Consider the following 57,671-nt stretch of genomic DNA (forward strand, 5'->3'; position numbering starts at 1 on the left):
GAGTAGTTTTACAGGCAAAGCCGAAACGGATGATAACCACCTACTGAAGTAGGTGGTTTAGGGCTGAAAATAAAAAAGCTCCCTAGGGAGCTTTTAATGATTCTAATCAAGTGCCCAATATCTGTAGCGGCAAACTTAACAAACTATCTCCGAGAGTGGCAAAATACCAGATGATAGAAACAAAACCTCCGACAGAGACCAAGTACCAAGCCAGTGAGAATAGCTGCCCATAACGGGTTAATGGCAATAAATGGCTTTGATGTCGAGCTCTCCATTCCATCACCACTTCCAACATTCCCATTAACAATAAAAACCCTAGCAACGTCAGACCGAAATAGTAACTGATAAAAATGCCTAATAAAGCGGTCGCAATACTGCCAACTAACCCGACCCAAGTATTCATTGAGAAGGTAATACTTTTGAGCACATGGCCACCATCTAATGGTAAAATAGGCAGCAGATTAAATAGGTTTAGCAAGGCGTTAAACACAGCAAGCCCAGCGAAGATCACCTCACCAGTCATCCAATAAAGCAAAGTAAAAACAATACTAAGTACTAAACCGAAAAATGGTCCCATGATTGAGATAACCACATCCTGCCAGCGCGTGTTTATCTTTTCGTCACTTAGCGCCAAACCACCTAGGAATGGAATCAAATAGATTCCTTTGGTCTTCATTCCAAAATACTTCATCGCTCTAATGTGACCATATTCATGGAAAACCAAACAAGCGATCAACGCTAGCGCGAACTCGATGGAAAATAGCCAAGAATATGCAGCGAGACTTGCAGACGCTAACGCCACTTTAATAACTTTCGCACTTTTAAGTGCTTTCATCCCAAGAGATACGAGGCCTATTACACTTAAACGCTTTTCGGATGGTGGCGTAACTTCTGGCACTTGGCGCTCGATGTCTTTTTCATTTCGACAACCTTCATTGATGAGCTCACCGTTAATTGTGACCTTGTAACTCAATTCAAACGGTTGCCATGTTAAAGAACACTCCAAATGACAGTTCAGGATTTCCTCACCCGCAGAGAGCTTAAACTGGTGTAGACAAGTCTCTGCGGTATTGTCACTGGCATCGATTTGAGACACCAACGTATTATCCCAATATAACTGCTGCCACCCAGCCATCGATCCTTCGAGCCTTAGCGAACGACCTAAAAATTCAACATTCAGTAATTCCAATGCGGTTCCTATTGCGTCTATTGAATAACTACATAGCGAGCGCGAATTATGCCTGTGAAGTGAAGAAACCGCAAAGCGAGCTATCTCTTGATTTGATCGTTATTTAACTATAAAGCTCGCAAAACAATTCTGGTCGTACCATTCTCTTCAAAAATATAACGATAATACATGCCCTTACAAGCCATCGTTTGACCTATGCATCATATTTAAAACGCAAAATACGCTCAAACTTTGACAAGTTATTAAACATACAATTAACATTACATTTACATCACCGTTGTATTTCGCGTATTAACAATTGGTGTAAGTACCACACAACAATTACAAGGACTTCGGTCCAGCATTATGACACCCTAGGAGGGTCAAGGATGAACAAGAAGCACTGCTCTCTGCTTACAATTTCAATATTGTTTGCGTGTAATGCCCACTCAGCGGGCTTCCAGGTAGCTGAACATTCGGCATCTGGTCTTGGTCGAGCATTTTCAGGTGAAGGGGCTGTCGCAGATAATGCCAGCGTCCTTGCCCGTAACCCTGCAGCAATGACACTTTTCAAAGAAGCTCAATTTTCGGGCGCGTTATCTATCATCGACCCTGAAGTCGATGTGTACGACACTGTAAACAATGAACACGCGAAAGATGTCGCTCCTTTACAGATCGTGCCAGCAGGTTATTACATCAGCCCTATCAATGATAACTGGGCTTGGGGTATCGGTATGTTCACAACATACGGTGTTGCTACCGACTATCCAAATGATATTTCCGCAGGTGATATGGCGGGTGACACTTCCCTACTTTCAGTAAACATCAACCCTAATGTCGCTTACCGTATCAACGAGTCTTTCAGTGTCGGTGGTGGTATCAACCTCGTATACGCTGAAGCAGAGCTGACTCGTCACAAAGGCGCACTCGCCGGTATTTTAGGTGGTAATAAGTCCGATAACCTTGTCGGCATGGAAGGCGAAACTTTCGCTTGGGGTTGGAATGTCGGCGCTTTATTTGAGCTAAATGAAAACAACCGTTTTGGCTTTGGCTACCGCTCTAAGGTTGATCTAGATTTTGATGACGGTGAGTTTAGTAGTTACGACTCTGGTCGAGCTTCATCACCAAAAGTTGATGGCCGTTTAAAAATCTCTCTCCCTTCAATTATCGAATTATCGGCTTTCCATCAACTGAATGAACAATGGGCTGTACATTACGGCTGGCAACAAACCGACTGGAGCACATTTAAAGAACTAAAAGCGACCAGTAACGAATGTAATGACGGAGTATGTTTCTTTAAACCTGAGAAATATGAAGACAACAATCGCTACTCCATTGGTGCAACTTACATACTTAATACAGACTGGACATTCCGTGCAGGCTTTGCGTACGACGAACAAGCAGGTGAAGCGACATTGAGTATCCCTGACAGTGACCGTTTTTGGTACAGCGCGGGCCTAACTTACGCAATGAGTGAGAATTTAACTTTCGATGCAGGCTTTGCACTTGTTAAGAGTAAATCAGGCTCTTTCACTGAGACAAATGCTCTGGGTGAAGAGATTAAGTTTGACTCAGAAGGTACTGCTTACATCAGCGCGGTACAGATGAACTACACCTTCAAATAATGGGATTACGGAGTAAACCAATGAAACACACGTTTAAATTATCAATGCTTTGTTCTGCAATCCTTCTTGCTGGTTGTGGTGATGATACCTCCAGCTCTGGTACTTCCGACAAAGTTCAATTTGAAGATGAAGTCCAAGCATTGCTTGATCGCGAAACATCCATCAGTTTTACGCTTCAAGGAGCGAACGCAGATGTACCGGCACCGTCTTACTTATTAATGGACACAAGCGATGGTACGCTTGGTCTGCCAACTGATGGCGATGATGCTTTAACCAACCCTAGAGCCTCAATGAACACGATGGATGGATGGTCAACGTCTATGCCAATCGTTCTTAACTTCAACGGCGATGGTTTTGCAACGGGCATGCTGTCGTCTGGTGTTAAAGTCATCAAGATTAACCAACGCTTAACCGAGTGGGACGGTAAATCTAACCCAATCGAAGAGGTACTCGTTCAGAATCAGGACTACGTAGTTCAAGCAAAAGGTAGCTCTCTATACATCCAGTTCTTGGCTGCACTTGATGAGTCAAGCGAGTACATTTTTGCGGTTACACAAGATGTTACTGACGTGAATGGTGAGCCAATTGGTACATCAGCAAGTTATGCGACTGGTAAATCGAAAGAAATCGTTTATGAAACTGGCGACCTTGCTTCTGTTCAAGCAGTCACTCAGGCGGTTGAAGGCATTTTTGGTCTAGCTCAAGTTAATCCTAACGACATCGTTTACTCCTCATGGTTCAGTACCCAGTCTGTAGGTGATACGTTAGCGGCAGTCAAAGGAGTAACCGCTACTGGTTTTTCTACTGGCGCAAACACACTAAATACCGTTTACAAAAATGACTCAAACGAAGGTTCAGTAGACTTATCAACGGCCTACACAATAACGCTCGGTGAAACCCAAGACTTTAGCACTGCGCTAGACTCTGACGATGACTTTAGTAAATACATTAGCGATCTAGACGCAGCTAAAACGGCAATTAAAGGCCTTTACATGCAATCAGGTGCCGATGTAAGCGTGACACAAGGTGTGGTAAGACTGCCTCATTACTTGGAAAAAGGCGCAAGCTGGAACATGCAACCAATGGTATCTGCGATGCCAAGCCTAGCGAAGCTAAGCGCAGCATTAGCGGATCCGAACGAGCAAGCAAACATGGTTCAGCAGCTATCAACAGGCGTTTTTGCAAATGATCCTGTTGATGTGACAAAGCTTGCTACAGATCCTACAGAGCAGCTAAAACTTGTTGGAGCTAAGCTTACTCTTACCGATGGTACCCAGCTTGATAGTGAGCGTATTATTACTCGCTACTCGCCTGTTCCCGTAGTGAAATCGGTTGAAGATGTCGAAGTACTGGTCTTCACACCTAAATCTGGCGTCGCGACAGACGTTGTGATTTATCAACACGGCATCACCTCAGCGAAAGAGAATGCGTACGCGTTCGCGTTCAATATGGTAAAAGCTGGTGTGGCAGTTATCGCTATTGACTTACCTATTCATGGTACGCGCAGCTTAGATGAACAACGTTCCGCAAATGCGAATGTACTGGCTTATCTAAATCTTTCCAACTTAGCCGTTGCGCGTGACAACCTACGTCAAAGTGTTCTGGATGTGTTAGGTTTGCGCGCTAGCTTGGTAGTATCTGCTCAAGGCGGTCTTTTAGCTGGAGGTCCTCTGCAAGGCTTCAACCCAATGACGGGTTCAAAAGTCAAAATGCTAGGTCATTCACTTGGCGGTATTGTAGCTACATCTGCCGTCGCAGCAGCAAACAATACATTGGGCAGCCCTTCTGCGGATGCGCTGTACACCTTTAGTTCTGCATCAGTACAGAACTCTGGTGGACAAATTGGTAATTTGTTACTGGGTTCAGACAATTACGGCCCTCAGATCAAACATAACCTCGCTTATGCAGCATCAAAAGACTATGCGAATTACGCTGATGCATCATGTGCGGATCTAGAAGATAAAACATGTTACGAAGCTTTTGAGGCTGCGGCAACGGAAGCTCAAGTAGCAGCGCTAGAAGCAGGTTTCTCACAATTTATCTATGCAGCACAGACTACACTAGACACTGTCGATCCGTTCACAAACGCTTCAGATTTAGTGGCATCTGGCTCGCTAACGACACCATTCTTTATGACAGAAGTGGATGGCGATAGCACAGTACCAAACAGCGTTCCAAATGCACCATTCGCTGGTACTGAACCGCTTGCTAATAAGCTAGGGTTGAAGACTGTGAACAGTACGGACACTACTGTGAATGCAACTGCGAGCTTTGTACAGTTTAATGCTACTGCATCACACAGTACTTTTGCTTCGCCAAATGGCACTCTGTCTGATATTGATCATCATGTAGAGATGCAGATGGAAAACACTGACTTCTTAATGGATGACGCACTAACAGGTGTCACTAACACTTCTGTTTTGAAGTAATCGCAACACCCTTCCTACCAAAGCCCAGTTTCTACTGGGCTTTTTCATTTCAATTCTATTCAAACCCACTCATATTTCCTCTGCTATAGTTAAATCGATGTCTTTGCCTAACTCACTTGTTTAAAAGGAAAACTCTATGCGCGTATTGACTGTTATTGCCACTGTATTACTTCTTTCTGCATGCGGAAGTAGCCAATATCTGATGTCGACAAATGAAGGGAAAATTATTACCTCTTACGGTAAACCAGACCTGAACGAGGAAACGGGTATGTACGAATATGAAGACATGGATGGTAAAGAAATGAGTATTTCAAAAGAGCAAATTGTCCAGATTGTCGAACGCTAACGACAGGCCCTCTGTAAATTAGAGGGCTATGTTCTAGCCACCCTCTCTCTAAATTTACCTCTTTTAGGCTTGTAATCGTTGTAGAAATTGACACAACTAATTCATAAGCCAAAACAATTAATAGTGTCTTTTATACTTCCGTATTATTTATTTAGCGAATATTTTACATCTTCACCTTAATCAGGTTGGAGTATTGTAAAATCTAGTCTTTAATTCGCTAACACCCTTTTATTTCTCAGGATAAAGTGGATAATACCGCCACAAAATAACATTACTAAGGTGAGTCCTTATGTCTATTGAAGCTACTCTGCTTGCGCGCTGCGAGTCAAAATGTGAACTGTGTTCTTCTGAATCTCAACTAACTGCATACGCTGTCCCACCTCACGGTAATGTGACGGTTGATACTGCCATCATGGTTTGTGATAAGTGTCTGGGTGAGATCGATGAGCCAAAAGACATTAACCACTGGCGTTGCCTAAACGAAAGCATGTGGAGCCAGGTTCCTGCTGTACAAGTGACTGCATGGCGCCAACTCACTCGCCTAAACACAGAAAGCTGGGCTCAAGATGCTCTTGACATGATGTACATGGAAGAAGAGCAAATGAACTGGGCGATGAAAGGGATGTCTGCTGACGATAAAACGGTTGACTGTAACGGCACTGAACTTAAGAAAGGTGACGATGTAACAGTAATTAAAGACCTACCAGTAAAAGGCACTAACCAAGTAATCAAACAAGGTACAGTAATTCGTGGTATTAGCCTTGGCGATGATCCAAAGCTAGTTTCGGGTAAGGCAAATGGTGGTCAGTCGATGTACGTGATCGCAGAATACTGCCGCAAGAAGTAATATCTCACTTCAGTCAAGTCAAAACGGGGCACCAATGGTGCTCCGTTTTTCTATACAACACTTAATCTACTATCATGTCTACCTCCTCTAGAGTGTTTCTTTTCTAGGGCGTAGGTTGAGTAGGCATGTTTTACAAATAAAAAATACCGGCTCATAGGCCGGTATTTCTTACACTATTTCAATATTAACGGTACATACCGATGTCTTTTTGAATATGTGCTGACAAGTCTTCTGCGTAGTAACTGCGTGGCGCAGTGTTATCTACAAATAGAATGTCCAGTAAGTGAGCAATCAGTCCTTTGAAGTTAACCGCGTAGGTTTTCTTATCCATAGAGGTTGGTAAAGCTACATTTGTCATTTGCATTGCTTGTGCCATGATTGCCTCTCTTTAAAAGCAGTAGTCTGTTTAGTTGGTTGTATATTAGTCAGTTTCTTATTGTTTAAGAAATGACAAATTTTACCCATTAAGATTAGAATTTCTAATAAAACAAACTCATTACAAAACTCAAAAAATACAAATGAATAATAACGGCATAAATAATCACAATTTCTGTAATTACATTGAATAACTGAACATTGCCTGCATAATCGACCCTTAAGTCACAACATATATTTAACAATATTTTTCGTTATTTCTTTTGATTTTTGTGCTTACTTTATATTTTTTGATTAGTAATATTAACGCTAGTTTGACGCTTCGCTTTATTTTTTAGGAGTGATGCCACCACTGCCGATGTCATCACAACAACTAAAAATGTGAGAGACCATGCTGTCGGAATCTCATATTCTGTTCCAACCAATAGCATTTTTACCCCGATAAACATCATGATTACTGATAATGCTGGTTTTAAGTATACAAACTTGTCTAACATTGCTTGAAGAACAAAGTACAGCGATCGCAAACCCAATAATGCAAATACGTTCGCGGCTAAGACTAAAAATGGCTCTCGCGTTACCGCGAATATAGCTGGTATAGAATCCAACGCAAACATAACGTCCATTACTGCAATGACACCAACAACGATCAGCATCGGTGTTGCCACCCACTTACCAGCTTGCTTTAAGATTAAGTGATTTCCTTGGTAGTCATCTGTAACTGGCAATACCTTTCGAATCAACTGCTCCGGATATGGATTAACTTCTTCTGCTTCGCCTTTGTCGCGAGCTAGCTTAACACCTGTCCAAATAAGGAAAGCAGCAAATAAGTACAATACCCAGTGATACTGTGCAAGTAACTGAGCACCAACCGCAATCATGACAGCGCGTAAAACTAGCGCACCTATCACCCCCCAAAGCAATGCTCTCGGACGCAAATGCTCCGGCACACTGTATTGTGCAAAGATGATGGCAAACACAAACAAGTTATCAACGCTTAACGACTTCTCTAGTAAGTAACCTGTTAAGAATGAAATCGTTGCTTTGTCGTTCGTATAAGCGCTATGTGGCGCGTAAAAGTCCCAGAATAAATAAATAGAACCTGCAAAAACAAAGGCAAGCAAGAACCAAAAAACACTCCAAACGATGGCTTTTTTCATCGTGATAACGCCACCACGTGTTTGATAGATATCAAGCGTAACAAGAACAAGGGTAAATAAACCAAAAGCACCATACATCGCTAATGATTCTTGAAGAGGCACCGATTGGCTCAATTGGGTGGTATTTTCGATAAGAGACATATTTCCTCCCATGGCGGAAGGACTTCGTTTGGTGACCTTCCGCAGACAATAACAACCAACAGCCACATAACGATTATGTGCTGCTAGTCAATGAATGCGTTGGTCTCGTTGAAGTGTTGATGTGAATAAACCACGTAACACCTTTACTTACCGGATAAGCTGATGCTTAACGAGATGACGATAAGTAAACTTGCGCTAACTACTCCCCAAACGCCGACATAATAACGCCGAGCGTCAGGCTTTCCAACAAAAAAGCCTTGTCTTATCGAAATAAAATTCTTATCAAAAATCAGGAAGCACTATAAAAAGAAAGAAATGGATTCAACCACCTGAACTTTAGTAAACAGACAAAAAGCAGCAAATGGCTCAAGACAAACTCTTCATTGGTTAGAGCCCTAACGGGGAAGATAGATACAAAAAAGGAGCATTACTGCTCCCTTTTGTAACATCCACATTCTTAGCAATTCAAAAGCCGCTTAGAGGCACAAAGTAGACCAGTGTTGACCAAATTGCGATCCAGGCAACCACGACTGCCGTATCTGCCCAATCTTTATTCCACATACTGCCACCCTCATCAACCCATGTAGTAAGTGGAGAGCAGCAAAATCAATACCAGTATCTATTATCGACGTCGCTTTGTGTAAAGTTTGTGACTTTGATTCAAACAGTTTGGCTCATCGGTCAGGAGTTCAATAAAACAATCAGCCATGGACAAACTGGTCACACGCCCTTCTCCTTTCATCTCCTGCAATGCGTCGTACCCCTCTTTCCCTTTCATCGTATAGGCAGAAGAAGTCCCTCGATACCAAACATCATCTTGAACACCTACCCATTGTTTACCATCAAAAATCACTAATGATTGAACTCTTTCACCTTTTGGGGCATCTGCGTGGTACTCGAAGTTTAAATTGTAAGTGTACGGATAACTGCCAGATCCAGTGCCTTCTACGCCATTGTTGAGTGCATTATTTATCGCGCCTTCAAGTGCACGGCGAATAGCGCTGCCTTTTACATCGTAAAAGCCGATAGGAACGGCAAAAGGCAACAGCCGTCCGGCAATGTCTGCCACTGTGATGTTGCCAGGGTTCAAAGAGGTTCGCACGCCACCCGCATTATGAATTGCAAATTGAACGTCATATCCACGTTTGTTTAAACAGTGCAGAAATGATCGTGCAACGGAGGAAGCCAACTCACTCTCACCAAATTCATCGGGAATTCTCACATGACGCTTTTTGGTGTCAACACTAGCAATGACTTGTGACTGTAACTGCCTGACCTGAGGAATATATTTATCGCTCAGGATCGCTTGAGTTTCCGGGTGTTTCTTACAAACCACGACATTCGGTTGACCATGGATGAAGTCGCACGCGGTTTCGAATACATCTTGGTCGAGCTGTTGGTTTAGCGTCGAGTCCCAAAAAATACGTCGACCAAGCAACAGTTCATTTTGTCCACTCAACATCGTTGCTTTACCGTGTTCATCAAACTCAATGACGCAGTGCCCCATTGTCAAAGCATGGAAACCCGCTTGCACCACATAGGTATCATTAATTTTGATACCGTAGGGATCGTCTTGTCCTAACCCTATTGATGAAAAATCACCTTGCAACCGGTGGCTGTGTCCACCAACAATTATACCAATACCTGCGACTTGCTCAGCTAACTCTAAATCACCTTCATAACCTAAGTGGCTCAGAAGAATAATATTTTTTATACCTGATGAATGGATTTGTTTTACGGTCGCCTTAGCGGTTTCAATAGCTGAGTGAAAAGGCGTGTCTGCATCAGGGTTTGCGATGTCGCTCATTTTATCTATGGATAATCCGAAAATCGCGACCCGCTCGCCATGGAATTCTTTAACAATGTATTGAGCGCTCTGTGTATCCGGTTGGTAACTATATACATCCTTGCAATCACTGATACGGTGAGGTTTTTTTAGCGATTCATTGGATAAATCCCAGTTGCCAGCAAGCAATGGGAACTGAGTACGTTGGCAAAACAATGCAACTGGCTCATTCCCCATATCTAATTCATGATTGCCTAACGCCATTGCATCAATCTTTAATGCGTTCAATAAGTCGGCATTGGCTTTGCCTTTAAATAGTGAGAAATACAGCGTGCCTTGGAAGCAATCTCCGGCGTGGAGGAACAACATCCCGTGACCTTGGCGCTGAGCATCATCTCTTAACTGCTCGACTCGGGTTGCGATACGAGAAAAGCCGCCAGCACTGACATAAGGCTCTAGCGTGAGTTCATTGTTTATCTTAAGCTTTAACTGTAATGACGTTGGTTCAAAGTAGGAATGTGTGTCATTGATGTGTGCCAGTTTGATTCTCACTGGCTTATGATTGTTATTCATCTTCATCTTCTCTTTTTTCATTCCTTATAATAATAAGAAGTGAATCATGACAGAATCATGAATTTTATGAAACTGCGATTTAGGATTTCATGTTTAAGTGATCACGATGCTGTCCCCCGGCTTTGAAAGCAAGCCTCGCTTGTAACGGTCTCTATTCAGTAAGAGGCTCTCGTAATTTTGTGAACTGAGCTTAACTCAAAAATTTCGAATTCATATATGCTTAGGAGTAGCAAAATAACTCTCGATAATTCAAATAATTGCAAGGAGGATTGAGATGAGACTAGAACGCATCGAAATCTCCGGGTTTAGAGGCATCAAACGCCTTTCACTCTCTTTTGACGAACTCACCACGCTCATCGGTGAAAACACGTGGGGCAAATCATCATTACTCGATGCCCTTTCCATCGCATTACCTGCCAATGGCTCATTGTATCAATTCAAACTGAAAGATTTTCACGTTGACTACTCAATTTCTCATCCACAAACACAACACTTACAGATCATTGTTTGTTTTAAAGCGCAGGATAAAAACGAAGTAAAAGCGGGACGCTACAGACGCATAAAGCCTACATGGTGTACCAACGAAGATGGTGAGCAAGTCATTTACTATCGTATTAGTGCGTCTCGCGATGAGCATGGCATTAATACAGAGTACGCGTTTTTGGATCATAACGGCAAACCCAAAAAACTTCACCACTCAGAGAAACTCGCTATTGAGTTAATGACACTTCATCCTGTAATCCGACTACGTGACTCCCGACGCTTCCCTGATTTAAACCATGTCAACGGCGATGGTAAAAATGCTCGGATTGAAAAACGAATCAACAACACCTGTCGACGCTTATTGGCCATGCCTGGCCATGTGAATAAAGGTGAGATTCGTAGTAGCCTCGACTCAATGCAAACGCTTGTTGAACACTATTTCGCGTTCAGAAGTGTCAGTAAAGGTAACCCACGCAAACCTCGTGATGGTCTTTTCTATACAAGCCCTTCCTCTGATAAAGGTTTGAGTCAGTTCTTGAAAGAAACCAATGACAAACAAAGCCGCTTGCTCTTAATGGGGTTACTCAATGCCTATCTTCAAGCTAAAGGCCCCACCGATTTAAGGCGCTGTGCGAGACCAATACTGATCATTGAAGATCCAGAAGGTCGACTGCATCCAACTCATCTAGCGAGAGCGTGGTCCTTATTGCAATTGTTGCCAATGCAAAAGATATTAACCACCAACAGTGGCACGTTACTCGGTTCTGTTCCACTGTATTCAATTCGACGTTTAATTCGGCTATCAGACAGAACCATCGCTAAGAGTTTAAACTCAACAAAGTTTGGTCGAGACGAGTTGCGCCGAATTGGTTTCCATATTCGTTTTCATCGTTCAGGAGCATTATTTGCGCGGTGCTGGTTACTTGTTGAAGGCGAAACCGAAGTTTGGCTTTTTCATGAACTGGCTCGTCAATGCGGGTATGACTTGGCTGCCGAAGGGGTTCAAATCGTTGAGTTTGCTCAATCAGGTCTAAAATCACTCATCAAAGTAGCAAAAGAGTTTGGTATTGATTGGCATGTCGTTACCGATGGCGACCCAGCAGGGAAAAAGTACGCGCATGCAGTACGAGCACAGCTCGACCATGATCAGGAAAGGCATCGACTTACGGAATTACCCGACCGAGACATCGAGCACTTTCTGTACAACAATGGGTTTGAACTTTTCTTTAAGGACATCATCAAAGTTCCTCATGACCACCCTATCCCTGCTAAAAAAGTCGTAAATCGTGTTTTGAAAAAACATGCAAAACCGGACTTAGCTTTGGCTATTGTTTCTCATTGTGAAGAGAAAGGCATGGAGTGTATTCCTGTTCTTCTGCGCTGGACACTTAAACGCGTTGTTACCATGGCCAACGGCAATACATGAGTTAGGCGTATTTTGCACTCAGCGTATTGTCTTGTAATACAAAAAAAGCACACCAATTTGGTGTGCTTGTATCAAACATCATTAATTTTGATTAAGGGTATTGGGAGGGATAAAACTCAATACACAGTGGATACCAATAAGATCGGGGGTTCACTACTGTGCTTGCTCAGCAAGCGAAGATGAAGTAGCGGTTGATTTCGTATGCAACCATAGCCCTGTCGCTTTCATTAGATAGCCAAACACACCACCTAGCAACAACGATGGAATAACAAGTTGCCAGTTTCCATCAGCCGCAAATGTTGCGCATGAACCAATAAAAGTACCAGGGATGTACGCGAGCCAAGCCTGTTTAGCTTGAATACACATGAAGAATGCCACAATAGCGGTAATCACATAGCCAATAATTTCCAACCCAACGTAAGTGGAACCGTGAATAATTACCATTGCCCAGAATACGCCTGTCATATTGGTGATTAAGCTGATGCCTAGTCCTTTCAATCCGCTCGTTGGCGCTGCAAAGTAGCTCGTGCAACCTAAAAAACCAGCCCAAGAAAGCAAACCTAAAGAGATGGCGATCCAACCCCATACGCCAGATAAAATTCCAGTAGTGATAGAAATAGCTAAAAGTGTCGTCATGGTAGTCATACCTACTCGGCTATTATCGTACCTATATGGTTCAATAACTGCCTTCATACATTGAAATCAAGGACACATGTTAGATACATCAGCTCAGCTTATCGGTGATATTGATCACAATAAGATATTATTATTTTCACAATTTACATTAAAAGTTTGACGCAACCGATAAATCAACAGATTTAGGGAATAAACCAACTCATCTCGTAGGCATATTTAATCAACCTTTAAAGAACTGAAGGCTTCCCTTTCATCATTCGCAGTCCCTCTCTTTTAATGCAGTCGATTAATGGGTTTTCTGCCATATCTGAACGCCATATAAATGAAAGCGTCCTTTCCATTTTTAACTCAGGTACATTTAATGCCACAAGATGACCTGCTTCTATATATCGCTCTACATCTAAATACGGTAAGCAAGTAAGGTACTGACCATTAGCAACTAAACTACGTAATACCGGAACGTGTTCGTACTCGCGCCACACATCCAAATCTTCAATAAGGTGGTGAATAGAACTATCAAATGTTTTTCGTGTGCCAGAGCCATGCTCTCTTAGTACCCACTTCGCTTGCTCTAACTGCGCAAGGCTAACAGACTGATTACGAGCAAAAGGATGATGAGAAGCTGCGACAACAGTAAGATGATCACGACACCATACCTCTTGGTGTAAACGGTTATCATCACAGCGCCCTTCAATAATCCCTAAGTCATACTTGTAATCTAATACCCCATCAATCACCCCTTTTGTACTTTGTACACCGAGGGAAATACGCATTTCTGGAAAGTCATTATCAATGATACTGATAAGGTCGGGAACTAAGTGCTCTGCTGGGGTTTGACTCGCTCCCATACGAATCTCACCACTCAATAAATGTTGCTCATAGAAGCCCATTTCAATCTGCAATGCATCTTGTAGCAAGCGTTTTGCTTTTGGTCGTAACCACATCCCCCAATGGGTTAACGCCATTTGCTTGCCTTGCCTCTCAAACAACGGCCTGCCAAGCATCTTCTCTAATTGCGCAAGCGACATACTCGTCGCTGATTGTGTCAAAGCCAATTTTTCTGCGGCTTGGCTTACACTGCCGGTATCTGCAACTGCGTCGAAAACCGCTAATTGCTTAAGTGAGTAGCGCAAAGTGTCCTCCATTATTAGTGGGTATTTCCCAATCCCCACAATTGTTAAAGCATGCCCCAATAAGCAATAGAGTTCATTTTACCCGGCCCCGTAAAGTTATCAATTAATTTGATGAGGTTTCTAAATATTATCAATTTTACCTTACTAACCGTTCTCCCTATTCTGATTACGCGGTTCGGGAACACCGCAAGCCTCAATGGTTTTGAAACCGAAGTCATTGAGGCTCTTAATAAAAACAACAATTTCATTTTTGAGTTAATAACCAAGGATTTTTTATGCGATTACAAATTAAGGAGTCAATATGGCGGTGACCAGTTCTCAAAATCACCAGTATTTTTCTCCAAAAGAGATGATGGTTGAAGCGGAAAAATTTGCGTTAAGTAAGGCAAACAAAACCAGCAGTATGACATTAAGCCTCGCCATTATGGCCGGCGCGTTCATCGGGTTAGCATTCTTGTTTTACATCACAGTGACCACCGGCAGTACGAGCGCTGGTTGGGGCTTGAGTCGCCTAGCTGGTGGACTCGCATTTAGCATGGGATTGATCCTCATAGTGATCTGCGGTGGTGAATTATTTACCAGCTCCGTCCTATCCAGTATTTCTTGGGCCAATAAGCAAATCTCGTTCGGTAAGATGCTTTCGATCTGGGGCAAAGTTTACGTTGGTAACTTTATTGGTGCGATGTTCCTACTTGCGCTGGTTACTGCTGCTGGTCTTTATCAGATGGATGGCGGTCAATGGGGATTAAATGCGCTTAACATCGCACAACACAAACTTCACCACACTCTCATTCAAGCGTTTGCACTCGGTATTCTCTGTAACCTGTTGGTCTGCCTAGCGATTTGGCTGACATTTAGTTCTGCAAATGCAATGACAAAAGCAGCAATGACAATTTTGCCTGTGGCAATGTTTGTCAGCAGCGGTTTTGAGCACTGTGTTGCGAACATGTTTATGGTTCCACTTGGTATTGTTATCGCGAATTTTGCACCTGAATCTTTTTGGGCATCTGTCGGTGTGCCCGCGTCACAATACACAGACCTAAACATTAGCCACTTTATTACCGCTAACTTAATTCCTGTCACGCTTGGCAACATCGTCGGCGGAGCGGTATTAGTTGGCCTTTCAAACTGGTGTATTTTTCGCCGACCAGAACTAAAAGCAGCGAATATTTCTTCTATCACTACAACTACAACACTGTCGTCAGTTAAGGATTTCACCATGAAAAATGCCTCTTTTGTTAAAGACATTATGAACCAAAAACCAGTCACCATTCGTGCAGAAACGCCAATTGCAGCCGCGCTGGATGTGTTACTTGATAACAACGTAACTAGCGCACCTGTTGTAGACGTACAAAATCGATTAGTTGGCTTCTTCTCTGCTCACGATGTGATGGTAGAACTATGGTGTGAGGACTACATTCCGGTGAAAGACCAAAAAGTCGTCGACATCATGAGCCGAGATGTGGTCGCAATTGACGCTGGTGATCGCCTCGTTGATGTTGTGGAATTCCTATGTATCGATAAAGAGCAGTTGTACCCAGCGAGCAGTATGGGTATTGCCACTCGCTTGACGTCTTTGTCTCTCGAAGAACGCGCTAAAAGTATCAAAGTAAGTAAGCCACAAGTGCTTCCTGTGCTTGAAAATGGGCAGATGGTCGGGGTGGTTACTCGTACTGAAGTATTAAAAGCACTACGCCCGATTTTTGGTGAGCGTTTAAACCTAGTGGAAAAAAGCGAGTTAGAAACAGCGTAATTCGCTAAACATTTACAACGTCTATTGGCTTTCAATCGCTATCACTGACGGGTTTATCGATGTTAGTGATGTGATTAAGATAATAAAAAAGCGCTCTTCAAGTGAAGAGCGCTTTTAGTGTATCTAAAAGGAACTAATTACTTCTTAATACCTTCGATATGAAGTTCCATATCGACGTAGCTTGAAGCACCCATTACTGGGATGTCAAAGTCAGCAAGCTCTAGGCGAGTGTTGCCAACAAAGCCAGCGCGCTCGCCGCCCCATGGGTCACTGCCAGCACCAACGAATTCAGCCTCAATAGTAATAGGCTTAGTAACACCGTGTAGCGTTAGATCACCAGTTACATCTAGTTTGCCATTGCCTTTATCAACCACTTTTGTGCTCGTAAAGGTTGCTTCACTGTATTTACCAGCATCGATAAAGTCACCACTACGAATGTGTTTGTCACGTTCAGCATGGTTTGAATCTAGGCTGGTTGTATCAACAACAACATTTACTTTTGAGTCAGCAATGTTGTTTTCATCAAAAGAAAAGTCACCAGAAAATGTATTGAAACGACCTTTGATGAAACTGTAACCCAAGTGGCTAACTTTAAAGTTGATTGAAGCGTGAGCACCTTTGGTATCGATGACATAATCTGCAGCTTGCGCACCAAATGGCAGTGCCATAGCGATAGCTAATCCTGTAGCGAAAAGTGACTTTTTCATTTTGAAGCTCCTAACATTTTTCTTAATGTGTTGTCTTTATCGATAAAGTGGTGTTTTAGTGCAGCAATAGCATGTAAGCCTGCAATCAGGATGACTGCCCAAGCTGCATAGAAGTGAATCTCACCTGCAATATCTGATTGGCCTGGGAATAACTCTCCCGCTCCTGGCACGGTGAACCAATTAAACACTTCGATGCCGCGTCCATCAGACGTTGAAATGAGGTAACCTGAAACAAAGATGGTGATCAATAGTAGGTACATGACACCATGCGCTGCTTTAGCAGCAAGCACTTCGTAACGTTTGCCTTCTACCTTTGGTGACGCCGTCACATGTTTCCATACGATGCGTGCCAAAGTTAAAATAGCGAGTAAAATACCGACAGAGCGATGGTAATGCGGCGCAGTTCGATACCATTCGCTGTAATAGCTAAGGTCGACCATCCACAAACCCACTGCAAATAGACCAATAATGCACAGCGCTGATAACCAATGCATCACGCGTGCAGTAAGGTTGTAATTCTTTACCAGTGTATCCATCTCAAGTTCCTAGATATATTCCTAAGTTAATGCTGAGCAAGAAACACTACATTAACCTATTTACGTCATATGAAACAGATTATTTACCATCATTTACATCCAGCCAATGGTACCGTATCTATCAAGTTGTTCGAATTTTTTGAAGGAACTTTAAATCGTTTGTAAAACTGAAACTTACAGCTTAATTTCTTGTTCTATCTCATACAGCTCTTCGGAAACTTCTAACATTCTGCGTTCAACCAGTAACTTAGCATCTTCAACACCCTTGTTATAGTAAATTGGCCCTAGTTTTTCTGTAATAAAATCAATTAGAAACTCACTATCGAACTGGCCAATTTCAACATCTAGCTCGTCTTGCATGTAATCTTGAATGGCGGTGGCCAGCGCCTCTTTTTGTGCGCGTTCTAGCTTTATCATTTTTCCCTTTCAAATTTTTGTTCAACTTCTGCTTCTTTCGTGTTGTTCTATTAAAGATTAGACACGGTCATTTGTGAGAAATTTGGTGTTTAGATCAAGAAGTTGCCGAAGTAAATTAGTCTATTCTCAAAAGACTATGCTAACCTTTTGCAGTTCGTTTTGTAATTATTAAGGGATATTCTTTGCTACTCGACCTAGTTATTCAAAGTGTTAATGATTTTCAAGACGACTGTCTTAAGCTGTGTGAAAAGCATTACCCTGCGGTGCATAACCAAGGCATGAGTGAGCATCATCTTGGTCTCGCGTTTTCAAGAAGGATGGAACATACTTTTCGTCACTTTGGATACAACTGCGTGATAAAGCCAATCGAAGTGTTGGATTCTCCAGACCTTCCCCATCACTATCGAATTTCATCCGACATTGGCACTGTCTGGGTTCTGAGTCACCATATGGTCAGTGCCGGAAAATCTTGCCGGGAAAACTTACTCTCATCAATTACGGAATGGCAGAGTGAATATGGCTATGCCTTACAGCCTAATGACCTACTCTTTTTGGTTTGCGATCATTGGATAAGTCGCAGCAAAACGAGCCGAGAATTGCTTCATTGGTGGATGGGTGAACTACCCGATCAGATCAACGAATACACAGAACAAGGAATCACACTGTACACCAGCGAGTCGCAACTCACGCAATCGTTGGACACTCGATTCGGTATTAGCCCTTGTTACATTAAGTTTGGGCATCCTTTACGGCGTTCGAACAAACAGCAGTTAGTCAGAAAATATTTGCAGTTGTATGCCGTACTGCAATGGTAGCATCAAATTGAAGTGCTGAGATTATCAATTATTTCATCAATTTGTTTGATATCACTCGACAAAACTACCCATCCATTACCATCGTTCTTGCTTGAGTTAATGAGCACACTTAGATTCATTGCCAATGAAATAGAAAAATTAGCGCGATAACGCTGATGTTGAGACATTGATTTAGGTTGTGGTAACAATGATGAGCATCTCGCAACTACTTAGTTGCATCCGGAAAGAAGCCGACGGGCAGTATATTGCGAAATACGCGAACTTCACTCTCCGCAGTGTCTTTCAACCCATATATAAGAACGATATTTCCATCGTTGGCCTTGAAGCACTGGTAAGAATTAGCAATGCCAATGGCACCATGGTTAGGCCAGATCAGTTTTTCCAATCCAAAGCGACTCCCACTCAAGATTTGCTCAATGTTGAACGCTTAAGTCGCCTAATCCATATCAAAAATTTCTCTCAGTCTCGCTTTCACACAAAACAATTGTTTCTCAATGTATTACCGGTAGCGGCAGAGATACTAGTCAAAGACGTCACTTATAACCGACTGCTAAAACAAACCATTTATGAATCGCATTTGATGAATGAACAAATCGTCATGGAGTTACTTGAATTGAAGGTGGAGGATGAACTCTCTTTGTCTCAAGCTACTCGGGAGTTAAGTCTTGAAGGATTTAAATTAGCGATTGACGATTATGGCGTCAATGCATCGACAACTGAGCGAGTGAGAAGCGTTTGCCCAGATATAATCAAGATGGATCGCTCTTTATTGCTAAGGTATGAAAACGGTGATTTTAAAGCGCTTAACGATGCATTATCACTCGCAAAAGCGTTATGCTCTAAAACCGTTATCGAAGGAATTGAAACCGAGCATCAACTTCGCTTAATGAAAAAGCTCGGTTTCGATATGTATCAAGGGTACCTACTTGCTATCCCCCAAACGTTAGACGTCTATGAAGAGGCAAAAACAGCCTGACTATGTAAGAACAAAAGTTTGCGCGGTTTAGCGAGAGCTACGTGATTTACCACGATTCTTATGAATCGCCAATTTTGCTTTTAGCTTACGCTTCTCAGATGAACGACTACGACGACGCCCACCCCCATTTTGTTCAGGCTCAACTTCTTCTACAAGACTTGGTTCGAAACCTGCCAGCCATTCTTGGGGTAAGCGTTGATCAAGCAGGTTCTCGATAGCTTGCAACAAGTACTCCTCATCTCTACTCATAAGAGAAACCGCCAAACCTGACTTTCCTGCTCTTCCAGTGCGGCCAATTCGATGGACATAATCTTCTGCTTTGAATGGCATATCAAAGTTCACGACTTGTTCTAGCTCTTGAATATCTAACCCTCGTGCTGCCACATCGGTTGCAATCAAAGCACGTACCTTACCTTGTTTAAATTCATCCAAAGCTCTTTGGCGGGCGCCCTGTGATTTATCACCGTTGATAGAAACCGCTTTGATGCCATCTAACTTGAGCTCTTTCGCTAACTCATCACTGCCTTGCTTCGTTTTTGTAAATACAAGCACTTGCTGCCAATTCCGCGAGCCAATTAAGTACGCTAGCAATTCCCGTTTCCGTTTTTTATCCACTGGATAAACCATTTGTGTTACCGTGTCAGCAGTCGTATTTGCTGGTGAAACTTCGACTTCAACTGGCGATTCCATGAGTTTATACGCAATAGTTTTGATTCGCTTCTCAAATGTCGCAGAGAACAATAGGATCTGTTTCTCAGCAGGCAAACGTCGGAAGATGCGCTGCAAGTCAGGCCAAAATCCCATATCTAACATACGGTCGGCTTCGTCTAACACGAGCATACCGGTTTTAGAGATGTTTACGTTACCATTAAACAGGTGATCCAAAAGGCGGCCTGGCGTGGCAATTAAAATATCAGCGCCCTCTTCTAACTTTCTCTTTTGTACGCCAATGCTTGTACCACCATAAACACACACGATGCGAAGTTCTGTTTCTGCCGAGTACTGATTCAAATTATCAAATACCTGCTGTGCAAGCTCGCGTGTTGGAACCAAAATCAATGCTTGAGGTGTGCCGTTAAGTTTCTTTTGCTGAACGGTTTGTATGATAGGTAAACCAAACGTAGCCGTTTTTCCCGTACCAGTTTGTGCAGCAGCAAGTAAGTTTTTTCCTGCAAGGACGTGTGGAATTGACTTTTCTTGCACTGGTGTTGGCGTCACGATATTTAGATTGCCTAGCGTCTCGATTAGCTTTTGTTCGATGCCTAAATCAGCAAAATTAACAGACATGTGTAACCTCATTATTTTTGGAGCGCAGAGTTTACCAGAGCCCCTAAAGCCATACTACTTTTCTGTCTCATTGAGTTGAGTCATTAAGCTGTTGCTGAAAATCATACGACTGACGCAAAACATCTCGATAAAGTGACGAGAACTTCTCTTCTAATTCGGTGTAATCACTTTCAATCACTTTAAATGTTGTGGTTAAGTCTGCCATCCTAGGACTTCTTTGCGACATCCGATGTAGTGCAAATTCTATATTGTCTAGATCTTGATAGGATTGAAGCCATCGGCCATGCCACATTCTGCTGTGGAGCACCAAAAAACGTGGCGGCAAATGTTCATGAACCTCTCGGTTTACTCTCTCGTATGCCGTTTGGACAAAGTGTTCGAGAGGCTCGGAATGAAAGTCGTTCCAGTGTTTTGCGAGGCAATGATCCCAAAACATATCCAAAGCGATAGGTGCAAAACGTCGCGCAACACCAGTGAAATGAGGCTTACATTCGTTGACGATTGGATGATGATCAGTAATACGGTCAACAAATCTATGTAATCTGATGCCGTTTGAGATATCGCGCTCATACAGCTTGCTTGGATCTCCTTTTACGAAGTCTCCAAGCAAGTTTCCCAATAAATGGCTGTTACTGTGATCTGCGATATGCAGGTGGGCTAGAAAGTTCATTCGACGCCAGTTTTGGCCTCTAGGGCTTGGTGTGACATGAACCTAGTATAACGTCAATTACGACGAGATGAGAGTGTTCCGCTATTCGGCTTCGTTGTCTGAGCCAACGTATTCCGACAAGATAATGCCAATTTCAAGCGCATCTAGCAGCTCTAGGCTCTCATCGTTTTGGTGTTGGTCGCTCATTGTGACCTCCTTTATTTTAAGCTCTCTTGCTTTTACTTGCTGACGGCCTGACTCTTGCCATATCCACATCAGCAACTCCTTTTTATAGTCTTTATATGACACATTCATGACAGCGAGAAGTAAAGATTTAAAAACCTATGAGCATAATCAAAAGTAAACGATTGCAATTAGATTTCATATCCGCTTAACACTTTAGAGAAATGACTCTTTTATCAACATTCATGTCAATTTAAAGATATAACATACTGTTATAGGCGTCCTTAGATCTCATTTCTTAAACTAAATTTAGTATTCGTTACATATTTTGCTGATTAACTTCGCATATTTTGTTTCGATATAGCAATAGATTTGGTCAATATCTTTTATCTCTAATGGAGCTTTAAATGAGAGAAGTTGAGTTTAGAACGATAGACAGGCTGTTTATCAAGATGTCTATCAACGACAAAATGTGGGTTATATTCCTACTATTTTTAGTAGCCCTCACTTCAGTGGCTGGAAGCCGCTACTTCAATGAAATACAACAATTTGAGCAGCAAGCCATCTCGGCGAGCGAAGCGAAGCTTTCTGGTATCGTTGATGCTCAATCAAACCGCGCTACAGAAATTGACGGCGTATCGAAATCGAACCGCGTAAGCGAGAGTTCTTTTGTCGATGGGTCTGTCACCGCTTATGCCAAGTTGCATTCTGGGGAAGTGATTAAGCTGACTCAAAATGTGTCCACACAATACGAATCGTTAAAATCATCAGCTCTATCGTCACTATTACTCAGCTTCTTATGGGTTATTCCTTTTGCCCTATTCTCTTACTGGGTGGCAACGTTTATCGGAGGAGCTCTGTGGGTTTTATATACAACAACCGAAAAAATTGGTGACGGTGACTTAACCTCTCGTCTTGGTTTCCATCCAGGTCGAGATGAATTCGGTACCATCGGCTGTGCGCTAGACAAGTCTATGGATACCTTAAGTGAACTGGTTAATAGTGTTAAAAATAATGCAACGATGTTGAGCGAGACATCTTCTGCATTCGAAAAAGATATGCAGTTGAGTGAAACCCAGATATCTCATCAATATCAAACGCTTGATTCAGTCGCGACGGCAATGGAAGAAATGACAGCCTCTGCAAAGGAGGTATCAAGTATTTCTCAACAAGCAACGACGCAGTCAGACCAAGATGCCCAGAAGATCGAACTAAGCAGAAGCCGTGTACAAAACGTGATTGGCGAGATAGAGACGTTATCTAGCTATATTGAACAAGCCTCTACGTCAGTAACCAATTTAAACGAGAATACGACGCAGATTAATGACGTGATCACATCGATTAACGCCATTTCAGAACAAACTAATCTGTTGGCACTAAACGCAGCAATCGAAGCAGCCCGTGCTGGTGAACAAGGTCGTGGATTTGCAGTGGTTGCCGATGAAGTACGTACATTAGCAAGCAGAACTCAACAGGCAACAGTAGAGATCCAAGCCATGATTGAGAAGCTTCAAATTGAGAGCCAGAACATTGCTTCAATCACCAACCGAACCGTTCAGCAAGCTCAAACCAGCAGCCAGCTTATTGATGAAATCGGCCATGATGTTACCTCTATTGCCGAGTCAGCACGCTCATTAATGGACATGAGCATTCAGATTTCCACATCTGCTGAAGAACAAAGCGCAGTTGCTAACGATATTGCATCGGAACTTTCAGAAATTCGTAGTCAATCAAGCACAATCAGAGAAGTGGCGGAGCAATCTACCGCTGGCGTCGCTAATCTCACGCAAGCCTCCGTTTCTCTTGGTGAGATATTACAACGCTACCGCACCGCATAACATTGTGGAACTTATGATCAACAAGGGCTCCTTAAGGAGCCCTTTTCTTTAAACCGTGTTCAACTATTCCCTTCGATATTTTCTACGACATCCAAGTGGATATTTGAAGTGAATCTCAAGTTCTCGCTGTACCCGATGAAATAATGTTCTTAAACAAAGCGTTCCGCTATGCTTGATCTTGCCAATTCCAATTTGCTGCTGGAAAACAATATGAATAATTACAAAGACACAAAAGACATAGAGAACCTGAACTGCCCACTCTGCCAAGGAGATGAATATCTCATTTCATCGGATGGCGAGAAATTCACATGCGCTGCTTGCGGATTTCATACAAAAAACTTCTCATCTATCCAATGTCTACATCAAACGCCTTACCTACAGTCTAAACTTAAGCACATCCACAGCTTAAGTCCGGTTTGCCATTAATAGGTCAAACAGAGCAGCCACACAGCTGCTCTTTTAATTCATCTAAATGATGGATGCGAATTACACGCTCGTCATCAACAAGATTGATAGCTTCACCATTAAATAACTGTATCGTTTTGATACCGGCGTTTAGTCCCGCCTCAACTCCTTTAGGCGTGTCATCAATATAAAGACAGTCACTTGGTAAAAAGCCCATGCTCATAGCACTGTACATGATTAAATCGGGCTCAGGCTTCCAACTATTCGCATCGAATGCCGAGAACACTTTGCCTCGGAAAGCATCGAGTAAACCGGTTAACTCCAAAGCGTATTCAATTTTATCTTTAGGTCCATTAGACGCCACACAATATTCGATATTATGCGAATCCAAAAACTGAATTAATCGTTTTGCGCCATCCATCGGCTGTAAGTGACGCACAAAAAGAGACTGGACTTCTTCTCGGTATTGCGGCTCTAAAACATCAATTGGGACTTTGATATCTTTCAATTCTTTAGTATCTAAAAGGATGTCAGCGAGCTTTCCTCCTTTAAAGTGAGAAACGCACTCTTCCATCGTTAACTCAGCCCCATGCTGGTTAAATACATTGACGAGCGCTTGGCAACACAGTCTTTCGCTGTCGACCAACGTACCATCACAGTCAAATATCACGCACTTAATATTGGTAATTGCCATAGCCATCTCCAGACGTCTTAAAGGCTCAAGCCCAAGCTGATTTTAAGAATGTTTGGATTAATCTTATTTGAGTTTGGGATTGTTGAAACGACGAGCTTGGCATTTCATGGAAATAGAAGGGAGCAATTACAGTTTTTCTAAGCAAGATCACCCAACGTCATCTTGCTTTACTTTTTATGCACATTGATGTGTAAGTTAGTTTTCGATAACCACTGAGTCTAACAGTTTTTGCTCGGTGCTTAGTCTTTTAGCCAGATCAGCCACAAACGAGCTTTTGTATTTTGATTCAGAAACAGCAACATCAGAGATGAGTGTATTTCCTTCGAGATGGCTAACAATAGCAGCACCAATTGGGACTCCAGATTTAAAACCAACATATAATTCAAAATCTGGCGTGAGGATAATCTGTGTCAGATATTCAATGATCATATCTTTATCATACTGCTGTTCCCAGCGCTGAGATTGCAAGATAGAGAACATAATGGTCAGTCGATGAAAATCGACCAGAAAAATATCGTCGGGGTTAAATTCAGAGTCACTTTCCAGTAGTGTGTCTTTGTCGACTACTTGATACGTTGCTTTTTCTAGCGTTTTGAAATAGACATCGCGCCCTTTCAAACTCTCTGGTGTCGGAAATTCAACTTCGACCAGATCATACAGCCATGTATTTTTACGCTCGATACTGGCTAACTGTTGTTCATTCATCTTGATACCTTCGTTTAGAGCAGTACATTAGCATGAAGCCCGCAACAAACCTAGCGCACATAGACCTTTCCGTGGCTAAATTTTGTTTTAGGTGCAAACCTCTGATAGATTTCATCAATATCTTTCCTAGTTAAGGACAAAAATAATGAAAAAGATGCTGTTAAGTGCATTGCTTGCTACTACTCTAGTTGGTTGTTCAGATAACGATGTTGCTGACGTGGGGCTCGGTTGGTTTACTTTGAAAGACATCAAAGTCGGTGAGTTGAAAGACGAGGTGGTAACAGGTGTCACATGTCACATCGCCTCTATCGAAGCGGATTTCAGCTTAGCAGATCCAAGTGATAGCTCAATATCATGTCGTCAGACTGGCGAAATCACACCGGAAATGATTGCAAAAATAGATAAGAGTAAGTCCGGTGAAATTGTATTTAAGAAGTCAAAAAGCATTTTCTTCAAAACAATGAAGGTTCGCCGTATTTATGATGCCGATAACCAAACCTTACTCTACTTGTCTTATACAACAAAAGAGACCGATGGTAGTTTTAAGCATAGCCTTTCGACAGTCCCACTTTGGGGTACCAAGGCTTACGTTGAGCCAACTGAAGTGAAAAAGTAACGGGGTAAATTTAGTTAGCGCGGAGCAGGCTCTTTCCGGGCGCTGCTGAGCAACAAGTTTAAAAAACAACCCATTGCAATACGACAAGCGTCATAAATTGCAGCTGCTTTGGTTGCTATTTACTCAGCTCGCTGATTTTTTCAGCGAGCAGACTTCTTTGTAATAAATCGCCACGATTTTCATTTTTTTGTGATACAATCCCGCCTCTTTTTTTTCTCACTCAAGAACAAGCATGAAGTTTCCTGGTCAGCGTAAATCTAAACACTACTTCCCAACTCACGCTCGAGATCCATTAGTAAACCAAATCCGACAGGCACCTAAGCTATATCGCCCAACTATTGTTGGTGTCGGTCAAACCATTGTAGATATCGAAGCACGTGTAGATGACGCGTTTTTAGAGAAATACAACCTGAGTAAAGGACATTCGCTCGTTCTTGAAGAAAGCAAAGCAGATGCTCTTTACGAAGAACTGGTTGAGCAAGGCCTGATCACACACCAATACCCAGGTGACACGATTGGCAATACTCTTCACAACTACTCAGTTTTAGCCGATAGCAAATCCGTTTTGCTCGGTGTGATGTCTAAGAACATTCAAGTCGGTTCTTTTGCTTATCGCTACCTTTGTCGTACGTCTTCACGCATGAACCTTAACCATTTACAAACGGTAGATGGCCCTATTGGTCGCTGCTACACCCTAATTTCTCAAGACGGTGAGCGTACATTTGCTATCAACGAAGGTCATATGAATCAACTACTTCCGGAAAGCATTCCTGAAGAGATCTTTGAGAAAGCATCAGCCCTGGTTGTTTCTTCTTACCTAATGCGTGGTAAAGAAGAAGATCCAATGCCTAAAGCGGTACAAAGAGCGATCGACTTTGCTAAGAAGCACGATGTCCCTGTTGTACTTACGTTAGGGACGAAGTACGTTATCGAAGGTAACGCACAGTGGTGGCAAGAATACATTCGCGAAAACATTTCTGTTGTCGCTATGAATGAAGAAGAAGGTGCGGCGCTAACAGGTGAAACAGAGCCGCTAGCAGCTGCTGATAAAGCACTTGAATGGGTTGATCTCGTACTTTGTACGGCAGGACCAAATGGTCTGTACATGGCTGGTTACACCGACGAGAAAGTAAAACGAGAAACCACACACGACATCCTTGAAAGCTCCCTCGAAGCCTTTAACCAGTACGAGTTTAGTCGTGCGATGCGTAAAGAAGACTGTCAAAACCCAATGAAGGTCTACTCTCACATCGGCCCTTACCTTGGTGGACCATTAGAGATTAAGAACACTAATGGTGCAGGTGATGCAGCCCTTTCAGCCTTACTGCATGACATGGCAGCAAACTCTTTCCACCAAAAAGAAGTGCCTAACTCAGAAAAGCACGAAGTACGATGCTTAACCTACTCCTCTCTTTCTCAGATTTGTAAATACGCAAACCGAGTAAGCTATGAAGTGTTGACGCAGCACTCTCCTCGCCTATCGCGAGCGCTTCCTGAACGAGAAGATAGCTTAGAAGAGACTTATTGGGATCGTTAAAACGACAGCTTTAAAGCTGAAAATATATCAAGGTCACCATTTGGTGGCCTTTTTGTTTTTATCTAGCACTGTAACGAGTAGATTTTGTTAGTATGTCGCACAATACGAAGCAGTAAACTCTTTACAAGCCTAACCGAAACAGTACCATCACCAAGCAGACCTTTGCCTCACAATAATACTCGTTATAACTCAGGTAGTTTTTCAACGCTACCTGTGTGCCACTTTGGGGATTCTCCATGCAGTCAGATATCGAAATTTGCCGAAACACACCACTTTCTTCTATTGATGTTATCGCGGAAAAAGTAGGACTATTGCCCGAAGAGTATGACACTCACGGGAAGCACAAAGCCAAAGTCCACCCAAAATGTTTGGAACGACTCAAAGCAAATGATGACGGTAAACTTGTACTCGTCACTGCGATCACGCCGACTCCTCTTGGCGAAGGAAAAACCGTTACGACGATAGGACTGGCGCAAGGTTTAGCAAAGCTTAATCAATCTGTTATTGCATGTATAAGGCAACCTTCGATGGGACCCGTCTTCGGTATTAAAGGTGGCGCAGCGGGCGGCGGTTATTCTCAAGTAGCTCCAATGGAAGAGTTAAACTTACACCTTACTGGTGACATTCACGCAGTGACAGCGGCGCACAACCTTGCTTCAGCCGCTCTTGACGCTCGCTTGTTCCATGAGCAACGCGAGGGTTATGATGCCTTTGAATCACGCACCGGGTTAAGAGCACTTAAAATCGACACGGCAAGTATTACTTGGAAACGAGTGATGGACCATAATGATCGTGCACTACGTAAAGTCAAAATTGGCCTCAATGATGCAGGAAAAACCATCAATGGTTTCGAGCGTGACGAAGGGTTCGATATTTCAGCCGCTTCTGAGTTAATGGCTATCATTGCACTAGCCAAAGATTTAAAAGATTTACGTCAACGTATTGGGAAAATTGTCGTAGCGTACGATTTGAACGGAAACCCCGTCACTACGGAAGATCTACAAGTTGCAGGAGCAATGGCAGTAACACTAAAAGAGGCGATTGCACCAACACTGATGCAAACTCTAGAAGGTGTTCCTACGTTGATCCATGCAGGTCCATTTGCAAACATCGCCCATGGAAATTCATCCATTATCGCGGACGATATTGCGCTAAAACTGTCAGGTTACACGGTAACTGAAGCCGGTTTTGGTTCGGATATGGGATTTGAGAAAGCGTGTAACATTAAAGCTGCTGCCGCCAACAAAGCCCCGGACTGTGTAGTGATCGTAGCAACATTACGCGGCCTCAAAGCGAATTCCGGACACTACGATTTACGACCAGGTATGGCTATTCCAGATTCCATTTTTAATCCGGACCAAGCAGCATTGGAGGCTGGGTTTGAAAATTTAAAATGGCACATAAATAACGTTCATAAATACGGTTTACCTGCTGTCGTTGCCATTAACCAGTTTCCACAAGATTGTGTGAAAGAGCTTAAAGCTCTTGAAGATCTGATTCACCAATTTAATCCCGAAGTTAAAGTAGCCATCAGCACCGCTTTTTCGCAAGGCGGACAAGGCGCAACGGAACTAGCTCAACATGTTATTGATGCGTGTACCACGCCTGTAGAGTTTTGTCCGTTATACAACAAAGAGCAATCATTACTCGAAAAGCTCATGGCAGTATGTGAAGCGGGCTATGGAGCAACCAACATAGAAATGACTCCTATCGCGACTGAACAGCTCAAACATTTTGAGCAATTAGGCTTTAACAACTTAGCGGTTTGCATCGCGAAGACACCACTATCTATAACCACGGACTCCGCAGTCAAAGGGGCACCAACTGGTTTTACCGTCCCAATCCGCGAGCTGCGCTTGTGTGCGGGTGCAGGATTCGTTTATGCATTATCTGGTACCGTGATGACGATGCCAGGCTTACCTGATAAACCCGCATTTATGAACTTAGATCTTGATGATGAAGGAAATATCGTCGGTCTCTCTTAGTGCAGTGATAACGTATCGCTATCAGTGAAGTGAGCATATTCATTGAGTGAGTGGTCTACTTACCTATCCACTCACTCTCAACAACTGTGAAAAGAGTTGTCTCAGGCCTTCTACTCTTGAATCGTTGATACAAAGCTCTCCTGCCTTACATCAACGCGCCTGTTTTAGGCCTTTAGAGTTAAGACGCTAACCCTAAGCCTTGTTTGGCGATAGTTATTAAGCTAGAAAACCCTATTTATCTTCTTGTTTTGTCGCCACTTTACATTGTAAATCCATACTTGTTGACTTCTCCTTTCTACAATTTTGCGCCAATTTGATGCACGGGCGATTTAGCGCTTCACTAATATGGTGCAGTTGTCTTACAGTGAAATTTTAACCTCCTTGATTTTTAAGGAGATATTCTATGGCTCGATTCTTGTAGTAGACTTTTCACTAATAAGCACATTAGCACATGCTTTTCAAAACCTCTGCGTTGCATACCACCTCCTTCAGGTTAGCACCGTTTTGATGCATGTCAGAAAAGGGAAAGGGAATACTATGGAAGACGCACTTGCCGTAATTTTAGCAGGAGGGATGGGGTCTAGACTCAGCCCACTCACCGATGACAGAACCAAGCCAGCCGTACCTTTTGGCGGAAAATATAGAATTATAGATTTCACACTAACCAATTGTTTACATTCGGGTTTACGCAAGATCCTTGTTTTAACCCAATATAAATCTCATTCACTTCAAAAACACTTACGAGACGGCTGGTCGATATTCAATCCAGAGCTAGGCGAGTACATCACTGCTGTTCCACCACAAATGCGCAAAGGTGGTGCATGGTATGAAGGAACCGCCGATGCGATTTATCACAACATGTGGTTGCTATCGCGAAACGATGCAAAGTATGTGGTTGTGTTATCCGGCGATCATATCTATCGAATGGACTACGCCGCAATGCTTGAAGAGCATAAAGAGAAAGGTGCTAAGCTCACCGTTGCCTGTATGGATGTTCCCGTAGAGGATGCTTCAGCATTCGGTGTAATGGGCACCGCAGAAAACGGGCTCGTTACTTCGTTTATAGAGAAACCTGAAACCCCACCTACTCTTCCTGGAAGCGCGACCAGAAGCCTTGTTTCTATGGGAATATATATCTTTGATATGGATGTTTTGAAAGAAGCGCTTGAAGAAGACTCAAAACTCGATTCATCAAGCCATGACTTCGGAAAAGACATCATACCTAAGCTGATTGATACCGAATCCGTTTACGCTTATCAATTCTGTGGCAGTAAAGGGCGCGTCGATAAAGATTGCTATTGGCGCGACGTGGGTACCATTGACTCCTTCTATGAAGCGAATATGGATCTACTAGAACCTGTGCCGCCAATGAACCTTTATCAGTCCAATTGGGCGATTCGTACTTACGAGCCGCAGTTTCCACCAGCTCGTACTGTATCGTCGGCCACGGGTAATGAAGGCATTTTTATTAACTCCATCATTGCTACCGGTGTCATCAATTCCGGAGGCTCAGTACAGCACTCCATAATCTCCTCTAACGTACGCATTCAAGATAGTGCAACGGTAGTCGATTCCATCATTTTTGATGACGTAGAAGTCGGTGAAGGAAGTCAGTTGGTCAACTGCATAGTTGATAAACATGTTCGTATTCCGCCACATACTCAAATTGGCATCAACAAACTTGAAGATGCGAAGCGATTTAAAATCTCAGACAAAGGTATTGTCGTCATACCCGAAAGTTACCAATTCGATTAAACGACAAACTATCACAACAAAAAAGCGCACGATAATCATCGTGCGCTTTTGTTTAAGTGCCTGTAAACATTAGGCTATAACAAATAATCCATAATAATTAGATGTTACATACCGTTGACCAGCTACCATCTGTACCCGGTTCAGCCGCTGTCCACCAGTTCGCTTGGTAAACCACACCGTTGTGGATGATCTTATCACCTTGGTTAGCGTGGCTTGGATTACCTGCCCAATCCGTTTGTGGCAGAGCTGGGTATGTCACTAAACCTGTCGTATCACACGTACCTGGTTCAGTGGTACCACCACCCGTGCCCGCATTGAGATCACCAATTGGTAGATCTGGCTGTTCAAACTTGAACGCAAACTCTTTACCACCAGAAATCACTGAGTAGTTAGCCGGACCAGAGATTGGTAGGTAGTAAACCATATCAAGCTCGTAAGTGCCGCCCGCTGGCAAGTCTTTCCATGCTGGTAGAGAGAACGACACACGGTGCATTACGCCATCTAAGCCACCAATGTTGTTTGCTCGAGTATGTCCAGAAGCAATCACTTTCAAACCACCACCTGATTGGTCTTTCGCGTTGTCCGGCGCAGATACTGGGATATCGAATTGGAATTCAGTACCGCCAGGGATCGCTTGACCAGTGTTGTTCGTAAACGTGATTTTTGGGTTAATTGGGTAGTTTTGGTCGCCAACTTTGAAGCCGCCAACACTAACAGTAATGTCTACTGCTTCAGTTGGTGTTGGACCAGTAGCTACTTTGTTACCGTAAGGCGTCGCAGACTTAAACTTGTCGTAGATAGCTTTGGTCATAGTGTTACCCATGTGGTATTCACCATTACCCGCCGCACAAGCTTGTTCAGTTGCATCTACTGCCGTACGATTACCATTTGCATCCAGTACGTAACAGTTGTAGTCACCTGCTAGTTCCCAGAACATGATACCGCCGATCTCTTTATCGATAACGTAATCGGCTTTCACCTCGATAGAAGCTTTATCTTCCGTAGATAGGAATACGCTCTTCTCTGCGTTCCACAACCAAGGTGCCACAGCAACGCTATCGTAATGACGAGTATAAGTACCAACAAACTTATCTGAAGGATCGTTGACAGGGTCAAGACCGTAAGCAGCTGCGTAAGAGCCCCAAATACCGTTTTCTAGGTTCTTAGCATGCCACATTGGGTTAGAACCAGCGCCCATTTCGTTTCCTTTAGGGTCGGTATCATGCCACATGTTGTCGATACCAATAGCGCCGTGACCACAGTTGTTCTTCTCACCTTCACCTGTGCCCGGTTGGCACTCTGCTTGGTTTGGTAGTGCCGCTCGGCCCCAAAGGCCATTTTCGCCACCAGCAACACCTTGCCAACCACGGGTGTAGTAAGGAACACCAATGTTGATACGACCTGCTGGCATAGAACCACGGAAGTAATGGTAAGCCCAGTCTGTGTTCAAGTAACCGATACCACCGTATGCAGCAGTGCCGTATACGTTCCACTGCGCTAACTCAGAGTCTTTACCTGTATCGAATAAAGCCGCGTTATGACCAACGTGATCATTCCAAGCCCCATGCAAGTCGTAAGACATGATGTTTACGTAGTCTAGGTACTTAGTTACATCGAAGGTTTCCATCCCACGTAGCAAGTAACCTGAAGATGGTGCTGCGATAGTCAGCATATAGTGAATGCCATCTTGCGCGGATGCCGCATCAAGTTTCTCACGCAGTACTTTCATCAGCTCTTGGTAAGACGCCCATAAATACTTACGACGTGGTTCCATGAAGTCTTTGTCGTAAGGGTTACCAGCACCAGCCATTGACGTCGGGTATTCATAGTCAATATCCAGGCCATCGAACTTGTACTGACGCATCATTTCAACGGCTGAAGTTGCGAACTTCTCAATACTAGCATGATTAATAGAACCGTCCGCATTCGTCGTCATGGTGTAGAAGCCACCATCAGCTACACGATCACCGTTCGTATCGAAGTGACCGCCCGTTTCAGCCCAACCACCAATCGAGATTAGCGTTTTAACATCATGTTTTTGCTTGTAAGTTGCTAGTGCACCAAAATGACCTTTAAAACCAAGAGCAGGATCTACCTCAACGCCTGGCCAAGTTTTACCTGTAGCAGGGTTGTTAGGATCATTTACGTCGCCAACGTTTACTTTGCCGTCAGAACCAATGCTCACAAACGCGTAGTTAATGTGAGTAAGTTGTTCCCAAGGAATGTCTTTAACAAGGTAAGTCGATTGTGGATCGTCACCTGCTCGCCAACTGGTGAAGTAGCCGATTACACGACGTGGGTGATCAGCCCCCATTTTCTCACGGCCTTCTTCGTCATAAATAGAACAGTAAGGAACATCTACACCCGTTGTTTGATAAAGACCATCAGGACGACAATTAGATGTCACTGCGCCGCCGTTTACCGTTAACGTTGCAAGTGCAGAATCTGCTGTTGCTCCAGCATCATCGGTTGCTCTCGCATAAACACTTAATGAGCCAGCTTGTGAAGGGGTTACATCCAGCGTGTATGGTGCTGTTGTAGCAGTGCCAGCAAGCACACCTGCAACATAAAAATCAACTTTAGCAACGGTACCATCCGCATCCGTAGCATTTGCAGTCAGTGTGACGGAACCACCCAGGTCAATAGAGTTCGCAGAAAGCACGACATCCACTGTCGGCGCTTCGTTACCAGGTTGCGCTGATGCCACAGTTAACGTCACAACACTTGCCGTACTAACGGCACCTGCATCGTCATAGGCCTTGGTAGAGAACTCGTGCTGTCCTTCAGTTGCTGTCCACGATGCAGCATACGGCGCAGACGTTGCCTGACCAACTAATACACCATCAACAAAGAACTCTACTTTGCTAACAGTCCCATCAGTATCTGCCGCATCTGCAGCTAGGTTAACAACATCACCCGCAGTCACAGAAGCCGACGCAGAAGGCGATGTCAGAGTAACCGTCGGGACTTCATTCTGAGGTGGATCAACCGGTCCAGTGCCATCACAAGCGCCAAGTGTTTCCCACTCGCCCCACTCACCAGATTGCGCTGGATTGTTGTTTTGCGTCCAGTAACGCGCTTTATAAGCATTACCTTCATGCTGAACTTGGTCGCCACCGTTATAAACTTTTGATGATTGCCAAGTTTCTAGAGGGGCACAGTCAACTGCTGCGTAGCTATTGAAGGCCATAAGACAAGAAGCGGTGAGTGTGCTTAGTGTGAACACGTTTTTCACTGCGTTGCCGTTTTTAAGGTGCATAATCGCTCTTCCTTAAGTTATTGTTAAAACAATACTAAATGCGCTAAACGAAGCGCATCTATACTTTTATTTCGACGTAAAATAACTTAAGTACAAGTTGGTGATTTCACACTATCTATTTACGAGTTTTCCACACCGCCTCGCAACAATCCACTAAATGATTGCAACAACGTACCTATTATTTGGCACCAGTAACTAATTTTATAACTTAAATAAATATGTCACTCGCAAATTAATAAAAAAGGTAAAAAAAGTCGCCATTTTGAAATAAAGATCACTAAGCCTTTGTTGACCTTGGCGTTTCATTAAAATGGCGCTTGTACTCGCGACTAAACTGTGATGGGCTCGTGTACCCAACCATTCTCGCTGCATCATTAACACGTCGCCCCTCTAACTGGATCAATTCGCGCGCTTTGTTAAGTCGAACTTTCTTAATATATTGCAACGGAGATTCAAGCGTGACATTGCGAAATGCTTGATGGAAAGCAGACACACTCATGTTGGCTTCTTCAGCCAATGCTTGTACGTTCAACTGTTCGTGATACGCTTGATGTACACGATTTAGTGCTTTAGCTACCCTCGCGTAAGAACCTTCTTGATGTGCTAGGTCAAATAAAACATACCCCTCTTTGCTCACCAAAGTACGATACACAATTTCCTCAAGAAGCAGCTCGCCAAGCATGATGACATCAAGCTCGTCACACATTGCTTTCATTAACCGCTTGCACGCATCCAACATACCTTCATTCATACGTACCGACTTAAGGCCGCAACGGGTCGCATCCAGACACTTATTACTGAATTTCTCACCCTCTAATTTTTTAACGAGTTTATGAAGAAGCGTTGGCGAAATATCTATCGAAATGCCAAGTAAAGGCTCATTGTTTGTCGCAAACGCTTCGCACTCTAGTGGCATGGGAACCCCGACAACAAGGTAATCATCGGGCCCATATTGCACTGGTGTATCACCAATATGAATGTTCTTATGCCCTTGACCCAATACGATGATGCCGGACTGATAGACAAACGGCTGGCGATGATTCCCTTTGCTACTGCGATAAAACCATACGCCATCTATCGCTGTTTTCTTCATACCTTCTAGGTCATGCAGCCCCTGCTTTTCAACATATTGCTGCATGATATCTGCGAGAGTGTGCATTAGAGCGCTCCATCAATGACCAACGAGTTTGGTCTCTATTATCGTTTCGAGCACTATACTTCCTCTCGACTTTAACTTTCTAGCTCAAGAGCATTAATTTTGTAGAAATAGGCAAATTATTTGCAGAAATCGACCTGTTAACCATCGTTAATCAGGACTAATATGCATGTATTCAATCTCCTTCACTGGAAGCAAGAGGGCTAATAATGAACTTTTCTTATGTAAACCCAACCAAGATTTTCTTTGGTCAAAAACAAATCGCAGCAATCAAAGAAGCTATCCCATCCGACCAAAAAGTTTTAGTGGTATACGGTGGTGGCTCCATCAAAAAAAATGGCGTGTACGACCAAGTAGCGGAAGCTCTTGAGGGACATGAATGGCTAGAGTTTTCAGGTGTTGAACCAAACCCAACCAAAGAAACACTCGATAAAGCAGTCGCAATGGTAAAAGAGCATGGCGTTGACTTTATTTTAGCGGTAGGTGGTGGTTCAGTCATCGATGGCTCCAAATACGTAGCAGCGGCATCAAAGTATGATGGTGATGGTTGGGATATCATGATTGGTAAGCACCAAGTCACTGAAGCGACGCCTCTAGCTGCAATTTTGACATTGCCAGCAACAGGCTCAGAGTCAAACATGGGCGCAGTTATCACTAAAAAAGAAACTCAAGACAAACTTCCGTTCATGTCTCCAGCAGTGCAGCCAAAATTTGCCGTGTTAGACCCAGATGTAATGAAAACACTGCCAGAACGCCAGCTTATCAACGGCATTGTTGACGCATGGGTGCACGTATGTGAGCAATACTTGACGCTTCCTACCGGTGCAATGGTTCAAGATGGTTACGCAGAAACACTGCTGAAAACCTTAAAAACACTCGGAGAACAGTTTGCGGAACGAGACGACGATATGTGGCGCGCAAACTTAATGTGGTCTGCTAACCAAGCATTGAATGGGTTAATTGGTAGTGGCGTTCCACAAGACTGGGCGACACATATGATCGGCCATGAATTAACCGCTCTATGGGGCGTTGATCATGCGCGTTCTCTTGCAATTGTCCAACCATCGTTACTTCGTAACCAAATGCAGTTTAAGCGCCCTAAGTTAGAACAAATGGGTCGCAACGTATTTGCTCTTGAAGCAGGTGAGGATTTAGCAGAGCGCACAATCGAAGCTATCGAAGCGTTTTATCATCAACTTGATGTCGCAACTAAGCTCGAAAACTATGGTGAGAGCCGTGAACAAGCTATCGATGCCATCATTGATCAACTAAACAAACACGGCATGACTGTTTTAGGTGAAAACCAGGCGATCACACTTGAACGTAGCCGAGAAATCTTAGAGTTAGCTGTCTCATAACTGCAACAATTCTTCACTGCCCTTCCTAGGGTTTAACGGTATTGTGACTTAACAGTCACAATACCGTTTTTTTATGCTATTTTGTAAGCCACATCACGTTCAAAACGAGGAGGCTTCTAAAAACAACGATTCCCTCCAGACAAAAAATCGGCCGTGTTGGTTAGTAAAGAGACAACTGTCCAGCTTTACACAAATAAAAATAATTGAGATCAAAGAACGAGTTAACTCGTTAATTAAGTTTTGATTTGTTGTAGTGATGTACTACATAATTTTGTCTGTTCGAGAAAACACTTTATGTGGCTAGTTGTTGTCGTATTAGCATTCATACATATCATCAGTATCCGTAAAGGCTCTAAATGGCTCTTTTACGTTTCTAAACCATTACCAGTGCTCTGTATGCTTGGTATTTTAATTCAGTCCCCGGCTTACCCAATGCCATATGCGCATTGGATTTTGATTGGCTTATCGCTCTCGTTGCTTGGTGACGTGTTATTAATGCTCCCTAGAGACAAGTTCATTACAGGATTAGTGCTCTTTTGCTCTGCCCATCTCTCCTATAGTTATGGTTTTGCCATCATGTCAGCGTGGCATTTTACACCTTGGCTCCCAATTGCCTTGTTCGGACTCGGTATATGCGTCTACTGGTTGTTCCGACCGGATCTCGGTAAAGAGAAACGGCCAGTTGCCAGTTATATATTGGTACTGATGACTATGTGCTGGGCTTCGATCGAGTATTATTTGAGTGGGAAAACACAATCCTCCTCCTTTGCAGTGCTCGGAAGCTTTATCTTTATTATCTCTGGCATCGTATTGGCTTTCGAACGCTTTGGAGGACGGTCAATATTTTCACGACAAGTTGTCATGGTGACCTACTATTCTGCACAGACATTAATGGTTATGTCTGTTGTTGCGATTGTTGTTCGTTATCCGTATCTCGTTGAACTGAGTTAGTCATACTCTAGACTGCACCAACATTAAAGAAACATGGATGTATCTTGTAAGCGATCTGAATAGAGTCTTAAAATCATCGCCTAAACATTAGCTTATTCTTAATGAAATTACGCGCACAACTTGCTATTGTAAAAGGATATTTTTCCGTTATAGCGTGCCCCTTTGAAAGAGAATACTCCCGTCGTTGAGTTTAGCGACGTAAATAAGTGGTATGGCGATTACCACGCTCTAAAAGACATCAACTTCTCCGTGCATTCTGGCGAGATCGTCGTGGTGTGTGGCCCTTCAGGTTCCGGAAAATCAACGCTCATTCGTTGCATCAATCATCTTGAATCGATTCAAGAAGGCCAGCTTCATGTGTTCGACCAGCCTTCTCACGCAAAATCTCTCAAGCCCGGTAAAATCGGCATGGTGTTCCAACACTTTCACCTTTTTCCTCACTTGACTGTACTGGAAAACCTCACCTTAGCGCCGATTCGCACACTCAAATTATCAAAACAAGAAGCTGAAAAACGCGCAAAACATTACCTAAAGCGAGTCAATATTGAAGAGCAAGCGAGTAAGTATCCAATCCAGCTTTCTGGCGGTCAGCAGCAACGCGTCGCGATTGCCCGCTCCTTGTGTATGGAACCGGATTTACTCCTGTTTGACGAGCCAACTTCAGCGCTTGATCCGGAAATGATCAACGAAGTGTTGGATGTCATGGTTGAGCTGGCTCAAAGCGGAATGACGATGATTTGCGTCACGCATGAAATGGGATTTGCCAAAAAAGTAGCGAACCGCGTGGTATTTATGGACGAAGGCCAAATCGTGGAAATGAACTCTCCAGTCGCCTTATTTGAGACACCACAGCATCCACGAACCCAAGCATTTTTGAACCAAATTTTAAGTTACTGATGATAGTTCGCGTAATCAAACCTGTCCTTCAAGCTTTACTGCAAATGACGCTCCTCTTCATCGCGATTGTGTGGGTGTTGGACTCTGGTGCCGACGCTATGGGCTATCAATGGCAATGGGAGCGCGTACCTGATTACATCGCTTTTTATGAAGATGGCGAATGGTGGCCGGCAGAACTTATTGATGGGCTATTGGTCACGCTTAACATCTCGGCTATTAGTCTATTTTTTACCTTAGTATTAGGGTTGGTTACCGCGTTACTAAGGCTTAGCGATTCGAAAGTCGGCAATGTTATTGGTACCACTTATGTCGAAGTAATACGTAACACGCCGTTGTTGGTGCAAATCTATTTACTCTACTTCGTGTTTGGCCCCGTGATTGGTTTGGACCGATTCAGTACCGCCGTTTTGGCATTATCCCTTTTCCAAGGTGCCTACACCGCGGAAATATTCCGTGCAGGTTTAAACAGTATTCCTAAAGGGCAATTCGAAGCAGCACAAACTCTCGGACTATCACCGTTTTACACCTACAAAGACGTAATTTTTCCTCAGGTTTTACAGCGCACATTACCGCCATTAACCAATGAAGTGGTTTCTTTGATCAAAAACTCTTCCATTGTAAGCGTGATGGCGATTTTTGATCTAACAACACAGGCACGCAACATCGTCTCAGAGACGGCGATGCCGTTTGAAATTTGGTTTACCGTGGCAGCAATTTATCTTGCTCTCACTCTGTCACTTTCTGGCTTGTCTGCATGGCTAGAACACAAACTCGGAGCCAGTTGGCGCAAATTATAAGGAGATAACATGAAGTTATTCAAAGCGACCATTACTGCATTATTAGGGCTAGCCATCGCTATGCCTACTCTCGCGAAAGAAGGTGTTGCCACACCCAATGTAGATCAAATCAAAGAACGAGGCACTTTGCGCGTTGGTATGTCAACATTTGTACCTTGGGCAATGCGTAACAAGCAAGGTGAGTTAATCGGTTTTGAAATCGATGTTGCCAAACGCTTAGCACAAGATTCAGGTTTGAAAGTGGAATTCGTACCGACTGCATGGGATGGCATTATTCCCGCATTACTGGCGAAAAAGTTCGACGTGATCATTGGTGGCATGTCTGTTACGCCTGAACGCTCCAAAAGCGTCTTGTTTACTGAGCCCTACTCGCACTCAGGCGTTCAAGTAGCAGCAAACAAAGAACTCGCCTCTGGTTTTAGCGAATTTTCGGATTTTGATTCACGACGCGTAAAAATTGCGGCTCGTCGCGGCGCATTCACCGTTCAAGTAGCCAGAGAAACCTTCCCGAAAGCGAAGATCCTGCAATTCGATGACGACGCACAAGCGTTCCAAGAGGTGCTGAATGGTAACGCCCACGCGGTCATTGCTTCTAGCCCAAAACCAGAACATGAGACAGTGAAACACAGCGACAAACTATTCCTTCCATTCTCTGAGCGACTATCACAAGGTAACGAAGCCTTTGCAGTTCGTTTGGGGGAAGAAGATAAAAAGGCCTTTTTCAATAAATGGATTGAAGCAAGAACCCAAGATGGATGGTTAAAACAACGTTATGAATACTGGTTCTCGACATTAGATTGGCAAGATCAAGTCGCGCAAGGCCAGTAATCTTAATGGCTCGTGGACGCCGCGAGCCTATACTCTCCAATCATTCATTTTACTTTTCCATAACTTATCGGAGTCAAATTTTTGGGCGAACACACTACCACTCGCACAGCACCCGCGAAATCCAGCACAGGCTACCTTTTACCGCAATTAAACACACTAGACTGGGTACTACTTGTTATGTGCGGTATCGGTGGTGTTTGGCTGTACCATCGGTCCGCTGTTGGTGTGCATTATTTGTGGCAGTGGAAAGAGGCGCTTGAATTACTTTTCACACCTAGAGCAGATGGTGGTTTGCCCTACTTCTTCCAAGGTTTGATTTCGACGTTAAGGCTCAGTATTTGGGGCATCAGCTTCGCATTAGTGTTTGGCACTTTGTTAGGCTTAGCACGCTTCTCTCGTTCCGTTTGGTTGCGCACACCTGCCAATGCGTTTATCCAGTTAGTGAGAAACATCCCTCCGTTGGTGTTTGTTTTTATTTTCTACTTTTTCATTTCTAACCAATTGATCCCGTTACTCGGTTTGGAAGATCTTCTACGAAACTACAACGGCGAACCAAATGCGCTACAGCGCTTTCTGTTTGGGCCTTCTAACCTTTGGGAAAACCTTGCCTCTGGCGTGTTATGCGTCGGCTTACTCTCTTCTGCCTACATTGCAGAAGTTGTGCGCGGTGGTTTACAAAGTATCGACCAAGGTCAGTGGGAGGCGGCTGACTCATTGGGCTTGTCTCGATGGGTGAAATACCGATTTGTTATCGCGCCACAGGTGCTTAAATCAATAACACCTGCACTTGCCGGTCAAACCATCTCTTTGGTGAAAGACACCTCTATTGTTTCACTGATTTCGATACAAGAAATGACGTTTGTTGGGACAGAGATGGCAAATTCATCAGGGTATATATTTGAAATTTGGTTGATTGTCGGCCTTGCTTACTTCTTAATCTGTTTTGGTCTGTCACTTATTTTCCGCCATATTGAAGCAAAATCGGAAGCCATTTCAAATTAACTCAACCGCATATGTAATTAGGCACATTTGATTCTTCAAATCAGAATTGCACCCTGTTACATTGGCAAGATGCTAAATTTTCGGCGTTTTTCATGGAGTTAAAGAATCAATCCGACTACGAGCGATACATAAAACAAGATAATCTTGGTGAATATTACGTAGTTCTCAATCAATTCACTTTTCACAGTGTTTATCAGCCAATTTTTGATAGACGCCAACGTATTATTGGTATGGAAGCCTTACTGCGTATTCGTGGCATTGATGGTTCCCTAATTCGTCCTGACGTGTTTCTGGCCAATAATGGTCTTGATCCCTACTTTCGCTTATGTGTAGAGTTTTTATCTAGAGCAATGCACATTCGAAATTTCGCACGCTATTTCGCAGGGACGCCGATCAAACTGTTTCTTAACGTCATGCCTCAAACGCTACTCACACTAACCAAAGACATGGGCTTTAAAGATAACGGCCTGCTTTACAAACGCCTTTCCGAACTTGGTATGAGCCCATCAGACGTAGTTTTTGAAGTAGTCGAAGAGTCATGCGGAGATACGGATTTATTAATCAAAGCCGTACAGTTAATGAAAGCAAATGGTTTTATCTTTGCTATCGATGATTTTGGCGCCCAACATTCTGATATCGCACGTGTTCAGCAGCTCTGCCCTGACATCATCAAAATCGATCGTTCCTATTTGCTAGACTACTGCGCCGGAGAAACCTTTTCCATACATAGCGCCGTTGATCTAGCGGATCATATGGGAGCAAAAGTCATTATAGAAGGGGTTGAAGAAGACGTGCAGCTACAAGCTATGTATCAACTTAATTTGGATTATTACCAAGGCTTTTACTTAGGAAAGCCTTGCGCCATTCATCACTGGACAGATAGCCTAAACATCGAGACGACAGTGCATTAACACTGCCCACTTACAGCACAGTGAAACCAAAAAAGCGCCGATATAATATGCTCGGCGCTTTTTAGTTTTACTCAGATGTCACTTATTTAGTTAAGCGTTCATTTCCCTAGAAAAAATCAATAGAATTACGTCCGCTCTTCGGATCACGAGTGGCTTGCGGTTTGTCTTCTTTTTTGCCTTTCTTAGCAGACTGAGACAACGCTTCTTTCTGCGCTTTACGCTCTTTATGTGCCGCTTTACGGCCTGTTGATTTAGGCCCAGAGGCTTTAGGTGACTTACTTTGACGAGACTTGTCTTTACGAGAAGACTGTGCTTCTTTTTTCGCTTTCTTTTCTGCTTTTTGCTCTGCCGTTTCAGGTTCGGTTACTGGCGCATCGCAAACCACAACATAATATTCCTGGTTAAACTCAAAAAAGTCACCATCATACATCTTGCGGCGCTTACGTGTTTCTAGTTCACCATTCACCGCAACGTAGCCTTCCTCGATGATATGTTTTGCTTCGCCGCCACCGCTGACCAAGTTTGCGATTTTAAAAAGCTTGTACAGTTCGATTGGATGCGCATCAACATCGATGCCAATCGCTTCGATCTCAATCTCTTCGCCTTCTAAATACTCTTCGTGGTCGTAATCTTGGGTCATGTTACTTACTCTTACTATTTGATGCCCTGAAGTTTAAACGCAATGCTTAAAAATAGAAGCCTCTGCCGATGTTCAATCACCGATTCGCCTTGGCGTTTGAGCACCTCTTAACCCATTTAACTTGTCGCTTGTTAGCTTGTATACCGATGCGTAGCTCAAACGAAGATGCAATTACGCAACCTGAAGGTATATACTCTCTAAGTTATTGTTGAAAAGAGCGAATACTTTGTCTCAACCAAGTAGAATTACCTTTGTCACTGCGAACTTGTTTAATTTTGTCGCACCGCCTAACGCCTACTATGATTTCGAGAACATATACTCGTTAGAGCAATGGCGAGACAAACTTTCGTGGACGCAACGTCAAGTTGAAAAACTGGAAGGCGACGTGATTGGCTTACAAGAAGTATTCAGTATCGAGAAGACCCAGGCATTCTTTTCAACCATCGGCTACCCCTACTTTGCGACCGTTGACACTCCACATGTTGAGGATGAGTACATTTACTCAAGCCCTGTTGTGGCAATCGCATCTCGGTTTCCAATAGAAAAAGTACAAGCGGTAGAGTTTGACTTAGCAACGCTTGAGCCTTTTGGAGTAAGTGTTGTTCCAGAGTTCAGTCGCAAACCTATCTATGCCCAAGTAATACATCCTGTACTTGGTCATATCGCCGTTTACGTAACGCACCTGAAATCTCAACGCCCGGCCGACTCAGAACAACCAGAAACGTCTAGCACGATTATTGGGCGCTGGTTATCCACCCAGCAAAGAGGCTGGGAAGCAGCGATGTTAAGAGACGCGATGCAAAAGAGGTATCGAAAAGAACCAATGCCGACAGTGTTAATGGGCGATATGAATCAACCTATCACTCCTATCAGCGTTAACAGCGCATTGGTATCCAATACTGGTGACAGCGTCACTGAATTACAACTCAAAGATGGTTGGTTATTGCAAAGTGACACCCTGAAGGATGAACGCCCAGCCACGCACTATCATTTTTCCACTGGGAATGTACTCGACTATATCTTGCTCTCACAAGAGTTTGATACCTTATCAGATATATCGGTTGCCGAGGTTGTTGACTATCACGTGTCTAACCAACATCTGATCAACCCGATTTATGACAGAGATAAAAACGCCAGCGACCACGCATTTGTAGCGCTGACGGCTGAAGTAAAGCTTTGAGCAACCTATTTAGTTACTTAGTGACGTTTCACAATTTTACGCGGGATAAGTTCTACGCCAGGCTTGTAACGCTTAGCGGAAGCGTTGAGTGCTAACTCCATTGCGCTGTCCGCGATCAACTCAAACTGTTGAGGCAAAGAGTTGATTTTCACAGGCAAGAAGTCCAGCAGTCGATTATCACCAAATGTCGCTAAACGCACCTTTCCCATCAGTTCTGGTTTTTCTAGCATTACATCCAACACACCTTCTAACAGTGTGTATGACGTTGTAACAATGGCATCTGGCAATGCGTTCTCTGTTAACCATCTCTCTAAGACTTTCTTGCCTTCTTCCCGGGAGAAGTGTTGTCCATAACCCACTGTTGCCGTTTTACCACCTTGTTGAGAAGCAGATAGAAAACCAAGCTCACGCTCTTTTGAGACTTGAAGATCTTGCAATGCACCGATTAAGCCAATGGACTTAATATCCTCTGACAGTACTGACTGAGTGAGTTCAAGTGCGGCATCAAAATCTTCGCTGATGACACAACAAAAGTGCTCATCATCCATTGGACGGTCTAGCGCGATAACTGGCGTACCAGAATTTTGCAACTTAAGATAATACTCGTTTGCAGTGGGCATACCACTTGCCACAAACAACGCATCAATACGACGACTGACTAATGCTTCCGCCACCTTTTGCTCTGTATCAGGATCATCATCAGAGCAGCCAATCAAAATTTGGTACCCCGCTTTCCGAGAGTTTTGCTCTATCAGCTTTGCAAGACGCGCATAACTGGTGTTCTCTAAGTCTGGGATGATAAGCCCAAATGAGCGTGAATTACCTGCCCGCAAGGAAGACGCCGCATGATCTGGCTTATAATTGTACTCTTCTACAACGGCCATCACCTTTTTCTGAGTCTTCTCGCTGATGCGGTATTTCTGCGCTTTTCCGTTAATCACATAGCTTGCAGTTGTCTTAGAAACACCCGCTAATTTGGCTATTTCATCCAGTGTCATATTCTAAACCTTATTCTGTGCGCGCGATCATATTAATACATCAACGATCTTTCGATAAGTTGAATTATAAGCTGAACCGATTCAGTATAAAAGCTGAAAGGATTCAGCAAAACTTAAAAATTGACGTAAATCACCCGAACACGCAACAAACCAATTTGTGAGCTAGGCTATAGGACAGCGGCAAAGGCTCGTTTGTTAACGTCAGTTTTTAAAACAGTTTTTCTGAGTCTTTTAAAAAATTTACCAACAAGCTGAATCGATTTAGCTTGAAATATAAAAGGTTTGAGGAGTGATAAGCGCTCAGAAGAAGCGGCGTTCAACTTCTCACACAGAATACATTTTTAAATTGATACCTTAAGGCTGGAGAAGCACCATGCTTAAGCTAAATAAGAACGACATTACCCTCTCGCAATCAGCGACAGATAAGTTTGAAGCAATAAAGAGTATTGCTCATAGCCTGACTGATAAAGGCCTAGTTGAGCAAGGTTACGTTGAAGGCATGCTAAACCGTGAAAACCAAAACTCTACGTTTTTGGGGAACGGTATTGCCATACCGCACGGTACAACCGACACTCGTGCAATGGTGAAAACAACGGGTGTTGCTGTGCACCACTTCCCACAAGGTGTCGACTGGGGTGATGGCAATACTGTGTTCGTCGCTATCGGTATCGCAGCTAAATCTGATGAGCACCTTGGCATTCTTAAACAGCTCACCAAAGTGCTAGGCGCAGATGGCGTAGAAGAGCGTCTGCGTAATGCAAAAAACGAAGACGAGATCATCGCCCTACTGCACGGTGATGTTCAGCTTGAAGCAGACTTTGACGCTTCTTTAATTCAACTGATGTTCCCTGCGAGCGACATGCTACAGATGAGTGCTGTTGCTGGTGGTCTGTTGAAAAATACGGGATGTGCTGATAACGAATTCGTTGCAGATCTCGTTACCAAACAACCAACTCACTTATGTAATGGCCTGTGGTTAATTGGCAGTGACAAACATGTCACTCGCACAGGTGTGTCATTTGTCTCGACGGCAAACGACTGCGAATATGAAGGTCAAAAAGTGCGTGCACTTGTCGCGTTCGCAGCATGTAACAATGCTCACCAACCTATCCTAAAAACGCTTTCTAATATTTTGTTTAACAATGAACACGGCAAGCTTTTAGATGCATCAGTAGAACAGATTCTTGCTTTGTTCAAAGGTGAAGAAGTCACAGCCGCACCTTCAGAAGAAGGCAATACCGCTGTATTTAAAATCAAAAACTCTCACGGCCTACATGCTCGTCCGGGGGCAATGTTAGTCGCAGAAGCGAAAAAGTTTGAATCCACTATACGTGTTGCCAACTTAGACGGAGATGGAAAAGCAGTAAACGCGAAGAGCCTAATGAAAGTCATCGCGCTGGGCGTTAAGCACGGTCACCAACTTCAATTTACAGCAGAAGGCCCTGATGCGCCGCAAGCCTTGGAGTCTATCGGAAATGCAATCGCTTCTGGCCTTGGTGAAGGTTAAGGATCCGATATGACAAACAAAACAAATAAGGTTGTCACTATTACGCTCAACCCGGCATTGGATTTAACAGGTTCAGTAAATGAACTAAACGTTGGTTCCGTGAGTTTAGTACAGCAAAGCAATCTCCACGCTGCAGGTAAAGGTGTCAACGTAGCAAAAGTGTTGAGCGATTTAGGCGCAGATGTCACGGTTACCGGCTTTCTTGGTAAAGATAACCCTGAGCTATTCCATCAGCTTTTCAATGACATCGGCGTTAAGAATGAGTTTGTAGAAGTACAAGGTGCCACTCGTATCAACGTCAAGCTCGTTGAGGCTAATGGAAACGTTAGTGACATTAACTTCCCTGGTGTTCAAGTTACGGCAGAAGAAATCGCGCGCTTTGAAGAAACCCTATTCCGCCTTGCTGAAACACACGATTACTTTGTATTGGCAGGCAGCCTACCGGGCGGTGTTACTGCAGAGCAATGCGCTGCATGGATAGAAGCACTGCATCAACAAGGCAAAAAGGTGTTGTTCGACAGTAGCAAAGCCGCATTGAAGTCAGGTATTGATGCTCACCCATGGTTAATTAAACCTAACGATGAAGAACTTGGTGATTTTGTTGGCGAACATCTAGCAACACCTGAACAGTGCCAAGCTGCAGCGCAAACACTGAGCGACAAAGGCATAGAAAACATCGTGGTTTCTATGGGACCTGACGGTGTTATGTGGCTCAACCAAGGCGAATGGCTTAGTGCAAAACCGCCTCGAATGCATGTCGTGAGCACCGTTGGCGCAGGCGATACGCTGGTCGCTGGCTTGTGTTGGGGCCACATGCAACTGATGCCTAAAAACGATTTATTGCGCTTCGCTACGGCACTTTCTGCTTTGGCAGTTAGTCAAGTTGGCGTAGGGCTAACCAGTCAGGAAGAACTGGAAAATATCAAGCGACAAACTGAAGTTAGCGCGCTTTACCCTATTACAAACTTAGAACAAAACTAAGGAACAGAAGGTTATCGTATGAATATTGCCATTATTACTGCCTGTCCGAGCGGTGTAGCAAATAGCATCCTTGCGGCAGGATTACTAGAACAAGCCGCCGCAAAATTAAACTGGAATGCCAAAATAGAATGTCAATCAAGTGTGGTTGAACCAACACTATTGACGGAAGCTGACGTTGAACAAGCAGAAGTCATTGTCATTGCGGCAAATACTAGCGTCGACACTTCTCGTTTTGTAGGAAAAAAGGTTTACCAAGCGGAAATTAGCGAAGTAGCAAAAGACGCAACTGCGTTTCTCCAGCAAGCGGTTGAAAACGCCACTTTACTTGAAAAAGCAACCACACTTGCAGCCCCTATCACTGCTGAAGCAACATCAGCATCAAAGAAGATTGTTGCAATCACGGCATGCCCTACTGGCGTTGCGCATACCTTTATGGCGGCAGAAGCTTTAGAAGAAGAAGGCAAGCGTCGTGGCCATCAAATCAAGGTGGAAACTCGTGGTTCAGTTGGCGCTAAAAACCAACTGACTGAGCAAGAAATTGCAGATGCCGATCTGGTGATCATTGCTGCGGATATTGAAGTGCCACTTGAGCGCTTTAACGGCAAAAAGATGTACCGCACGAAAACAGGCCCAGCTCTGAAGAAAACAGCCGAAGAGATGGACAAAGCATTCGAGCAAGCCACGGTGTATCAACATTCTGGTTCAGCTAACTCTTCATCTTCCACCGAAGAGAAAAAAGGCGCTTACAAACATCTAATGACGGGTGTTTCGCACATGCTTCCTGTCGTCGTTGCAGGTGGTTTGATCATCGCTCTATCTTTCGTGTTCGGTATTGAAGCATTTAAAGAAGAAGGCACACTAGCAGCAGCCTTGATGAACATTGGTGGTGGCTCTGCATTCGCATTGATGATTCCTGTACTTGCTGGCTATATTGCGTTTTCAATCGCTGACCGTCCTGGTCTGGCTCCTGGTCTTGTTGGTGGTATGCTAGCAAGTTCAACGGGTGCTGGTTTCCTAGGTGGTATCGCAGCTGGCTTCATTGCCGGTTACGCAGCGAAACTCCTCGCAGATAAGGTGAAACTGCCACAATCGATGGAGGCGCTTAAACCGATTCTGATCATTCCATTTGTGGCAACATTGTTCACTGGTCTTGTGATGATCTACATCGTAGGCGGCCCAGTTTCAGGCATCATGAACGGCCTGACTGACTTCCTAAACAACATGGGATCTGACAGTGCAGTACTACTGGGTATTATCCTTGGCGCAATGATGTGTTTCGACCTCGGAGGCCCAGTAAACAAAGCCGCTTACGCATTTGGTGTTGGCCTTTTGGCTTCACAAACTTACGCGCCAATGGCGGCAATCATGGCCGCAGGTATGGTTCCTGCGCTAGGTATGGGTTTAGCGACCTTCATTGCGAAGAACAAATTTGAACAAAATGAACGTGAGGCAGGTAAAGCATCATTTGTCTTGGGCCTTTGTTTCATCTCTGAAGGCGCAATTCCATTTGCTGCGAAAGATCCAATGCGCGTGATTCCATCTTGTATGGCAGGTGGCGCGCTTACTGGTGCCCTATCGATGCTATTCGGTGCGAAATTAATGGCACCACACGGCGGTCTATTCGTGCTGCTAATTCCTAACGCAATTTCACCAGTATTAATGTATTTAGTGGCTATTGCAGCAGGTACAGCGGTAACTGGCTTTACTTACGCATTCTTAAAAAGCAAAGCAGAAGCGAAACAAGAAGTCGCAGCTTAATTAGAGCGACTCCGGTTAACAATGCCACCCTCGAATTTGGCATTTAGCACCTCCCTTTGATTCCGGTTAAGGGAGGTGTTTTTTATTCCGCAGCCGGAACGGCTACAATGTCTACTTCCCCACTGCTCATATCCACCGTTGCTTGATAAGCGCTATGCGGGTCACCGTAGTGCTTGAAGGTAAAGTGGTAAACGTTAGCTGGCGTCCACAAGGTTTTTGAATCTGCGGGCAGAATGTCATAGCCGTCTTGCTGATAAAGCTCTGTCGCCATTACATTTGCGATTGCCGCCTGCTGGTTAGCGTCTCGATCCACCTTTGGCTCTAGTGACGGGTTACTTGGATAAGATTCACCGTTGTAACTCATGAGTCGATATGAGCCATTACTCCAAACGATAAAGTCCTGCCAACCATTACTGTAACTGTCGGCTAGTACAATAGGCGTGCGAGTTACCGACATTCGATTAATAACGTTTCCCTCATTATCAAACATATATGCAGAGCAGCCACCACTACCACAGAAATAGCGATCTTGAAGCAACACTATGTGTTCTGCCTTTCCGTCGCTGTTTAGGTCGGCGCTACCCGATAGATAACGTAGGTTGTCTTGCTCGAGCGACAGCCCTTCAGGGGCTAAAACCTTACTATCAATCCAACTGGAAATGACTTCGGCACTAACACTGTTAATTTTAGGGGCAGGTTGTTTGGTTTCTGTCGGCATGCTATTCGTCGCGGTGCAGCCAACCAAGGTGAAAGAACCAACGAAGAAGAGTCCGTTTAATATGCGCTTATTCATGTAATCTCAATCTTTGATGTGTCGTTACATCAGTATACGCATGATTTGCATTGTAATCGTAAGAAAATCATTAAAATCAAGCAAATGAATGGTTTGGTATGTATTAGTAAGATCAAAAAAGCCCCGAAGAAAACCTTCAGGGCTAGGCAGGAAGCTGGCAAATAGCCAGGAGTCCCTATGCAGTGGTCGGTTTTACCCTAAACAGAATTGCAAACATCACTGGCACCACTATCAGTGTCAGTACAGTAGCAAAACCAAGACCTGCCATAATCGTTATTGCCATCGAGCCAAAGAAGGCGTCGAAGACCAGTGGTATCATCCCCAAGATAGTTGTTAGGGCAGCCATACTTACCGGACGAACGCGGCTTATCGCACTATCGACAATCGCGAGGTAAGGATCTTTACCTGACTCCAACTCAAGGTTAATTTGGTCAAGCAACACAATACCGTTTTTCAAAATCATGCCACTTAGGCTTAACAAACCAAGGAATGCTGTAAAACTGAACGGCATGTTCGTGGTAAGCAAACCAAAAGCAACGCCAATGATCGCTAACGGAACGGTGAACCAAATTACCAACGGCTTTTTGATTGAGTTAAACAATAAAATAGTAATGATGAACATCAACAAGTAACCCATCGGCAATGAACCGAATAGGCCTTCTTGTGCATCTTTGGATGATTCGTACTCACCACCCCATGTGATTTCGTATCCTTCTGGAACATGCAATGCCATCACTTTAGGCTGTACACGAGCAAATAAGCTTGCTGCCGTGTCGTCACTCAACACATCATGGTCCGCGAGAACGGTTAACGTACGCTTACGGTCACGACGCTGAATTAGCGGCTCACTCCAATCCAGTTGAACGCCATCAATCACTTGATCAACCGGAATATACGTTTGCAACGAAGGACTCCAAATGGTCACGTTTTGTAGTGATTCAAAATCTACGCGTTCTTCTTCAGGAAGACGTGTCATAATTGGCAACGTATGTGTACCATCACGCAAGTAACCTAAGGTGCTACCACCAAACGCCATTTGCAGTGTGCTTGAAAGATCTTCTTTCGAAATACCTAAGCGACGAGCTTTAGACTCATTGAAAGCGGGTACAAGTTCCTTGGTGCGCTCTCGCCAATCGTGACGAATGTTTCGAGCACCAGGGTCGGTATGAAGGATGTCTTCAACTTGCACCGCCAAGTCACGTAAAACTTGTGGTTCAGGGCCAGTAATACGCGCTTCGATCTTAGACGCTGGTGATGGACCAAATTCCATCAATTTAAACTGGAACGTAGGCGCATCAAATGTTTTCGCCAGATTCGCATCTAACTTATGCAGCAAACCAAACATTTTCTCACGATCAGTCGCGCGAACTTGGAACTGAGCGTACGCTTCGTAACTTTTTTCTGGTTGATAGGTTAAAGCAAAACGCTGTAGGCCCTGCCCAATCGAAGCAGAAACAAAGTCAATATCATCTTGCTGACGAATGTAGCTTTCGACCTCTTCAGCTTTTTTGATCGTTTCACGGATGTCAGTACCCTCTGGCATCCACATATCCACGTAGAACATCGGCGTATTCGATGGTGGGAAGAACTGCTGTTTTACATTACCAAATGCCACGACAGCACCCACTAATAGCGCCACCATGCCAGCAACGGTAAGCCAGCGGAATCGCAATGCAAATTTCAGCGATGCCCCAAATACGACAAACAACCAGCCTTTATAAGGATCATCTTCGCTAGTACCTTGCTCTTTGTTTTCCTCTTTCAACAAAAGATCGGCAAGGAAAGGCGTCAGTGTAATAGCGGTAATCCAGCTTAAAAATAGTGAGAAACACAGCACCCAGAATAGAGAGCCCATGAACTCACCTGTCGCATCTTGCGACAAGCCGATAGGTGCAAAAGCCGTAATTGCAATAACAGTTGCGCCCAGCAAAGGCCATTGTGTTTGCTTTACAATATCGACAGCCGCTTGAACTTTGGTACGCCCTTTCTTTAGGCCAACCAATATGCCTTCCACGACAACAATCGCGTTATCAACCAGCATACCCAAGGCAATAATTAACGCGCCAAGAGAAATACGATGCAGTTCGATGTTGTTGTAATTCATCAAAATGAAGGTACCAAATACCGTCAATAACAACACAACTCCAATGATGACACCACTGCGTAAACCCATAGTAAACAGCAACACAATGATTACGATCGCCACTGCCTCCGCTAGACTAATTACAAACGCTTTAACAGATTCATCCACCTCATTGGCTTGGTTGTAAAAGTAGTTCATATCGATGCCAGCAGGCTTGATAGACTCAAGGCTCGCGAGCTCCGCATCCAAACGTTCACCAACCTCAACCACGTTCACACCCGATGCAAACGAGATACCGATATTAATCGCTTTTTGACCGTTAAAGAGTACGACGTTGCTTGGCTTCTCTTGAATACCGCGAGAAATCGTTGCTACGTCTTTTAGACGAATTAGATTTCCTGTGTCACGGCCATGAATGATCAGATTTTCTAGTGCTTCTACAGTGTTTAAGGTGCCGCTTGGGCGAATAACAAGGCTTTCGCCATTGACCATCACTTCACCTGCTGAAACCACATTGTTTTGCTGGTTCAACAAGCTCGAAACCACATTCATGTCTAAGTTCAGTGCAGCAAGGCGATCAAGTGAGATCTCAACGAATAGCATTTCTTGCTGATCGCCCGTGATGTCTACCTTACCAACACCATCAACAAGCTCGATTTCACGGGTCAGGTAATCCGCATAACGTTTCAGCTCTACATAGTCGTAATCGTCACCAGTGAGCATTAACATCACGCCATAAACGTCACCGAAATCATCAATGACCTGTAAAGACTGAACACCTTGAGGCAATGATGGTCGTAAATCATTAATTTTACGGCGCATTTCATCCCAAATTTGCGGCAGTTCATCAGGACCATAGTCCATTTCCATGCTCACCGTTATTTGAGACATACCATTAGAAGACGTAGAGGTAATTTTGTCGATATAAGGGAGTTTTCGAATCTCTTTTTCTAGAGGATACGTCAGCTCTTCTTCAACTTCTTTTGACGTCGCGCCAGGGTATGTTGAGATGATCATGGCATCTTTGATCGTAAATGCCGGGTCTTCTAATCGTCCAAGCTCCAAAAATGACGTTAAACCACCAACAGCAAGGATAATAATGAACAACCAGCTGATGACTTTGTTTTTTATTGAATACTCAGCAATGTTCATTATTGGTTATTCTCCACAACATCCACATGTTTACCTTCGCGTAATTTACGCAGATTTGAATTAATCAGAATATCGCCCTGGCTAACACCTGACGACACAATGGCTCCATTGCCATTCACTTGAGAAATCATGACAGGCACTCGTGTGACAATGTCACCTTCTTTTTTCCACACAAAGAACTCATTCCCTTCACTGCCTGCTTGAAGCGCCGTGACAGGAACACTGTAACCATCAATAGAGGTAATGCCCGCCTTCACCATATCGACCAAAACGCTTACGCTGGTTCCCGGCAATATCTCTGTTTTTGGCTGTGGCATCGTCAAGTACATTTCGTAGGTTTGAGTTTCAGCGTTGGGTTCACTTGTGTGCTCTAAATAGTCCAAAGCAAATCTGCCATCGATTCCGGAGAAGGTTGCTCTAGGCTTGTAGCTCATGCTGTCTGAGTTTGGGTCTACCATCGCTAAAACATTGTCAGAAAGCTCAATGCGCACGTAAACCAAATCGTTTTGGTATAGGTTTAACACGGGTTCACCAATTGCCACACGCTCAAAACGTTCTTTGAAAACATCGGATACTTTACCGGCGAACGGGGCGAATAAACGGGTGTAATTCAATTGATTGGTCGCGTTATAGAAAGTAGCCTCAGCTAGCTCTTTATTGGCGGTTAGCTCATCAAGTTCCGCTTTTGAAATCATTTGACGTGCATGCAAGTCTTCACCGCGTTTAAGCTGACGAATTGCAAGTGTGTATTGTGCTTCTGCGTCATTCACGGCTTGCTTCTCTTTGCTATCATCTAGCTTTGCGATCATTTGCCCCTGCTTAACAACGTCACCCGCTTTAACCAATACGTGCTGAACTTCCCCAGCGCGGCGAAATGCCATTGGCGTTTGCTCTGCAGGCACTACTATGCCTTTGAACGCGCGATGTTGACTTTGTACTGGTGCATCCACCGAGATAGTCGACACAAAAAGTGGCTGCTCGACGATAGCTTGGTTTTCATTTTTGCACCCTGTTAAAACTGCAAGTGCAATCGCAGAGATCGTAAGTAGAGAACGTTTCATTAAATGCCTCCCTCACGAACCCAAGCTTTCACCACTTGTCCTTCAACCAGCCTCTCAACACCAGCAATAACAACGTAATCATTGTTATCAAGCCCGGCTTTCACACCACCTGCTGCATCAAGTGAAACTGTGACTTTATTGACCTGCTGCGTGCTTCTGTCCATTACCCAAACTTCACCTTGCGTCCCATTTTTGTTGACCCAAGCAGACTGAGGTAACGTCATCGCGTCCGATACATGTTGTTTAGCAATGTGTACCTGCCCAGTCATACCTGTCAGCAAATTGCGATCTTCTGGTCGAGTGATGGTCACGATCGCCTCATAACTATTGGTATCGATGTTTGGCTGCGTCGAAATTTCTTTAAATTGCCCAGGGATACGTTTTCCTGGCTCGCTATCCATCGTCACCCACATATCGGAGTTTTGCAGTGACTCAAGTGATACAGATTCCGCATAACTTACTGGCAAGGTGAAAGATACATCCAACGTCGTGTTATCAATGAGATTCAAGATCTCCTGCTTCTCTGCTACTACTTGAAACGGGTTGACATAGGTATATGACACAATGCCATCAAACGGTGCGTGAATTTTGGTATAGCTCAAATCGGTTTTAGCTTGTTCGTAGTTCGCCAATGCCGCTTTATATTGAGTTTCTTTCTGATCGTACTCATCAGTACTAATGAGTTTTTTTCCGTAAAGGTTTTTCGCGCGGTCCCATTGTGTTTTCGCTAACGCGTACTGCGCTTGAGCGGCATCTAACGCAAGCTGAAGATCTTTAGGGTCTAACGTTGCGAGCACTTCACCTTTTTGGACTTTTTGACCCATGCGTACACGTAATTCATCAACCTCTCCACCAACCTGAAAAGAAAGCTGCGCGCGATGTGTTGCATCAATACGCGCTAAAAAGGCGTGCGAGTCTTCAAGTTCTAGGTCTTTCACCGCCAGTAATTTAACAGGTTTGATTAAAGGTTCAGACGGCTCAGAAATGGCTTTATTACACCCAGTTAGCATCCCAGAAAGACTTAATGTCACCACTGCGCCAACTAAAGTGCGCTTTAAATATTGTTTTCGCACCCGCTTTCTCCGTAGGTTTTATATATTACACAGCCGTGCAGTATAAGCAGAATTTGAAATTGATCAACATATTTTCCAGGTGGATAGCAAATTAATTAGTCAAAGCGTTCGGTTTCTGGTAAAAGTAAGCGCGTGATTAATATTCGGGAAAATTCGAACTATGAATGAAAGAAAGCAGGGGCGTAGAAGTGCTGAAGCAGCAGAACAAACTAAGTGTCTGATCCTTAAAGTGGCAGCAGATATGTTTTGTGAACTTGGTTACGAGCGTGTCTCGCTGCGCAATATCAGTGAAAAGGCTGGTGTTTCACATAGTTTGATCCGTCACCACTTCGGCAGCAAAGAGAAAATCTGGCAAGCGGTTAGCGATGCAATGGACGAGTTCATGCAGTGCTATATGGCTGAACTCATCAATGAAATGCCGGAGAACACACCTTCGAATAGAAAAATTTATCTGTTTATGGTTCGCATGCTAGCATTTGCTCTTGTCAACCCTCACCCAGTACAGATGATCGCCGATGCTATTCGACAAGGCGATGACGGTGCTCTGCTGCAGTATTTCTTAAAGTCAAAAGATGAGTTCGCTGCGATATTTACCGGAATTTTCGAGCAGTACAACAGCGAAAACCCTAATGCACAGTTTGATCAGTGGGAATCAAAGTGGCAAATGTTGATCTTCGCACATGGTGCTGTCAGTCTCGCACCAATGATGCAAGAAACATGGCCGGATATTGCAGATAATCGCGAAAAACTGCTGCTCAAGCATTGGGAATTGTTTAATACCATTATGGCCTCTCAATTTGGGATCCCAAAAGAAGAGATGATTCATCCGGAAAAGCTTGAAGATATCGTTATTGATATGTGCTGTACTATTGATGAAGCAGTAAACTAAAAGCAAACAAGCGAAAAGAAGACATAAAAATGCCGAGCTACAAAGCTCGGCATTTTTGTTTCAATTCGTTTTAACCACGGTAGTAGCGTTGTGGTACGAACGGCATTTTTTCAACTGTCATTGGTAGCATTTTGCCACGCACTTCAGCGAACACTTCAGTACCAATCGCCGCCAAATCCGCACGAACATACCCCATTGAGACTGGCTTACCTGCATTCGGGCCCGCCGTACCACTGGTTACAACGCCAATTTTAACGCCGTCAGCATCAAACAGTTCAACACCTTCACGCACTGGCGCTTTGGTTTGACCTACTAGACCCACACGCTTACGCGCCACATCTTTAGTCTCAATCTGCTTAAGAATAATGTCTGCGCCAGGGAAACCACCTTCACGTTCACCACCAATACGACGAACTTTTTGGATACCCCATAGCAAGCTCGCTTCAACAGGTGTTGTTGTTGTGTCTAGGTCATGACCGTATAGACAAAGGCCACACTCAAGACGAAGCGAATCACGAGCACCAAGGCCAATCCATTCAACTTCATCTTCCGCAGTCAGTTTCCGTGCTAGCTCTTCCGCTTTGTCAGCAGGAACCGAAATTTCGTAACCGTCTTCGCCTGTATAACCACTACGAGAAACAATGCACTCGGCGCCTAAAATATCGACTTTACGAATATCCATGAACAGCATTTCAGAAACTTCTGGTGCAAAACGCGCCAATACAGCCGCCGCTTTAGGGCCTTGAATTGCAAGTAGAGCTCGGTCTTCGATAATTTCTAGCTCAACACCAGATGGTAAATGCGCTTGTAGGTGTGCGATATCTTGCGCTTTACATGCTGCGTTCACAACCACAAACAGATGATCGCCTAGGTTAGCCACCATCAAGTCGTCCATGATGCCGCCCTCTTCATTAGTGAAAAAAGCGTAACGCTGTTTACCAGACTCAAGATCCACAATATCCACTGGGACTAATGTTTCTAGGAACGCAGCTGCACCGTCACCAATTAGGCGAAGCTGTCCCATGTGAGAAACATCAAACAGACCTGCCGCATCACGAGTATGTAAGTGTTCCTTCTTTACGCCTAGAGGATACTGAACAGGCATATCGTAACCCGCGAACGGGACCATTTTGGCACCAACTTCAACGTGAAGTGCGTGTAGTGGTGTTTTCAGTAGTTCTTGAGTCATTTTCGTCTCCATTTAGATAGACCCGAGAATGCTATCGGCATTCGATGTGTTTCCAATAATAAACATGGCTCATTCTATTTTGCACGAACAAGACGTAGATCGACTTGCAAAAGTGTGACTCTTAACATTTTAATCACAACAAATCGTACAAAAAAAGCGCTTTAATGAGCAAGTTCTCATCAAAAAAGCGCCTTTTCATCATAACGACCACCAACAGCAATC

At 43.8% G+C, this 57,671-nt stretch carries 48 protein-coding genes; 25 read left to right on the forward strand and 23 right to left on the reverse strand.

All coding sequences use genetic code 11. The annotated features are described in order from the left end of the window. Positions 1-106 precede the first annotated feature (106 nt). Positions 107-1,135, reverse strand: coding sequence for a site-2 protease family protein (locus tag R7P36_RS03115; RefSeq protein ID WP_005376346.1), 1,029 nt, complete (start codon positions 1,133-1,135; stop codon positions 107-109). A 422-nt stretch (positions 1,136-1,557) separates the two neighbouring features. On the opposite strand from R7P36_RS03115, the gene R7P36_RS03120 reads away from it, so the two are divergent. From R7P36_RS03120 to R7P36_RS03135, 4 genes are all read left to right on the forward strand, one after another. Continuing rightward, on the forward strand, positions 1,558-2,793 hold the full coding sequence (locus R7P36_RS03120) for an outer membrane protein transport protein (protein WP_005376347.1): 1,236 nt from the start codon (positions 1,558-1,560) through the stop codon (positions 2,791-2,793). Between the two features lie 20 nt (positions 2,794-2,813). After that, a complete protein-coding gene (locus tag R7P36_RS03125) occupies positions 2,814-5,222 on the forward strand; it encodes a VolA/Pla-1 family phospholipase (RefSeq protein WP_005376348.1) in 2,409 nt (802 codons plus the stop codon). Between the two features lie 136 nt (positions 5,223-5,358). Further along, a complete protein-coding gene (locus R7P36_RS03130; protein ID WP_017634171.1) occupies positions 5,359-5,568 on the forward strand; it encodes a YgdI/YgdR family lipoprotein in 210 nt (69 codons plus the stop codon). A gap of 289 nt (positions 5,569-5,857) precedes the next feature. Further along, positions 5,858-6,415: a PhnA domain-containing protein gene (locus R7P36_RS03135; protein ID WP_005376350.1), complete on the forward strand. Its 558-nt coding sequence runs from the start codon at positions 5,858-5,860 to the stop codon at positions 6,413-6,415. Between the two features lie 184 nt (positions 6,416-6,599). Here the strand turns inward: R7P36_RS03135 and R7P36_RS03140 are convergent, their stop codons facing one another. From R7P36_RS03140 to R7P36_RS03150, 3 genes are all read right to left on the reverse strand, one after another. Beyond that, positions 6,600-6,791 (reverse strand): hypothetical protein, encoded by a 192-nt coding sequence (locus R7P36_RS03140; protein WP_005376351.1) that lies wholly within the window; start codon positions 6,789-6,791, stop codon positions 6,600-6,602. Between the two features lie 280 nt (positions 6,792-7,071). Further along, the gene (locus R7P36_RS03145; protein ID WP_033907086.1) at positions 7,072-8,091 is read right to left on the reverse strand and encodes a TerC/Alx family metal homeostasis membrane protein; all 1,020 of its coding nucleotides are present in this window, start codon (positions 8,089-8,091) and stop codon (positions 7,072-7,074) included. Positions 8,092-8,713: 622 nt separating this feature from the next. Further along, on the reverse strand, positions 8,714-10,456 hold the full coding sequence (locus R7P36_RS03150) for a bifunctional metallophosphatase/5'-nucleotidase (RefSeq protein ID WP_171342931.1): 1,743 nt from the start codon (positions 10,454-10,456) through the stop codon (positions 8,714-8,716). Positions 10,457-10,724: 268 nt separating this feature from the next. Here R7P36_RS03150 and R7P36_RS03155 point away from each other — a divergent pair, with 268 nt between their 5' ends. Continuing rightward, positions 10,725-12,359: an ATP-dependent endonuclease gene (locus R7P36_RS03155; RefSeq protein WP_047103581.1), complete on the forward strand. Its 1,635-nt coding sequence runs from the start codon at positions 10,725-10,727 to the stop codon at positions 12,357-12,359. A gap of 153 nt (positions 12,360-12,512) precedes the next feature. Here the strand turns inward: R7P36_RS03155 and R7P36_RS03160 are convergent, their stop codons facing one another. Together R7P36_RS03160 and R7P36_RS03165 are read right to left on the reverse strand one after the other, a co-directional pair. Next, positions 12,513-12,995: a DUF1097 domain-containing protein gene (locus R7P36_RS03160; RefSeq protein ID WP_017634175.1), complete on the reverse strand. Its 483-nt coding sequence runs from the start codon at positions 12,993-12,995 to the stop codon at positions 12,513-12,515. A gap of 227 nt (positions 12,996-13,222) precedes the next feature. Further along, the gene (locus tag R7P36_RS03165; protein WP_054575170.1) at positions 13,223-14,128 is read right to left on the reverse strand and encodes a LysR substrate-binding domain-containing protein; all 906 of its coding nucleotides are present in this window, start codon (positions 14,126-14,128) and stop codon (positions 13,223-13,225) included. Between the two features lie 301 nt (positions 14,129-14,429). Here R7P36_RS03165 and focA point away from each other — a divergent pair, with 301 nt between their 5' ends. Beyond that, positions 14,430-15,881, forward strand: a complete 1,452-nt coding sequence (gene focA / locus R7P36_RS03170) for a formate transporter FocA (RefSeq protein WP_213899978.1) — start codon at positions 14,430-14,432, stop codon at positions 15,879-15,881. A 137-nt stretch (positions 15,882-16,018) separates the two neighbouring features. Here focA and R7P36_RS03175 read toward each other — a convergent pair whose 3' ends face one another. From R7P36_RS03175 to R7P36_RS03185, 3 genes are all read right to left on the reverse strand, one after another. Then, a complete protein-coding gene (locus tag R7P36_RS03175) occupies positions 16,019-16,588 on the reverse strand; it encodes a YceI family protein (protein WP_017634178.1) in 570 nt (189 codons plus the stop codon). Beyond that, the gene (locus tag R7P36_RS03180; protein WP_025767789.1) at positions 16,585-17,124 is read right to left on the reverse strand and encodes a cytochrome b; all 540 of its coding nucleotides are present in this window, start codon (positions 17,122-17,124) and stop codon (positions 16,585-16,587) included. Before R7P36_RS03180 ends, R7P36_RS03175 begins: the two co-directional genes overlap by 4 nt. Before the next feature lie 174 nt (positions 17,125-17,298). Continuing rightward, positions 17,299-17,541 (reverse strand): DUF2164 domain-containing protein, encoded by a 243-nt coding sequence (locus R7P36_RS03185; protein ID WP_042520836.1) that lies wholly within the window; start codon positions 17,539-17,541, stop codon positions 17,299-17,301. A 182-nt stretch (positions 17,542-17,723) separates the two neighbouring features. On the opposite strand from R7P36_RS03185, the gene R7P36_RS03190 reads away from it, so the two are divergent. Both R7P36_RS03190 and R7P36_RS03195 read left to right on the forward strand, forming a co-directional pair. After that, positions 17,724-18,356: a hypothetical protein gene (locus tag R7P36_RS03190; protein WP_005376385.1), complete on the forward strand. Its 633-nt coding sequence runs from the start codon at positions 17,724-17,726 to the stop codon at positions 18,354-18,356. A 187-nt stretch (positions 18,357-18,543) separates the two neighbouring features. Then, on the forward strand, positions 18,544-19,332 hold the full coding sequence (locus tag R7P36_RS03195; protein WP_104976099.1) for an EAL domain-containing protein: 789 nt from the start codon (positions 18,544-18,546) through the stop codon (positions 19,330-19,332). Between the two features lie 27 nt (positions 19,333-19,359). Here the strand turns inward: R7P36_RS03195 and R7P36_RS03200 are convergent, their stop codons facing one another. The 3 genes from R7P36_RS03200 to R7P36_RS03210 form a co-directional block, all read right to left on the reverse strand. After that, positions 19,360-20,619 carry a DEAD/DEAH box helicase gene (locus R7P36_RS03200; protein WP_213899977.1) on the reverse strand — a complete coding sequence of 420 codons (1,260 nt, stop codon included), beginning with the start codon at positions 20,617-20,619 and terminating at the stop codon, positions 19,360-19,362. Between the two features lie 67 nt (positions 20,620-20,686). Next, complete coding sequence (locus R7P36_RS03205) at positions 20,687-21,289, reverse strand: ACP phosphodiesterase (protein ID WP_005376382.1); 603 nt, start codon at positions 21,287-21,289, stop codon at positions 20,687-20,689. 81 nt (positions 21,290-21,370) lie between these two features. Continuing rightward, positions 21,371-21,544 carry a hypothetical protein gene (locus tag R7P36_RS03210; protein ID WP_318122051.1) on the reverse strand — a complete coding sequence of 58 codons (174 nt, stop codon included), beginning with the start codon at positions 21,542-21,544 and terminating at the stop codon, positions 21,371-21,373. Between the two features lie 314 nt (positions 21,545-21,858). Between R7P36_RS03210 and R7P36_RS03215 the strand changes: the two genes are divergently transcribed. Continuing rightward, the gene (locus tag R7P36_RS03215; RefSeq protein ID WP_213899976.1) at positions 21,859-23,289 is read left to right on the forward strand and encodes a methyl-accepting chemotaxis protein; all 1,431 of its coding nucleotides are present in this window, start codon (positions 21,859-21,861) and stop codon (positions 23,287-23,289) included. Positions 23,290-23,719: 430 nt separating this feature from the next. On the opposite strand, the gene R7P36_RS03220 is transcribed toward R7P36_RS03215, so the two are convergent. Together R7P36_RS03220 and R7P36_RS03225 are read right to left on the reverse strand one after the other, a co-directional pair. After that, positions 23,720-24,388 (reverse strand): HAD-IA family hydrolase, encoded by a 669-nt coding sequence (locus R7P36_RS03220; RefSeq protein WP_017820949.1) that lies wholly within the window; start codon positions 24,386-24,388, stop codon positions 23,720-23,722. Positions 24,389-24,583: 195 nt separating this feature from the next. Continuing rightward, on the reverse strand, positions 24,584-25,093 hold the full coding sequence (locus tag R7P36_RS03225; RefSeq protein WP_005376378.1) for a hypothetical protein: 510 nt from the start codon (positions 25,091-25,093) through the stop codon (positions 24,584-24,586). A gap of 145 nt (positions 25,094-25,238) precedes the next feature. On the opposite strand from R7P36_RS03225, the gene R7P36_RS03230 reads away from it, so the two are divergent. From R7P36_RS03230 to glgC, 4 genes are all read left to right on the forward strand, one after another. After that, positions 25,239-25,709, forward strand: a complete 471-nt coding sequence (locus R7P36_RS03230) for a CreA family protein (RefSeq protein ID WP_005397614.1) — start codon at positions 25,239-25,241, stop codon at positions 25,707-25,709. 232 nt (positions 25,710-25,941) lie between these two features. Further along, positions 25,942-27,246 (forward strand): inosine/guanosine kinase, encoded by a 1,305-nt coding sequence (locus R7P36_RS03235; protein WP_005376376.1) that lies wholly within the window; start codon positions 25,942-25,944, stop codon positions 27,244-27,246. Positions 27,247-27,482: 236 nt separating this feature from the next. Beyond that, positions 27,483-29,231 carry a formate--tetrahydrofolate ligase gene (locus R7P36_RS03240; RefSeq protein WP_104976103.1) on the forward strand — a complete coding sequence of 583 codons (1,749 nt, stop codon included), beginning with the start codon at positions 27,483-27,485 and terminating at the stop codon, positions 29,229-29,231. 537 nt (positions 29,232-29,768) lie between these two features. Then, entirely contained in the window at positions 29,769-30,986 is a 1,218-nt protein-coding gene (gene glgC / locus R7P36_RS03245; RefSeq protein WP_033906540.1) for a glucose-1-phosphate adenylyltransferase, read from the forward strand. A gap of 97 nt (positions 30,987-31,083) precedes the next feature. Here glgC and R7P36_RS03250 read toward each other — a convergent pair whose 3' ends face one another. Further along, positions 31,084-34,245, reverse strand: coding sequence for a chitinase C-terminal domain-containing protein (locus tag R7P36_RS03250; RefSeq protein ID WP_318122010.1), 3,162 nt, complete (start codon positions 34,243-34,245; stop codon positions 31,084-31,086). A gap of 277 nt (positions 34,246-34,522) precedes the next feature. Continuing rightward, a complete protein-coding gene (locus R7P36_RS03255; protein ID WP_017634187.1) occupies positions 34,523-35,404 on the reverse strand; it encodes an AraC family transcriptional regulator in 882 nt (293 codons plus the stop codon). A gap of 206 nt (positions 35,405-35,610) precedes the next feature. On the opposite strand from R7P36_RS03255, the gene R7P36_RS03260 reads away from it, so the two are divergent. From R7P36_RS03260 to R7P36_RS03290, 7 genes are all read left to right on the forward strand, one after another. Next, positions 35,611-36,759 (forward strand): iron-containing alcohol dehydrogenase, encoded by a 1,149-nt coding sequence (locus R7P36_RS03260; protein WP_017634188.1) that lies wholly within the window; start codon positions 35,611-35,613, stop codon positions 36,757-36,759. A gap of 294 nt (positions 36,760-37,053) precedes the next feature. Continuing rightward, on the forward strand, positions 37,054-37,710 hold the full coding sequence (locus tag R7P36_RS03265) for a lysoplasmalogenase (RefSeq protein ID WP_005376394.1): 657 nt from the start codon (positions 37,054-37,056) through the stop codon (positions 37,708-37,710). Between the two features lie 162 nt (positions 37,711-37,872). After that, positions 37,873-38,607 carry an amino acid ABC transporter ATP-binding protein gene (locus tag R7P36_RS03270; protein ID WP_053307675.1) on the forward strand — a complete coding sequence of 245 codons (735 nt, stop codon included), beginning with the start codon at positions 37,873-37,875 and terminating at the stop codon, positions 38,605-38,607. Next, entirely contained in the window at positions 38,607-39,404 is a 798-nt protein-coding gene (locus tag R7P36_RS03275; protein ID WP_171344627.1) for an amino acid ABC transporter permease, read from the forward strand. The genes R7P36_RS03270 and R7P36_RS03275 overlap by 1 nt, the downstream gene beginning before the upstream one ends. Before the next feature lie 9 nt (positions 39,405-39,413). Then, a complete protein-coding gene (locus tag R7P36_RS03280) occupies positions 39,414-40,232 on the forward strand; it encodes a transporter substrate-binding domain-containing protein (RefSeq protein WP_213880725.1) in 819 nt (272 codons plus the stop codon). 81 nt (positions 40,233-40,313) lie between these two features. Further along, positions 40,314-41,234 (forward strand): amino acid ABC transporter permease, encoded by a 921-nt coding sequence (locus R7P36_RS03285; RefSeq protein WP_017820957.1) that lies wholly within the window; start codon positions 40,314-40,316, stop codon positions 41,232-41,234. 92 nt (positions 41,235-41,326) lie between these two features. Beyond that, positions 41,327-42,145: an EAL domain-containing protein gene (locus R7P36_RS03290; protein ID WP_017820958.1), complete on the forward strand. Its 819-nt coding sequence runs from the start codon at positions 41,327-41,329 to the stop codon at positions 42,143-42,145. Between the two features lie 106 nt (positions 42,146-42,251). Here R7P36_RS03290 and R7P36_RS03295 read toward each other — a convergent pair whose 3' ends face one another. Continuing rightward, positions 42,252-42,785, reverse strand: a complete 534-nt coding sequence (locus R7P36_RS03295) for an RNA-binding S4 domain-containing protein (protein ID WP_005376400.1) — start codon at positions 42,783-42,785, stop codon at positions 42,252-42,254. A 226-nt stretch (positions 42,786-43,011) separates the two neighbouring features. Between R7P36_RS03295 and R7P36_RS03300 the strand changes: the two genes are divergently transcribed. Continuing rightward, a complete protein-coding gene (locus tag R7P36_RS03300) occupies positions 43,012-43,965 on the forward strand; it encodes an endonuclease/exonuclease/phosphatase family protein (protein ID WP_213899974.1) in 954 nt (317 codons plus the stop codon). A 17-nt stretch (positions 43,966-43,982) separates the two neighbouring features. On the opposite strand, the gene cra is transcribed toward R7P36_RS03300, so the two are convergent. After that, the gene (gene cra / locus R7P36_RS03305) at positions 43,983-44,963 is read right to left on the reverse strand and encodes a catabolite repressor/activator (protein WP_062730994.1); all 981 of its coding nucleotides are present in this window, start codon (positions 44,961-44,963) and stop codon (positions 43,983-43,985) included. 373 nt (positions 44,964-45,336) lie between these two features. Here cra and fruB point away from each other — a divergent pair, with 373 nt between their 5' ends. Genes fruB through fruA form a run of 3 tightly spaced genes read left to right on the forward strand, consistent with a single transcriptional unit; the run spans position 45,337 to position 49,209 of the window. Next, positions 45,337-46,470, forward strand: coding sequence for a fused PTS fructose transporter subunit IIA/HPr protein (gene fruB / locus R7P36_RS03310; RefSeq protein WP_213899973.1), 1,134 nt, complete (start codon positions 45,337-45,339; stop codon positions 46,468-46,470). A gap of 9 nt (positions 46,471-46,479) precedes the next feature. Next, the gene (gene pfkB, locus R7P36_RS03315) at positions 46,480-47,451 is read left to right on the forward strand and encodes a 1-phosphofructokinase (RefSeq protein WP_042520798.1); all 972 of its coding nucleotides are present in this window, start codon (positions 46,480-46,482) and stop codon (positions 47,449-47,451) included. 18 nt (positions 47,452-47,469) lie between these two features. Beyond that, on the forward strand, positions 47,470-49,209 hold the full coding sequence (gene fruA / locus R7P36_RS03320; RefSeq protein ID WP_017634192.1) for a PTS fructose transporter subunit IIBC: 1,740 nt from the start codon (positions 47,470-47,472) through the stop codon (positions 49,207-49,209). 82 nt (positions 49,210-49,291) lie between these two features. On the opposite strand, the gene R7P36_RS03325 is transcribed toward fruA, so the two are convergent. From R7P36_RS03325 to R7P36_RS03340, 4 genes are all read right to left on the reverse strand, one after another. Continuing rightward, the gene (locus tag R7P36_RS03325; RefSeq protein WP_054575158.1) at positions 49,292-50,002 is read right to left on the reverse strand and encodes a hypothetical protein; all 711 of its coding nucleotides are present in this window, start codon (positions 50,000-50,002) and stop codon (positions 49,292-49,294) included. A gap of 175 nt (positions 50,003-50,177) precedes the next feature. Beyond that, positions 50,178-53,237 carry an efflux RND transporter permease subunit gene (locus tag R7P36_RS03330; RefSeq protein ID WP_213899971.1) on the reverse strand — a complete coding sequence of 1,020 codons (3,060 nt, stop codon included), beginning with the start codon at positions 53,235-53,237 and terminating at the stop codon, positions 50,178-50,180. Next, on the reverse strand, positions 53,237-54,298 hold the full coding sequence (locus R7P36_RS03335; RefSeq protein ID WP_005376420.1) for an efflux RND transporter periplasmic adaptor subunit: 1,062 nt from the start codon (positions 54,296-54,298) through the stop codon (positions 53,237-53,239). The genes R7P36_RS03330 and R7P36_RS03335 overlap by 1 nt, the downstream gene beginning before the upstream one ends. After that, on the reverse strand, positions 54,298-55,371 hold the full coding sequence (locus R7P36_RS03340) for an efflux RND transporter periplasmic adaptor subunit (protein WP_017820965.1): 1,074 nt from the start codon (positions 55,369-55,371) through the stop codon (positions 54,298-54,300). The genes R7P36_RS03335 and R7P36_RS03340 overlap by 1 nt, the downstream gene beginning before the upstream one ends. Before the next feature lie 160 nt (positions 55,372-55,531). Between R7P36_RS03340 and vdeR the strand changes: the two genes are divergently transcribed. Next, positions 55,532-56,260 carry an efflux transporter transcriptional repressor VdeR gene (vdeR, locus tag R7P36_RS03345; RefSeq protein WP_172563784.1) on the forward strand — a complete coding sequence of 243 codons (729 nt, stop codon included), beginning with the start codon at positions 55,532-55,534 and terminating at the stop codon, positions 56,258-56,260. Between the two features lie 70 nt (positions 56,261-56,330). On the opposite strand, the gene gcvT is transcribed toward vdeR, so the two are convergent. After that, positions 56,331-57,449 (reverse strand): glycine cleavage system aminomethyltransferase GcvT, encoded by a 1,119-nt coding sequence (gene gcvT, locus R7P36_RS03350; RefSeq protein WP_017820967.1) that lies wholly within the window; start codon positions 57,447-57,449, stop codon positions 56,331-56,333. Between the last annotated feature and the right edge of the window lie 222 nt (positions 57,450-57,671).

Origin of the sequence: Vibrio sp. 397 (assembly GCF_033339395.1) — a bacterium.
Classification (GTDB): Bacteria; Pseudomonadota; Gammaproteobacteria; order Enterobacterales; family Vibrionaceae; genus Vibrio; species Vibrio alginolyticus.

Bases quoted from the DNA above. Each gene is read 5' to 3' on its own strand.
- R7P36_RS03115 (WP_005376346.1), bottom strand. From the start codon at position 1,135: ATGGCTGGGTGGCAGCAGTTATATTGGGATAATACGTTGGTGTCTCAA.
- R7P36_RS03120 (WP_005376347.1), top strand. From the start codon at position 1,558: ATGAACAAGAAGCACTGCTCTCTGCTTACAATTTCAATATTGTTTGCG.
- R7P36_RS03125 (WP_005376348.1), top strand. From the start codon at position 2,814: ATGAAACACACGTTTAAATTATCAATGCTTTGTTCTGCAATCCTTCTT.
- R7P36_RS03130 (WP_017634171.1), top strand. From the start codon at position 5,359: ATGCGCGTATTGACTGTTATTGCCACTGTATTACTTCTTTCTGCATGC.
- R7P36_RS03135 (WP_005376350.1), top strand. From the start codon at position 5,858: ATGTCTATTGAAGCTACTCTGCTTGCGCGCTGCGAGTCAAAATGTGAA.
- R7P36_RS03140 (WP_005376351.1), bottom strand. From the start codon at position 6,791: ATGGCACAAGCAATGCAAATGACAAATGTAGCTTTACCAACCTCTATG.
- R7P36_RS03145 (WP_033907086.1), bottom strand. From the start codon at position 8,091: ATGTCTCTTATCGAAAATACCACCCAATTGAGCCAATCGGTGCCTCTT.
- R7P36_RS03150 (WP_171342931.1), bottom strand. From the start codon at position 10,456: ATGAAGATGAATAACAATCATAAGCCAGTGAGAATCAAACTGGCACAC.
- R7P36_RS03155 (WP_047103581.1), top strand. From the start codon at position 10,725: ATGAGACTAGAACGCATCGAAATCTCCGGGTTTAGAGGCATCAAACGC.
- R7P36_RS03160 (WP_017634175.1), bottom strand. From the start codon at position 12,995: ATGACGACACTTTTAGCTATTTCTATCACTACTGGAATTTTATCTGGC.
- focA (WP_213899978.1), top strand. From the start codon at position 14,430: ATGGCGGTGACCAGTTCTCAAAATCACCAGTATTTTTCTCCAAAAGAG.
- R7P36_RS03175 (WP_017634178.1), bottom strand. From the start codon at position 16,588: ATGAAAAAGTCACTTTTCGCTACAGGATTAGCTATCGCTATGGCACTG.
- R7P36_RS03180 (WP_025767789.1), bottom strand. From the start codon at position 17,124: ATGGATACACTGGTAAAGAATTACAACCTTACTGCACGCGTGATGCAT.
- R7P36_RS03185 (WP_042520836.1), bottom strand. From the start codon at position 17,541: ATGATAAAGCTAGAACGCGCACAAAAAGAGGCGCTGGCCACCGCCATT.
- R7P36_RS03195 (WP_104976099.1), top strand. From the start codon at position 18,544: ATGATGAGCATCTCGCAACTACTTAGTTGCATCCGGAAAGAAGCCGAC.
- R7P36_RS03200 (WP_213899977.1), bottom strand. From the start codon at position 20,619: ATGTCTGTTAATTTTGCTGATTTAGGCATCGAACAAAAGCTAATCGAG.
- R7P36_RS03205 (WP_005376382.1), bottom strand. From the start codon at position 21,289: ATGAACTTTCTAGCCCACCTGCATATCGCAGATCACAGTAACAGCCAT.
- R7P36_RS03210 (WP_318122051.1), bottom strand. From the start codon at position 21,544: ATGTGGATATGGCAAGAGTCAGGCCGTCAGCAAGTAAAAGCAAGAGAG.
- R7P36_RS03215 (WP_213899976.1), top strand. From the start codon at position 21,859: ATGAGAGAAGTTGAGTTTAGAACGATAGACAGGCTGTTTATCAAGATG.
- R7P36_RS03220 (WP_017820949.1), bottom strand. From the start codon at position 24,388: ATGGCAATTACCAATATTAAGTGCGTGATATTTGACTGTGATGGTACG.
- R7P36_RS03225 (WP_005376378.1), bottom strand. From the start codon at position 25,093: ATGAATGAACAACAGTTAGCCAGTATCGAGCGTAAAAATACATGGCTG.
- R7P36_RS03230 (WP_005397614.1), top strand. From the start codon at position 25,239: ATGAAAAAGATGCTGTTAAGTGCATTGCTTGCTACTACTCTAGTTGGT.
- R7P36_RS03235 (WP_005376376.1), top strand. From the start codon at position 25,942: ATGAAGTTTCCTGGTCAGCGTAAATCTAAACACTACTTCCCAACTCAC.
- R7P36_RS03240 (WP_104976103.1), top strand. From the start codon at position 27,483: ATGCAGTCAGATATCGAAATTTGCCGAAACACACCACTTTCTTCTATT.
- glgC (WP_033906540.1), top strand. From the start codon at position 29,769: ATGGAAGACGCACTTGCCGTAATTTTAGCAGGAGGGATGGGGTCTAGA.
- R7P36_RS03250 (WP_318122010.1), bottom strand. From the start codon at position 34,245: ATGCACCTTAAAAACGGCAACGCAGTGAAAAACGTGTTCACACTAAGC.
- R7P36_RS03255 (WP_017634187.1), bottom strand. From the start codon at position 35,404: ATGCACACTCTCGCAGATATCATGCAGCAATATGTTGAAAAGCAGGGG.
- R7P36_RS03260 (WP_017634188.1), top strand. From the start codon at position 35,611: ATGAACTTTTCTTATGTAAACCCAACCAAGATTTTCTTTGGTCAAAAA.
- R7P36_RS03265 (WP_005376394.1), top strand. From the start codon at position 37,054: ATGTGGCTAGTTGTTGTCGTATTAGCATTCATACATATCATCAGTATC.
- R7P36_RS03275 (WP_171344627.1), top strand. From the start codon at position 38,607: ATGATAGTTCGCGTAATCAAACCTGTCCTTCAAGCTTTACTGCAAATG.
- R7P36_RS03280 (WP_213880725.1), top strand. From the start codon at position 39,414: ATGAAGTTATTCAAAGCGACCATTACTGCATTATTAGGGCTAGCCATC.
- R7P36_RS03290 (WP_017820958.1), top strand. From the start codon at position 41,327: ATGGAGTTAAAGAATCAATCCGACTACGAGCGATACATAAAACAAGAT.
- R7P36_RS03295 (WP_005376400.1), bottom strand. From the start codon at position 42,785: ATGACCCAAGATTACGACCACGAAGAGTATTTAGAAGGCGAAGAGATT.
- cra (WP_062730994.1), bottom strand. From the start codon at position 44,963: ATGACACTGGATGAAATAGCCAAATTAGCGGGTGTTTCTAAGACAACT.
- fruB (WP_213899973.1), top strand. From the start codon at position 45,337: ATGCTTAAGCTAAATAAGAACGACATTACCCTCTCGCAATCAGCGACA.
- pfkB (WP_042520798.1), top strand. From the start codon at position 46,480: ATGACAAACAAAACAAATAAGGTTGTCACTATTACGCTCAACCCGGCA.
- fruA (WP_017634192.1), top strand. From the start codon at position 47,470: ATGAATATTGCCATTATTACTGCCTGTCCGAGCGGTGTAGCAAATAGC.
- R7P36_RS03325 (WP_054575158.1), bottom strand. From the start codon at position 50,002: ATGAATAAGCGCATATTAAACGGACTCTTCTTCGTTGGTTCTTTCACC.
- R7P36_RS03330 (WP_213899971.1), bottom strand. From the start codon at position 53,237: ATGAACATTGCTGAGTATTCAATAAAAAACAAAGTCATCAGCTGGTTG.
- R7P36_RS03335 (WP_005376420.1), bottom strand. From the start codon at position 54,298: ATGAAACGTTCTCTACTTACGATCTCTGCGATTGCACTTGCAGTTTTA.
- vdeR (WP_172563784.1), top strand. From the start codon at position 55,532: ATGAATGAAAGAAAGCAGGGGCGTAGAAGTGCTGAAGCAGCAGAACAA.
- gcvT (WP_017820967.1), bottom strand. From the start codon at position 57,449: ATGACTCAAGAACTACTGAAAACACCACTACACGCACTTCACGTTGAA.